Annotated in this window: 58 protein-coding genes and 5 pseudogenes (2 of these 63 cut by a window edge); 30 read left to right on the top strand and 33 right to left on the bottom strand. The window is 60.0% G+C overall.

Features of this window, described 5'->3' with window-relative positions; genetic code table 11:
* The 3 genes in view from ACWHXP_RS03945 to ACWHXP_RS03935 are tightly spaced (each overlapping or abutting the next) and all read right to left on the bottom strand, a layout consistent with a single transcriptional unit that may run on beyond the window.
* Positions 1–1,079, bottom strand: the 5' portion of a protein-coding gene (locus ACWHXP_RS03945; RefSeq protein ID WP_489634449.1) for an efflux transporter outer membrane subunit. Its footprint begins 400 nt before the window's first position; the window shows 1,079 of its 1,479 coding nt (coding positions 1–1,079); the start codon lies at positions 1,077–1,079; its stop codon lies beyond the left edge, outside the window.
* Positions 1,079–2,626, bottom strand: coding sequence for an MDR family MFS transporter (locus ACWHXP_RS03940; RefSeq protein WP_489634450.1), 1,548 nt, complete (start codon positions 2,624–2,626; stop codon positions 1,079–1,081). The genes ACWHXP_RS03945 and ACWHXP_RS03940 overlap by 1 nt, the downstream gene beginning before the upstream one ends.
* Positions 2,623–3,828 (bottom strand): HlyD family secretion protein, encoded by a 1,206-nt coding sequence (locus ACWHXP_RS03935; protein WP_489634451.1) that lies wholly within the window; start codon positions 3,826–3,828, stop codon positions 2,623–2,625. The genes ACWHXP_RS03940 and ACWHXP_RS03935 overlap by 4 nt, the downstream gene beginning before the upstream one ends.
* 191 nt (positions 3,829–4,019) lie before the next feature.
* On the opposite strand from ACWHXP_RS03935, the gene ACWHXP_RS03930 reads away from it, so the two are divergent.
* On the top strand, positions 4,020–4,544 hold the full coding sequence (locus tag ACWHXP_RS03930; RefSeq protein WP_489634452.1) for a MarR family winged helix-turn-helix transcriptional regulator: 525 nt from the start codon (positions 4,020–4,022) through the stop codon (positions 4,542–4,544).
* A gap of 93 nt (positions 4,545–4,637) precedes the next feature.
* Here the strand turns inward: ACWHXP_RS03930 and pip are convergent, their stop codons facing one another.
* Both pip and ACWHXP_RS03920 read right to left on the bottom strand, forming a co-directional pair.
* Positions 4,638–5,606 carry a prolyl aminopeptidase gene (gene pip, locus ACWHXP_RS03925; protein ID WP_121042198.1) on the bottom strand — a complete coding sequence of 323 codons (969 nt, stop codon included), beginning with the start codon at positions 5,604–5,606 and terminating at the stop codon, positions 4,638–4,640.
* Positions 5,607–5,673: 67 nt separating this feature from the next.
* On the bottom strand, positions 5,674–6,135 hold the full coding sequence (locus tag ACWHXP_RS03920; RefSeq protein ID WP_017454720.1) for an Lrp/AsnC family transcriptional regulator: 462 nt from the start codon (positions 6,133–6,135) through the stop codon (positions 5,674–5,676).
* Positions 6,136–6,333: 198 nt separating this feature from the next.
* On the opposite strand from ACWHXP_RS03920, the gene ACWHXP_RS03915 reads away from it, so the two are divergent.
* The 4 genes from ACWHXP_RS03915 to fnr all read left to right on the top strand — a co-directional run bounded on the left by ACWHXP_RS03915 (position 6,334) and on the right by fnr (position 10,799).
* Positions 6,334–7,401: a 1-aminocyclopropane-1-carboxylate deaminase gene (locus tag ACWHXP_RS03915; protein ID WP_039784832.1), complete on the top strand. Its 1,068-nt coding sequence runs from the start codon at positions 6,334–6,336 to the stop codon at positions 7,399–7,401.
* Positions 7,402–7,633: 232 nt separating this feature from the next.
* Positions 7,634–8,260 (top strand): OmpW/AlkL family protein, encoded by a 627-nt coding sequence (locus ACWHXP_RS03910; protein WP_489634453.1) that lies wholly within the window; start codon positions 7,634–7,636, stop codon positions 8,258–8,260.
* A 254-nt stretch (positions 8,261–8,514) separates the two neighbouring features.
* On the top strand, positions 8,515–9,585 hold the full coding sequence (locus tag ACWHXP_RS03905; RefSeq protein WP_134224132.1) for a fatty acid desaturase: 1,071 nt from the start codon (positions 8,515–8,517) through the stop codon (positions 9,583–9,585).
* A gap of 362 nt (positions 9,586–9,947) precedes the next feature.
* Positions 9,948–10,799 carry a fumarate/nitrate reduction transcriptional regulator Fnr gene (fnr, locus tag ACWHXP_RS03900; protein WP_039784830.1) on the top strand — a complete coding sequence of 284 codons (852 nt, stop codon included), beginning with the start codon at positions 9,948–9,950 and terminating at the stop codon, positions 10,797–10,799.
* A 95-nt stretch (positions 10,800–10,894) separates the two neighbouring features.
* Here the strand turns inward: fnr and ACWHXP_RS03895 are convergent, their stop codons facing one another.
* The 11 genes from ACWHXP_RS03895 to hemN all read right to left on the bottom strand — a co-directional run bounded on the left by ACWHXP_RS03895 (position 10,895) and on the right by hemN (position 21,785).
* Positions 10,895–11,152: a hypothetical protein gene (locus ACWHXP_RS03895; RefSeq protein ID WP_039784829.1), complete on the bottom strand. Its 258-nt coding sequence runs from the start codon at positions 11,150–11,152 to the stop codon at positions 10,895–10,897.
* 75 nt (positions 11,153–11,227) lie between these two features.
* Positions 11,228–11,773, bottom strand: coding sequence for a FixH family protein (locus tag ACWHXP_RS03890; protein ID WP_489623280.1), 546 nt, complete (start codon positions 11,771–11,773; stop codon positions 11,228–11,230).
* A gap of 53 nt (positions 11,774–11,826) precedes the next feature.
* Positions 11,827–13,314: a cytochrome c oxidase accessory protein CcoG gene (gene ccoG, locus ACWHXP_RS03885; RefSeq protein ID WP_489634454.1), complete on the bottom strand. Its 1,488-nt coding sequence runs from the start codon at positions 13,312–13,314 to the stop codon at positions 11,827–11,829.
* Positions 13,315–13,454: 140 nt separating this feature from the next.
* Complete coding sequence (gene ccoP / locus ACWHXP_RS03880) at positions 13,455–14,387, bottom strand: cytochrome-c oxidase, cbb3-type subunit III (protein ID WP_039784826.1); 933 nt, start codon at positions 14,385–14,387, stop codon at positions 13,455–13,457.
* Entirely contained in the window at positions 14,380–14,574 is a 195-nt protein-coding gene (locus tag ACWHXP_RS03875; RefSeq protein ID WP_121042212.1) for a cbb3-type cytochrome oxidase subunit 3, read from the bottom strand. The genes ccoP and ACWHXP_RS03875 overlap by 8 nt, the downstream gene beginning before the upstream one ends.
* Before the next feature lie 4 nt (positions 14,575–14,578).
* Entirely contained in the window at positions 14,579–15,193 is a 615-nt protein-coding gene (ccoO, locus tag ACWHXP_RS03870) for a cytochrome-c oxidase, cbb3-type subunit II (RefSeq protein ID WP_039784824.1), read from the bottom strand.
* A 12-nt stretch (positions 15,194–15,205) separates the two neighbouring features.
* A complete protein-coding gene (gene ccoN / locus ACWHXP_RS03865) occupies positions 15,206–16,633 on the bottom strand; it encodes a cytochrome-c oxidase, cbb3-type subunit I (RefSeq protein ID WP_134222906.1) in 1,428 nt (475 codons plus the stop codon).
* A gap of 152 nt (positions 16,634–16,785) precedes the next feature.
* On the bottom strand, positions 16,786–16,959 hold the full coding sequence (gene ccoS, locus ACWHXP_RS03860; protein WP_489623282.1) for a cbb3-type cytochrome oxidase assembly protein CcoS: 174 nt from the start codon (positions 16,957–16,959) through the stop codon (positions 16,786–16,788).
* Positions 16,959–19,475, bottom strand: a complete 2,517-nt coding sequence (locus tag ACWHXP_RS03855) for a heavy metal translocating P-type ATPase (protein ID WP_489634455.1) — start codon at positions 19,473–19,475, stop codon at positions 16,959–16,961. Before ACWHXP_RS03855 ends, ccoS begins: the two co-directional genes overlap by 1 nt.
* A 2-nt stretch (positions 19,476–19,477) precedes the next feature.
* The gene (locus ACWHXP_RS03850) at positions 19,478–20,320 is read right to left on the bottom strand and encodes a sulfite exporter TauE/SafE family protein (protein ID WP_489623284.1); all 843 of its coding nucleotides are present in this window, start codon (positions 20,318–20,320) and stop codon (positions 19,478–19,480) included.
* Between the two features lie 13 nt (positions 20,321–20,333).
* On the bottom strand, positions 20,334–21,785 hold the full coding sequence (gene hemN, locus ACWHXP_RS03845) for an oxygen-independent coproporphyrinogen III oxidase (protein ID WP_121042220.1): 1,452 nt from the start codon (positions 21,783–21,785) through the stop codon (positions 20,334–20,336).
* A gap of 468 nt (positions 21,786–22,253) precedes the next feature.
* Here hemN and ACWHXP_RS03840 point away from each other — a divergent pair, with 468 nt between their 5' ends.
* Entirely contained in the window at positions 22,254–22,808 is a 555-nt protein-coding gene (locus ACWHXP_RS03840; protein WP_134224133.1) for an AsmA family protein, read from the top strand.
* Here the strand turns inward: ACWHXP_RS03840 and ACWHXP_RS03835 are convergent.
* The 6 genes from ACWHXP_RS03835 to yddG form a co-directional block, all read right to left on the bottom strand.
* On the bottom strand, positions 22,799–24,373 hold the full coding sequence (locus tag ACWHXP_RS03835) for a histidine-type phosphatase (RefSeq protein WP_489634456.1): 1,575 nt from the start codon (positions 24,371–24,373) through the stop codon (positions 22,799–22,801). The two genes, ACWHXP_RS03840 and ACWHXP_RS03835, sit on opposite strands and share 10 nt — an antisense overlap.
* A 38-nt stretch (positions 24,374–24,411) precedes the next feature.
* Positions 24,412–26,526: a TonB-dependent siderophore receptor gene (locus tag ACWHXP_RS03830; protein WP_288067299.1), complete on the bottom strand. Its 2,115-nt coding sequence runs from the start codon at positions 26,524–26,526 to the stop codon at positions 24,412–24,414.
* 107 nt (positions 26,527–26,633) lie between these two features.
* Complete coding sequence (locus ACWHXP_RS03825; protein WP_039784993.1) at positions 26,634–27,047, bottom strand: ExbD/TolR family protein; 414 nt, start codon at positions 27,045–27,047, stop codon at positions 26,634–26,636.
* Positions 27,047–27,781 carry a MotA/TolQ/ExbB proton channel family protein gene (locus ACWHXP_RS03820; RefSeq protein ID WP_489634457.1) on the bottom strand — a complete coding sequence of 245 codons (735 nt, stop codon included), beginning with the start codon at positions 27,779–27,781 and terminating at the stop codon, positions 27,047–27,049. Before ACWHXP_RS03820 ends, ACWHXP_RS03825 begins: the two co-directional genes overlap by 1 nt.
* Before the next feature lie 22 nt (positions 27,782–27,803).
* Positions 27,804–28,517, bottom strand: a complete 714-nt coding sequence (locus ACWHXP_RS03815; RefSeq protein ID WP_489634458.1) for an energy transducer TonB — start codon at positions 28,515–28,517, stop codon at positions 27,804–27,806.
* A gap of 169 nt (positions 28,518–28,686) precedes the next feature.
* Entirely contained in the window at positions 28,687–29,583 is an 897-nt protein-coding gene (gene yddG / locus ACWHXP_RS03810; protein ID WP_489634459.1) for an aromatic amino acid DMT transporter YddG, read from the bottom strand.
* Between the two features lie 158 nt (positions 29,584–29,741).
* Here yddG and ACWHXP_RS03805 point away from each other — a divergent pair, with 158 nt between their 5' ends.
* Positions 29,742–30,398: a 7-cyano-7-deazaguanine/7-aminomethyl-7-deazaguanine transporter gene (locus ACWHXP_RS03805; protein WP_039784818.1), complete on the top strand. Its 657-nt coding sequence runs from the start codon at positions 29,742–29,744 to the stop codon at positions 30,396–30,398.
* A gap of 96 nt (positions 30,399–30,494) precedes the next feature.
* Positions 30,495–31,652, top strand: coding sequence for an MFS transporter (locus ACWHXP_RS03800; protein WP_039784817.1), 1,158 nt, complete (start codon positions 30,495–30,497; stop codon positions 31,650–31,652).
* An 80-nt stretch (positions 31,653–31,732) separates the two neighbouring features.
* Here the strand turns inward: ACWHXP_RS03800 and argE are convergent, their stop codons facing one another.
* Entirely contained in the window at positions 31,733–32,935 is a 1,203-nt protein-coding gene (gene argE / locus ACWHXP_RS03795) for an acetylornithine deacetylase (RefSeq protein WP_276843959.1), read from the bottom strand.
* 518 nt (positions 32,936–33,453) lie between these two features.
* Here argE and ACWHXP_RS03790 point away from each other — a divergent pair.
* Positions 33,454–33,951 (top strand): response regulator, encoded by a 498-nt coding sequence (locus ACWHXP_RS03790; RefSeq protein ID WP_287019554.1) that lies wholly within the window; start codon positions 33,454–33,456, stop codon positions 33,949–33,951.
* A gap of 79 nt (positions 33,952–34,030) precedes the next feature.
* On the opposite strand, the gene ACWHXP_RS03785 is transcribed toward ACWHXP_RS03790, so the two are convergent.
* Positions 34,031–34,279 (bottom strand): hypothetical protein, encoded by a 249-nt coding sequence (locus ACWHXP_RS03785; RefSeq protein WP_134222917.1) that lies wholly within the window; start codon positions 34,277–34,279, stop codon positions 34,031–34,033.
* A 336-nt stretch (positions 34,280–34,615) separates the two neighbouring features.
* On the opposite strand from ACWHXP_RS03785, the gene ACWHXP_RS03780 reads away from it, so the two are divergent.
* Both ACWHXP_RS03780 and ACWHXP_RS03775 read left to right on the top strand, forming a co-directional pair.
* The gene (locus tag ACWHXP_RS03780; protein WP_489634460.1) at positions 34,616–35,539 is read left to right on the top strand and encodes a GGDEF domain-containing protein; all 924 of its coding nucleotides are present in this window, start codon (positions 34,616–34,618) and stop codon (positions 35,537–35,539) included.
* A 19-nt stretch (positions 35,540–35,558) separates the two neighbouring features.
* Complete coding sequence (locus ACWHXP_RS03775) at positions 35,559–35,822, top strand: hypothetical protein (protein WP_489634461.1); 264 nt, start codon at positions 35,559–35,561, stop codon at positions 35,820–35,822.
* A gap of 189 nt (positions 35,823–36,011) precedes the next feature.
* Here the strand turns inward: ACWHXP_RS03775 and ACWHXP_RS03770 are convergent, their stop codons facing one another.
* The 3 genes and pseudogenes from ACWHXP_RS03770 to ACWHXP_RS03760 form a co-directional block, all read right to left on the bottom strand.
* On the bottom strand, positions 36,012–36,623 hold the full coding sequence (locus tag ACWHXP_RS03770; RefSeq protein WP_489634462.1) for a hypothetical protein: 612 nt from the start codon (positions 36,621–36,623) through the stop codon (positions 36,012–36,014).
* 147 nt (positions 36,624–36,770) lie between these two features.
* Complete coding sequence (locus ACWHXP_RS03765; protein ID WP_134222920.1) at positions 36,771–37,127, bottom strand: CPCC family cysteine-rich protein; 357 nt, start codon at positions 37,125–37,127, stop codon at positions 36,771–36,773.
* 62 nt (positions 37,128–37,189) lie between these two features.
* Positions 37,190–37,954 (bottom strand): annotated as a pseudogene (locus tag ACWHXP_RS03760) (IS3 family transposase); the annotation flags it as partial.
* Positions 37,955–38,015: 61 nt separating this feature from the next.
* On the opposite strand from ACWHXP_RS03760, the gene ACWHXP_RS03755 reads away from it, so the two are divergent.
* The 6 genes from ACWHXP_RS03755 (at position 38,016) to ACWHXP_RS03730 (ending at position 41,451) form a co-directional block, all read left to right on the top strand.
* Positions 38,016–38,207: a hypothetical protein gene (locus ACWHXP_RS03755; protein ID WP_489634463.1), complete on the top strand. Its 192-nt coding sequence runs from the start codon at positions 38,016–38,018 to the stop codon at positions 38,205–38,207.
* A gap of 198 nt (positions 38,208–38,405) precedes the next feature.
* Entirely contained in the window at positions 38,406–38,693 is a 288-nt protein-coding gene (locus ACWHXP_RS03750) for a toxin-antitoxin system YwqK family antitoxin (protein WP_489634464.1), read from the top strand.
* A gap of 153 nt (positions 38,694–38,846) precedes the next feature.
* Positions 38,847–39,515, top strand: a complete 669-nt coding sequence (locus tag ACWHXP_RS03745; protein WP_489634465.1) for a hypothetical protein — start codon at positions 38,847–38,849, stop codon at positions 39,513–39,515.
* 221 nt (positions 39,516–39,736) lie between these two features.
* Positions 39,737–40,327, top strand: a complete 591-nt coding sequence (locus ACWHXP_RS03740) for a hypothetical protein (protein WP_489634466.1) — start codon at positions 39,737–39,739, stop codon at positions 40,325–40,327.
* Positions 40,328–40,720: 393 nt separating this feature from the next.
* Positions 40,721–41,026, top strand: coding sequence for a DUF6188 family protein (locus ACWHXP_RS03735; RefSeq protein ID WP_489637774.1), 306 nt, complete (start codon positions 40,721–40,723; stop codon positions 41,024–41,026).
* A 170-nt stretch (positions 41,027–41,196) separates the two neighbouring features.
* Complete coding sequence (locus tag ACWHXP_RS03730) at positions 41,197–41,451, top strand: hypothetical protein (protein WP_489634467.1); 255 nt, start codon at positions 41,197–41,199, stop codon at positions 41,449–41,451.
* Between the two features lie 155 nt (positions 41,452–41,606).
* Here ACWHXP_RS03730 and ACWHXP_RS03725 read toward each other — a convergent pair whose 3' ends face one another.
* Together ACWHXP_RS03725 and ACWHXP_RS03720 are read right to left on the bottom strand one after the other, a co-directional pair.
* Positions 41,607–42,680, bottom strand: coding sequence for a phage portal protein (locus ACWHXP_RS03725; RefSeq protein WP_489634468.1), 1,074 nt, complete (start codon positions 42,678–42,680; stop codon positions 41,607–41,609).
* Positions 42,680–42,898 (bottom strand): annotated as a pseudogene (locus tag ACWHXP_RS03720) (phage terminase large subunit family protein); the annotation flags it as partial. The gene ACWHXP_RS03725 and the pseudogene ACWHXP_RS03720, both read right to left, overlap by 1 nt.
* Here ACWHXP_RS03720 and ACWHXP_RS03715 point away from each other — a divergent pair.
* Positions 42,843–43,274, top strand: coding sequence for a tyrosine-type recombinase/integrase (locus ACWHXP_RS03715; RefSeq protein ID WP_489637762.1), 432 nt, complete (start codon positions 42,843–42,845; stop codon positions 43,272–43,274). The pseudogene ACWHXP_RS03720 and the gene ACWHXP_RS03715 overlap by 56 nt on opposite strands.
* 252 nt (positions 43,275–43,526) lie before the next feature.
* On the opposite strand, the gene ACWHXP_RS03710 is transcribed toward ACWHXP_RS03715, so the two are convergent.
* Both ACWHXP_RS03710 and ACWHXP_RS03705 read right to left on the bottom strand, forming a co-directional pair.
* Positions 43,527–43,805 carry a hypothetical protein gene (locus ACWHXP_RS03710; protein WP_489634470.1) on the bottom strand — a complete coding sequence of 93 codons (279 nt, stop codon included), beginning with the start codon at positions 43,803–43,805 and terminating at the stop codon, positions 43,527–43,529.
* Positions 43,806–44,067: 262 nt separating this feature from the next.
* A complete protein-coding gene (locus tag ACWHXP_RS03705; protein WP_489634471.1) occupies positions 44,068–44,469 on the bottom strand; it encodes a hypothetical protein in 402 nt (133 codons plus the stop codon).
* Between the two features lie 1,247 nt (positions 44,470–45,716).
* Here ACWHXP_RS03705 and ACWHXP_RS03700 point away from each other — a divergent pair.
* A pseudogene (locus ACWHXP_RS03700) lies at positions 45,717–45,815 on the top strand (transposase); the annotation flags it as partial.
* Positions 45,816–45,963: 148 nt separating this feature from the next.
* Here ACWHXP_RS03700 and ACWHXP_RS03695 read toward each other — a convergent pair.
* Positions 45,964–46,257: a hypothetical protein gene (locus ACWHXP_RS03695; protein WP_489635888.1), complete on the bottom strand. Its 294-nt coding sequence runs from the start codon at positions 46,255–46,257 to the stop codon at positions 45,964–45,966.
* A 1,064-nt stretch (positions 46,258–47,321) separates the two neighbouring features.
* Here ACWHXP_RS03695 and ACWHXP_RS03690 point away from each other — a divergent pair.
* From ACWHXP_RS03690 to ACWHXP_RS03670, 5 genes are read left to right on the top strand one after another with little or no spacing between them, the layout of a single operon-like run.
* Positions 47,322–47,729, top strand: a complete 408-nt coding sequence (locus ACWHXP_RS03690; protein WP_489634472.1) for a PAAR domain-containing protein — start codon at positions 47,322–47,324, stop codon at positions 47,727–47,729.
* Positions 47,729–48,235 (top strand): DUF4123 domain-containing protein, encoded by a 507-nt coding sequence (locus tag ACWHXP_RS03685; RefSeq protein WP_489634473.1) that lies wholly within the window; start codon positions 47,729–47,731, stop codon positions 48,233–48,235. The genes ACWHXP_RS03690 and ACWHXP_RS03685 overlap by 1 nt, the downstream gene beginning before the upstream one ends.
* Entirely contained in the window at positions 48,219–48,578 is a 360-nt protein-coding gene (locus ACWHXP_RS03680; protein WP_489634474.1) for a hypothetical protein, read from the top strand. Before ACWHXP_RS03685 ends, ACWHXP_RS03680 begins: the two co-directional genes overlap by 17 nt.
* A gap of 2 nt (positions 48,579–48,580) precedes the next feature.
* A complete protein-coding gene (locus ACWHXP_RS03675; protein WP_489634475.1) occupies positions 48,581–49,168 on the top strand; it encodes a restriction endonuclease fold toxin 5 domain-containing protein in 588 nt (195 codons plus the stop codon).
* 4 nt (positions 49,169–49,172) lie between these two features.
* On the top strand, positions 49,173–49,895 hold the full coding sequence (locus tag ACWHXP_RS03670; RefSeq protein ID WP_489634476.1) for an immunity 52 family protein: 723 nt from the start codon (positions 49,173–49,175) through the stop codon (positions 49,893–49,895).
* A gap of 215 nt (positions 49,896–50,110) precedes the next feature.
* Here ACWHXP_RS03670 and ACWHXP_RS03665 read toward each other — a convergent pair whose 3' ends face one another.
* A complete protein-coding gene (locus ACWHXP_RS03665; RefSeq protein WP_489634477.1) occupies positions 50,111–51,160 on the bottom strand; it encodes a phage portal protein in 1,050 nt (349 codons plus the stop codon).
* 70 nt (positions 51,161–51,230) lie between these two features.
* On the opposite strand from ACWHXP_RS03665, the pseudogene ACWHXP_RS03660 reads away from it, so the two are divergent.
* The 6 genes and pseudogenes from ACWHXP_RS03660 to ACWHXP_RS03635 form a co-directional block, all read left to right on the top strand.
* A pseudogene (locus tag ACWHXP_RS03660) lies at positions 51,231–52,352 on the top strand (replication endonuclease); the annotation flags it as partial.
* Complete coding sequence (locus ACWHXP_RS03655) at positions 52,349–52,495, top strand: hypothetical protein (RefSeq protein WP_008330650.1); 147 nt, start codon at positions 52,349–52,351, stop codon at positions 52,493–52,495. The pseudogene ACWHXP_RS03660 and the gene ACWHXP_RS03655, both read left to right, overlap by 4 nt.
* The gene (locus ACWHXP_RS03650) at positions 52,492–52,848 is read left to right on the top strand and encodes a hypothetical protein (protein ID WP_402706696.1); all 357 of its coding nucleotides are present in this window, start codon (positions 52,492–52,494) and stop codon (positions 52,846–52,848) included. Before ACWHXP_RS03655 ends, ACWHXP_RS03650 begins: the two co-directional genes overlap by 4 nt.
* Positions 52,835–53,017, top strand: a complete 183-nt coding sequence (locus tag ACWHXP_RS03645) for a hypothetical protein (RefSeq protein WP_489634478.1) — start codon at positions 52,835–52,837, stop codon at positions 53,015–53,017. Before ACWHXP_RS03650 ends, ACWHXP_RS03645 begins: the two co-directional genes overlap by 14 nt.
* Positions 53,014–53,214, top strand: a complete 201-nt coding sequence (locus ACWHXP_RS03640) for a hypothetical protein (protein WP_489634479.1) — start codon at positions 53,014–53,016, stop codon at positions 53,212–53,214. The genes ACWHXP_RS03645 and ACWHXP_RS03640 overlap by 4 nt, the downstream gene beginning before the upstream one ends.
* Positions 53,186–53,943 (top strand): annotated as a pseudogene (locus tag ACWHXP_RS03635) (recombinase family protein) (its annotated part continues 46 nt past the right edge of the window); the annotation flags it as partial. The gene ACWHXP_RS03640 and the pseudogene ACWHXP_RS03635, both read left to right, overlap by 29 nt.

The following is a 53,943-nucleotide window of genomic DNA, read 5'->3' as shown; positions in this document are numbered from 1 at the left end:
GCAAAATCATCCAGGCGCGTCAGGTCCGAAGGTTGTGTTCCACCCAGCCCGATCACGCCGAACAGCTTCAGGCTCGGATAGCGCGCCGCTTCAGCCTGGCCGATCTTGGCCGTATCGGCGGCCAGCGTGCGTTCAGCAGCGCGGACATCAGGACGACGACGCAGCAGCGAGACCGGATCACCCACCGCCACCTGCTGCGGCGGCAGCGGCACGGGGGCTGTGGCCGCCAGTTCGCTGTCCAGCGTGCCCGGCTCCTGTCCCAGCAGCGTGGCCAGTTGGTTGAGGTAGGCATCGCGCTCGGCCTGCAGCGGGACCAGGTCGGCACGGCTGGCATCAAGCTGGTTCTGCACGCGCAGCTGATCCAGCGAAGAGGCCGTGCCGCGCTCGACACGCTGCCCGGTCAGCTGCAGCATCTGCTCCTGCGCCTGCACCGCTTCTTGGCCCAGCGACAGACGCAGCTGGCGGTCGCGCAGGCTGATGTAGGCATTGGCCACTTCAGCGGCCAGGCTCACCTGCACATCGGCCAGCGAGGCCTGCGCCGCATCGGCCGTGGCCGTGGCCGCTTCCACCGCGCGGCGGCGGGCACCGAAAAGATCGATCTCCCAGCTCGCATCAAAACCCACGCTGTAGAGATTGGCGCTGGTCGGCGAGCCATTGCCGGAGCTGGAGCCGCCGGTCAGCGCGCCCAGGTTGGCCGGCGGCAGGCGCGCATGTCCGGCCAGGGCCGAAGCACCGACGCTGGGGGCGGCATTGGCCTGTTCCAGCGCCAGCCCCGCACGCGATTGCTGCAGACGGGCACGCGCCACGCCCAGATTTGGATTGGCTTGCAGGGCGCGCTCGATGAGGCTGTTCAGTTCGCTGTCGCCCAGGCCTTGCCACCATTGATTGATCGGCGCGGCGCTATTGGCGCTGTCGCCGCCGCGGACGAATTGCTGGCTGTGTGCCGCTTGCGGGGCGGCTTCGGGCGGGCCGGCGTAGTCCGGTCCGAGGGCGGAACAGCCGGCCAGCAGCGCGGCGGCCGCCAGCGCGATCAGGCGCACGGCCGGGAAGGAAGAGGAAGTCTTGTCCATGTTGATCATCAATGAGAAGCCACCGGTGCGGCATTGGTCGGCAAGGGGCGCAGGAACAGCACCAGCGGAGTCACGCAGAGGATGGCCACGCCCAGCATCCAGAACAGGTCGGCATAGGTCATGGTCAGCGCCTGCGCCTGGATGGTCGCGCCCATGAGCTGGATTGCCACATCCTGCCCGCCCAGCAGATGGGCTTGCGCGGCGATGCCGGACTGCACCAGGTCGGAATTGGCGTTGAGGCTTTCTTCCAGGCGGCGGCTGTGCAGCCACAGCCGCTGGTCCTGGATCACGGCAATGGCTGCCAGCGCCAGCGAGCCACCCAGGTTGCGCGCGGCACTGTAGAGGCCGGATGCATCCCCGGCCTGCGACGGCGGCACCGAGCGGATCGCCGCCTGATTCAGGAACAGCATCGCCAACACCGTGCCCACCCCGCGCATCAGCTGCGAGGCCACGAAGGAGCCTCCATAGGACAGCGGGCTCAGGTCGGTCTCGATGAAGGCCGAGGTGGCCAGCAGCAGGAAGCCGGTGCCCACGGCAATGCGGATATCCACCAGCCGCATCAGCAAGGGCGTGAAAGGCATCATGAGGATCATCGGCACGCCCGAGAGCAGCACGATCCAGCCCGATTGCAGCGAGTTGTAGCCGGCAATGCCGGAGAGGAATTGCGGGATCACGTAGGCCGTGCCATAGAGCGCCACGCCGACGATCATGGCCATCATCACCACGGAACCGAACTGGCGGTCGCGCAAGAGCCGCAGCTGGATCACAGGATGGCGCGCGCGCACCTGTCCGATGGCCAGCAGGATGAAGCCGAGTACGGAGGTGGCCGCCAGCCAGCGGATATCCGGGGAGGAAAACCACTGCTCGCGCTCGCCCTCTTCCAGCACCACCGTCAGCCCACCCAGCCCCAGTGCCAGTCCGGCGATGCCGAACCAGTCGGCCTCAGCCAATTGTTCGAACTTGGGACGTTCATAGGGAATGGCCACCAGCAGCAAGGTGATGAGGGCCGCACCCACTGGCAGGTTGATGAAGAAGGCATAGTGCCAGCTGACGTTCTCGGTCAACCAGCCACCCATCACCGGCCCCAGCACCGGACCGAGAATGGCGGTCGCACCGAACAGGGCATTGCCGACCGGCTGCTGCGAACGCGGCAGGCGCGTGGCGATGATGGTCATGGCGGTGGGAATGAGCGCGCCACCGGTGAAACCCTGTCCGACCCGGCCCACGATCATCATCGGCAGCGTGGTCGAGAGGCCGCACAGCACCGAGAACAAGGTGAAGAGACTGGCCGCCGTCAGCAGCAGCACGCGCAATCCCAGCAGCCGTTCCAGCCAGGCCGACATGGGGATGATGACGATCTCGGCCACCAGGTAGGCGGTGGCGATCCAGGTGCCTTCAGTGCCTGAAGCTCCGATTTCACCCTGGATGGTGGGCAGCGAGGAATTGACGATGGAGATATCCAGCGTGGCCATCAGCGCACCCAGCGTGCCGGCCGCAACCGCCAGCCAGGCGGAGGCATCGGCTTTCTCCGGCTGGGCGGGGGCCGCGCCGCTCACTGCGACTCCTTGCGGGTGGCGTTGGTCTCGCTGTTGCGTTCGCGCAGTTCACGCAATTCATCTTTGGCCGCGATGGTGTTGACTTCCACCGTCGCCGACAGGCCGGCCACGAAGGCACGGGTTTCTTCCGGCGTAGCATCGACGGCCACGCGCACGGGCACGCGCTGGACGATCTTGGTGAAGTTGCCGGTGGCATTCTGCGGCGGCAGCAGCGAGAACTGGGCGCCGGTACCCGGCGAGAGGCTTTCCACATGGCCGTGGAATTCCACGCCCGGCAAGGCATCGACCTTGATGATGGCAGGCTGGCCGATGCGCATGATGCCGATCTGGGTTTCCTTGAAATTGGCCGAGACGTAGAAGCGGGTCGGCACCACGGTCATCATGCGCGTACCGGGCGAGACGAACTGGCCGACGCGGACCTGCTTGTCACCGATGCGGCCATCGACGGCGGCGCGGATCTCGGTATAGCCGAGGTTGACGCTGGCAGCATCGTATTGCGCCTTGGCCGTCTCGCCCTGGGCCTGCGCCTGGCGCACCTGGGCCTGCAGCGAGCGTACCCGCAGCTGCGCCGCATCGAGCGCAGCACGACGTGCGGCGACCGTGCTGCGGGCTTGGGCCTGCTGGTTGCGCAGGGTGGTCAGGCGTTCACGGGTTTCGGCACCGGAGGCCGCCAAGGGGGTGTAGCGCTCCACTTCTGCGGTAGCGAAGCGGGCATCTTCATCGGCTGAGGCAAGCTGGGCCTTGGCCTGCGCAATGGCGGCCTGTTGCTCGGCCAATTGGGCATGGGCAGCTTCCTCGCTGGCGCTGGCGGCGTCGATCTGGGCCTTGGCCTGGGCGGCTTGCGCCGAATAATCGCGCGCATCGATGCGCACCAGCGGCTGGCCAGCCTTGACGATCTGGTTGTCCGCCACCAGCACCTGGTCGACATAGCCGGTCACCTTGGAGGACACCGTCACGCTGTCGGCCTGGACGAAGGCATCGTTGGTGCTCTCCAGATACTTGCCGCGGAACTGGTAGTACAGCACCCAGGCCGCCACGATCACCAGCACCAGCAAGCCCAGCGTACGCAGGATGAAGCGGGCGCGCGGACTCATGCGTTTCTTGGGAGCGTTGTTCTTGTTGCTGCCGTTGGTGGAGGCATCCGGCCGGGAGGGACTGGCTTCTGCAGTGCTCGGTGTGTTGCTGGGTGTGGCGTCGGTCATCTTTTTTATCCTAATATCTGGGCGCGGAGGGCTGCTAACTGAATCAATACACTGGGCAACACTGTATTGATACGGAGCAATACACTTCGCGCGCCAGCACCAATACAGTGGCAATACGGGGTCAATACAGCTTTCCCCAACCGAACGGGGAAAATAATGAGGTACCATATGATATGGTATCTGGAAAAATCATGTCTACAGGCTTTACAAACGATGACAGCAGCAGTGCCGCCGAGGCGCTGCGCGACTTCTACATCCGCTCGCACCGCACGCTGGACAAGCTCATGGCCGGCGAAGGAGCCTCATTGGCGCGCAACAAGATGCTCGGCCACATCGAACGCAACAGCCCGGTGCGCGCGGCCGACCTGGCCACGGCCTTTGGCTTCGCGCCGCGCACCATCACCGAGGCCATCGATGCCCTGGAGCGCGACGGACTGGTCCAGCGCAATGGCGACACCACTGACCGCCGGGTCAAATACATCGCTTTGACAGCGTCAGGAAAAGAAGTGCTGCGGGCCTCGGAGCCGGTGAAAAAAACCTTCATCGACGGACTGTTCGCTGCCCTGAGCCAAGAGGAAATCGGGGCGCTGACCACTGTATTGGGTAAACTCAACCATCGGCTAGCTGAATTGGAAGAGGTGTATTCCTCGAACGCCCCTGTGCCAGCCGCAGCAACGGATGAGCTACCCGCCAAACGCAGCCGCAAGAAAAGCTGAAACGAACGAACAGGTAAAAAAAAACGCTCCCGCAAAGGAGAGCGTCAGACAGACTGCGCGGCCAGATCGCTGGCCGCGTTCACCGCCATGGCATCACAGTTCGGCGAATCGATCGGTGGCCGCGATCAACTGATCGAGGATGCCGGGTTCGTTGTAGGCATGACCGGCGCTGTCGATCAGGTGCAATTGCGAACCGGGCCAGGCCTGGTGCAGGTCCCACGCCGACTTGGCAGGGGTGGCCAGGTCGTAGCGGCCCTGCACGATGACGCCGGGAATGCCTTCGAGGCGCGAGGCATTGGCCAGCAACTGTCCCTCCTCCATGAATCCCTTGTTGAAGAAGTAGTGGTTCTCGATGCGCGCAAAGGCCAGCGCGAATTGCGCATCGTTGAAGGAATCGATCAGGCGTTCATCGGCCACCAGCGTGATGGTGCTGGCTTCCCAGCGACTCCAGGCACGCGCGGCCTGCAGCTTGGCGGCTTCGTCGTCGCCGGTGAGGCGCTTGCGGTAAGCATGCACCAGGTTGCCGCGCTCGGCGGCCGGGATCGGGGCCAGGAATTCGTCCCAGCGATCCGGCACCATCCACGAAGCGCCCTCCTGGTAGTACCAATCCAGCTCGGCCTGGCGCAACAGGAAGATGCCGCGCAGGACCAGTTCGGTCACGCGCTGCGGATGGGTCTGCGCGTAGGCCAGCGCCAGCGTGCTGCCCCAGGAGCCGCCGAAGACCTGCCAGCGCTCGATGCCCAGCAGTTCGCGCAGGCGCTCGATGTCGGCCACGAGATCCCAGGTGGTGTTGGCGTCGAGGTTGGCATGCGGCAGCGAGCGGCCACAGCCGCGCTGGTCGAACAGGACGATGCGGTATTTCTCCGGGTTGAAGAGACGGCGGTGCGAAGGACCGCAACCGCCACCGGGGCCACCGTGCAGGAAGACCACCGGCTTGCCCTTGGGGTTGCCGCAGACTTCCCAGTAGACCTGGTGGCCGTCGCCGACGTCGAGCAGGCCGTGGTCATGCGGTTCGATGGGAGGATAGAGGCCGCGCAGGGTGGCAGGAGCAGAAGTGGTCATCAGCAGATCCTTGAGGGTGAAGACAAAAGATGCAGTATAGGGTGGGCGTGAAAGGAACGCAGAGTCCTCATTCCACCACGAGTTCCGGATTGTTCTTCACTTCGTTGAGCACGAAGAATGAACGCAACTGCCGCACGCCCGGCAGCCGCAGCAGCGTATTGGCGTGCAGGCGGTTGAAGGCCTGCAGGTCCTTCACGCGCAGCTTGATCCAGTAGTCGAATTCCCCGGCCAGCAGCAGGCACTCCTGCACGGCGGCGATCTCGCGCACCGCTTTCTCGAACTCGGCAAAGCTTTCGGGAGTGGAACGGTCCAGCACCACGCCCACCGTCACCAGCACCGGCAGGCCCAGCTTCTCGGGGTCGAGGATGGCGCGCACTTCCTTCACATAGCCCTCATCCATCAGCCGTTTGGTGTGGTTCCAGCAGGCGGTGGCGCTCATGCCCAGCTTCTTGGCCAGCTCGGCATTGCCGATGCGGCCGTCCTTCTGCAGCGCCTTGAGGATGCGCTTGTCCATGCGGTCCAGTGACATGATGAATCTTTCTCTTAAATCTTGTTTATCGCAATTTTCTTTGCATGAAATAATTTACATCGCTTTTTCATCACGAATCATGCCATAAATTCGGAAGCACCATTTTAATCCTCCGGCGTAAAGTTGATCCCGGCGATTCACCATGAATCGAACCAGATTCGGACCCCTTTCGACCATCCAACTGAACCGGAGCACTCCATGCTGGCACTCGACAAACTCTTCCCTCGCAAGACCCTGGGCTTCTTCCCCTCCCCCATCCACAAGCTGGAACGCTTGTCCGCCATGCTGGGCGTGGAAGTGTGGGCCAAGCGCGATGACGTCTCCTCGGGCCTGGCCTTCGGCGGCAACAAGATCCGCAAGCTGGAATGGCTGGTGGCCGATGCCCTGGCCAAGGGCTGCGACACCCTGGTCTCGATCGGCAACATCCAGTCCAACCACACGCGCCAGGTCTGCGCGGCCGCTGCCGCCGTGGGCATGAAGTCCTATACCGTGCAGGAAACCTGGCTGGAATGGGATGATCCGGTCTACGACAAGGTCGGCAACATCCTGCTGACCCGCATCATGGGCGGCAACCCGATCATGGGCGGCTATGGCTACTCCACCACCGAGAAAGACACCTGGGCCCGTGCCCTGGAAGAAGTGCGCGCCAAGGGCGGCAAGCCCTATGCGATTCCGGCCGGCGCGTCGGACCACCCGCTGGGCGGCCTGGGCTATGCCAACTTCGCCGACGAAGTGGCGATGCAGGAACAGCAGCTGGGCATCTTCTTCGACAACATCGTGGTGGCGACCTGTACCGGTTCCACCCAGGCCGGCATGGTGGTCGGTTTCGCCGCCCAGGAGAAGCGCCGCCGCGTGATCGGCATCGACACCGCCGACGATGAAGCCATGACCCGCCGCGCCGTCACCAAGATCGCCAACGACACCAGCGAACTGATCGCCGCCAAGGGGGGCCAGCGCGTGGTGGTGCGCGATGCCGACATCGAGATCATCCCCGACTACAGCGGCCCGGCCTACGGCCTGCCGAGCGAGCAGACCATCGCCGCCATCCGTACCGCCGCCGAAATGGAAGCCATGCTGACCGATCCGGTGTATGAAGGAAAATCCATCGATGGCTTGATCGACATGGCCAAGAAGGGCCATTTCAAGGGCCAGCGCGTGCTGTATGCCCACCTCGGCGGTGCCCCGGCACTGAACGCTTATTACAAGGCCTTCGAAGATCCGGAAAACCTGACCAAGCTGGCCCGCGAAGCGCGTTACAAGGAGTAAGCGGAATCCCCGCGCACAGGCGGATATCCTGATAGCGATCCGGATATCCGCCACGCTGCACACCAAGCCCCAGCCTGTTCAAGCAGGCCGGGGCTTGTGTCGTTTTTGCGTGGCAAGTTCCCGCCTGCGAGGGCATTTTTGCCCGATGTATCCACGCGCTTGATCGGCATCAAAGCCTGCAGAAAGCTTCACGCGTACCTTTCGGACATCCTCACTCGACAGGTAAAACACCGTGAAAAAAATCGTCACCATCACTGCCGCCGTTGCCGCTCTGGCTTCCTCCTTCGCCGCTGCTCCCGTGTTCGCGCAAGAAGCGCAAAGCCCGTGGCTGGTGCGCGTGCGTGCCGTTGATCTGAGCCCGGAAAACAAGTCCGACCCGGTCGGCGGCGCCGGCGCCTCGGACCGCATCACCATCAACGAGAAGGTGATTCCGGAACTCGACATCAGCTACTTCTTCACCCCGAACATCGCCGCCGAACTGGTGCTGACCTATCCGCAAAAGCAGGACGTGCGTCTGGACGGCAACAAGATCGGTACCTTCAAGCACCTGCCGCCAACCCTGCTGCTGCAATACCACTTCATGCCTGAAGCAGTCTTCAGCCCCTACGTCGGTGCCGGTATCAACTACACCCGCATCTCCGGCGTGGATCTGGCCAACGGCCTGCAACTGGACAGCAACAGCGTCGGCGGTGCCCTGCAGATCGGTGCCGACTACAAGATCAACAAGAACTGGCTGATCAACTTCGATATCAAGAAGGTGCAGATCTCCAGCGACGTCAAGACTGCTTCCGGCGCCAAGATTTCCAGCGTCAAGATCGACCCGTGGCTGATCGGCGTTGGCGTGGGCTACCGTTTCTAAGGTATTCTTGCCGCACCCAAACGGCGCGATCCGTCATCGATGATGACCGGTCGCGTTGTTTTTTGGGATCCGCGCTAACGTCCCCGCCACCGGTTTCCCGGCCGCCATTTCTTGCAACGCCATCCGCCCTTGCAGCGTTAGCTGGAGCAGTCTCTGCGGCATGCTCCGCCCGTCCACCGTTTGATAGTAGGAAGAGGTTAATTACGATGTCGACGACTTCGCACCCCAATACCCCGGTCGCGCCCGGCGCGCCGATGCCCCATCGCAAGATCATCCGCTCCTGGGTGATCCCCATCAGCCAGCGCAGCACGGCCATCGCCCTGGCACTGTCGGTGCTGGATTTCTGCCTGTTCGGTGCCAGCCTGGCGGCCATCGTCTGGGCCCCGTGGCTGCTGGCCAAGATCGCGCTGGGCGTGGTCAATGGCTTCATCATCGGCCGACTGTTCATCCTCGGTCACGATGCCTGCCACCAGGCTTTCACGCCCAGCCGCAAGCTCAATACCTGGCTCGGCCGCCTGTTGTTCATGCCCTCGCTCACGCCCTATAGCCTGTGGGCAGTCGGTCACAATGTGGTGCACCACGGCTATACCAACCTGAAGGGTTTTGATTTCGTCTGGCAGCCGCGCTCGCTGGAAGAATTCCGCGCCCTGCCGCGCTGGCGTCAGCGCCTGGAGCGCATCTACCGCAGCGGCTTCGGTCCCGGCCTGTACTACATGATCGACATGTGGTGGAAGCGCATGTACTTCCCCTCGAAGAAACAGATGCCGACCCGCCGTGCTGAATTCATGTGGGATGGCGTACTGGTGACCGCCGTCGCCGTCGTCTGGATCGCCGGCCTGGCCTGGGCCGCGCAGGCGACTGAACAATCCTTCTGGACCCTGCTGGTGACCGGTTTTGCGATTCCGCTGCTGTTCTGGAAGGCCATGATCGGCTTCGTGGTGTATGTGCACCATACGCATACCTCGGTGGCCTGGTATGAAGACAAGATCACCTGGGCCGCTGCGCAGCCCTTCGTTTCCACTACCGTGCACCTGACCTTTGGCCGCTACTGGGGATCGCTGCTGCATCACATCATGGAACACACCGCGCACCACGTGGACATGAGCGTGCCGCTGTATCGCCTCAAGCAAGCCCAGAAGAAACTGGAAACCATGCTGCCCGGCCGTATCGTGATCCAGCGCTTCTCCTGGCGCTGGTACTTTGACACGGCACGCCGCTGCAAGCTGTATGACTTCAAGCGCCTGTGCTGGACCGACTATCGTGGCCGCCCGACCAGCACTCCGCTGCCATTGCCGGACATGAGCAAGCCTACGGCAGAAGCCTGAACAGAAGCCAAGGCAGCCCCATTCAGGAAGCCACGAAGGTTCTGAAGTTTCAACAACAAGACGGTCGCATGGAAGGGCATTCGCGGGTCCCCGGTAACCCCGCGATACCGCCCACTTTCCCCCATCAAGGCCGCTTCTCTTCCACGTACTGTCAGCCGTCGTCATTGGCCGTCAGTTCTGATGTTTTTAGGTGAAATCCGCCATCACACGGTAAGCCTGCCCGCCCTTTCGGGCGCTTACTTGGACCAAGTTTGATCTGGGACAAGAAATGCCGTCTGATTCGGGAATACTGTGCTGCCTATCACGTTCCGCGCACTTAAAATCGAGTCATTCGATTGCCACAAGTCCGCCGGGAACATCGTATGAACCAGCCTTGCCACTCCACTTCGCTCGCCGCTGCCAACAACGCCGCCGCGCCCCTGACCCAATGCTCGCCGCTGACCGCCGCGCGCGAAGCCGCCGCCAGCTCTGCGCTGCGCAGCTGCACCGCCTGCGGCATGCACCAGCTGTGCCTGCCCATGGGCCTGGATGAATCCGACATGAAACGCCTGGACAAGATCATCGGCCGCCGCAAGGTCGCCCGCGATGACTTCCTGTACCGTATCGGCGACCGCTTCACCGCGCTCTACGCCGTGCGTGTGGGCCATTTCAAGACCTATCAGGAAAACCTCGACGGCGACCGCCAGATCACCGGTTTCCAGATGCCTGGCGAACTGCTGGGCATGGATGCCATCAGCACCGAGCAGCATCAATGCGATGCAGTGGCCCTGCAGGACAGTGAAGTCTGCGAGATCCCGTTTGCCCGCCTGGAACAGTTGTTCGGCCAGATCCCGCATCTGCTGCGTCACTTCCATCGCATGATGAGCCACGAGATCACCAGCGAACAGAACGTCATCATGCTGCTGGGGAACATGCGTGCGGAGCAGCGCTTTGCTGCCTTCCTGGTGAATTTGTCTTCACGTTATGCCGCACGCGGCTATTCCTCGACGCGCTTCCAGCTGCGCATGACGCGTCAGGACGTCGGCAACTACCTGGGTCTGACCATCGAAAGCATCAGCCGCCTGATTTCCAAGTTCCGCAAGCAAGGCCTGCTGGCGGTGGAACAACGCGATGTGGAAGTGGTGGACCTGGCCGCGCTCAAGCGCCTGGCGGCCGGCGTCGATGCCTGCACACCGGCACCGGCGGCAGCAGCTACCGCGCGAGCAGCCAGCTGAAGGCTTGCAGGCTTGAAATTGGTGGCAGCACCGACTTCAAGCCAACCCGAGCCAACCCAAGTCAATTCAGTGTTGATTGAAGCGTTCCAGGGCGTTCAGCCCTGGACGTAATGACGTAAGCGCTCTCTCGGCAGGGCACGCGTCAGCCTCACGGCCAGCAGGCCGCAGACGGCGAAACTTCCCCAGAAACAGAAGAACCCGACGGTATAGGCGCCCAGCGCTTCCCATTCGTGGCCGGACACCATGGCCAGCTCCTCGGGATTGAACAGGGAAAAGAACACGCCCTCGGCCGCGATGGCCATCAGGAAAGCCACCCAGACCACGATGGCAAGATTGCGTTGCTGTTTGCGCATGGCTGTCTCCTTGACGCATGAAGTTTCATCCGAAGATGGCCGGTCTTGAAGCCGGCTTCACTCCAGCTTAGCGCATTATTCGGCCGGTGCGTAGGCCTCCGCATTCATTTCGATGCTGCGCTGTTGCGGCCACACCCAGGACCCGTGCAGGCGCCAGCGATGGCTGCTGTCCTCGGCTACCAGGCGCCAGCGTGCCTGCTCCATCTCCGCCAGCGGTACCGAGAAGCTGCCATCGGCGGCCGGACGCACCAGCAGCGTGCGGTCCTTGGCCGGCTGGGTCGGGTGCACCAGGTTCAGCACCAGGGTCTGGCCCTCTTCGCCGACGGCAGGCACCTGGCGCAGCTGCAGGCGGCCGCGCAGCACGGCAGCGGCCGGGTCATAGGCGATGCCGATGGCCGCGCCCAGCCTTTGCGCCTCATGATCGCGGCGCAGGTCCTTGTTGATGGCCTTGCCCTGCTTGTAGTAATCGTCGGCCACCAGGGCATCGGCCCGCGAGATGGCCAGCCAGGCGGTAAAGATCCCCGCTACCACCACTACGGCCGGGCCGGACATCAGCAGCCAAGGCCAGCGGTGGCGGTACCAGGGAGCGGTGTTGCCAAGCTTGGGGGAGATGGTGGTCATGGTTTCCTCTCGATATGAAGTTTGGTTCACGTGTGTTGCAACGCTTGCCGCACTCAGCGGCGCGGCACCAGGAACACGGCCTTCTCGCTGACATGCAGCGCCGGCTGGTCCTCTGCCTGCAATTCGATATGAATCTTGTTGGAGCCGGACTCACCCGCTCCATGCGGCGCCCTCACCCGCACCGGCACCATCAGGGTCTGGGTGGCGGCCAGTTCGATGGGGCCGGCCGGATCGACGGTCAGTCCTTCGATGCCGCTCGCACTGATGCGATAGCGATGGCCGCGCTCATCGGTGTTGATGACTTGCAAGCGGTAGACGTTTTCGATGATGCCGTCCTCCACCTCGCGGCCCATGGAACCGCGATCACGGATCACATCGAGCTTCAGCGGCGTGCGCACCACCAGCGAGCCCAGGAACAGCGCGATCACCGCACCCAGGATGGCGGTGTAGATCAGGATGCGCGGACGGAACAGGCGGCGGCGGATTTCCGGCGTCGAGAAGCCCTGCTCGATGGCGTTCTCGGTGGAATAGCGGATCAGGCCGCGCGGACGGTCGATCTTGTCCATCACGCTGTCACAGGCGTCCACGCAGGCCGCGCAGCCGATGCACATGTATTGCAGGCCCTGGCGGATATCGATGCCGGTCGGGCAGACCTGGACGCACATGGTGCAGTCGATGCAATCGCCCGCCTTGCGTCCCTCCTGCAGCTTGGCTGCCTTGGCCGCAGGCATGCGCGGCTCGCCACGGGCGTTGTCATAGGTGATGATCAGGGAGTCGCGGTCGAACATGGCGCTCTGGAAACGGGCATAGGGGCACATGTACTTGCAGACCTGCTCGCGCATCCAGCCGGCATTGCCATAGGTGGCGAAGGCGTAGAAGGCGATCCAGAAGCTCTCCCACGGGCCCAGTGCGAACTGGCCGATTTCCGGCAACAACTCGCGCATCGGCGAGAAGTAGCCGACGAAGCTGATGCCGGTCCACAGGGCCACGCTACCCCAGGCCAGGTGCTTGGCGGACTTGCGCCAGAGCTTGTCGAACGACCAGGGCTGGCGGTCCAGGCGCATGCGGGCACTGCGGTTGCCTTCGATGCGGCGTTCGATCCACAGGAAGATCTCGGTGTAGACCGTCTGCGGACAGGCGTAGCCGCACCAGACGCGGCCGGCGATGGCCGTGAAGAGAAACAGGCTGAAGGCGCAGATGATCAGCAGCGCGGCCAGCCAGATGAAGTCTTGCGGCCACAGTACCAGGCCGAACAGGTAGAACTTGCGTGAGGCCAGGTCGAACAGCACGGCCTGGCGCTCGTTCCAGTTGATCCACGGCAGTCCGTAGAACACCAGCTGCGTCAGGAATACGCACAGCCAGCGCAGGCTGGCAAAGCGTCCCTGGATCTCGCGCGGGTAGATCTGTTCACGCGCGGCATACATGCGGATGACGGCGTATTCATCCTTGCTCTCCTTCGTCGGCAAATCCTGCTGCGTTCCTGCCTCGGGTGGCGGGTCCCCTTCCTTGCCCTGCCTGGGTGTCATTGCGGCCTTGTTCATGGTCTTGCCTGCTCTGCTTTCGCTCTCTGTCATGCGCCCCTTGGCCGGGCGCGGCCGATATGGCCATCACGAAGAACGCCGAGGCCGCGCAGCTCTGTGTCTGCGTCGGCCCCGGCGCGGGTTCAACTGCTCATCGGGGCCTACTTGGCCTCTGCATTGCTGGGCTTGTTGGACAAGCTCCAGACATAGGCCGCCAGTACGTGCACCTTGGGTTCACCGAGGAATTCGCCAAACGCCGGCATGGTGTTGTCGCGGCCCTTGTTGATGGTCTCCTTGATGGTGTCGATGCTGCCGCCATAGAGCCAGATCTTGTCGGACAGGTTGGGCGCGCCCAGGGCCTGGTTGCCCACACCGCCAGGGCCGTGGCAAGCCATGCAGGCGGCAAACTTGGACTTGCCCAGTTCGGCCTTGATCGGATCATGGGCCGAATTGGACAGGCTCAGCACATAGTTGGCGACGTTGTCGACATCCTTGTCGGTACCCACCGCCGCAGCCATGGGCGGCATGACGCCGTGACGGCCCTTGAGGATGGTTTCCTTGATGATCTCGGGCGTGCCGCCATGCAGCCAGTCGTTGTCGGTCAAGTTGGGGAAGCCCTTGTTGCCGCGCGCATCCGAACCGTGGCACTGCGCGCAGTAGGTCAGGAACAGGCGCTCGCCGATGGCATGGGCCTGCGGGTCGGCGGCCACCACCTTCAGGTCCTTCTTGAGGTAGCTGTCGAAGAGCGGTCCGTACTTGGCTTCGGCCTGCTTGACGTCGGCATCATGCTCGCCGGTCGAACGCCAGCCCAGGGTACCGGGCAGGTTGCCCAGGCCCGGATAGGCGATCAGGTAGCCCACCGAGAAGATGATGGTGATGTAGAACAGCCACATCCACCAGCGCGGCAGCGGGTTGTTCAGTTCGGTCAGGTCGTCGTCCCAGACGTGGCCGGTGGTCGAACCGGCAACCGGCTGGTCGCCCTTCTTGACCTTCCAGCTCGACTGCTGCCACAGCAGCAGCGCGCAACCGGCGATGCCCAGCACGGTCAGGACGATGATCCAGATGTTCCAGAAACCACTGGTGAAATCAGCCATGACGCACCTCCTTGTCGCTGCTGTCGGCAGCGGGCTGGCCGATGTCGCCGTCGGCGAAGGGGATCATCTCGGCTTGCTTGAAATCAGCGGGCTTGTGGCCGACATAGGTCCACCACAGGATGCCGGCAAAGGTGATGAAGCTGATCAGCGTGATCAGGCTGCGTGGGTCGGTCAACATTTCAATCATGATCTTATCTCTCCGCCTTGATCAGGATGCCCAGGCCTTGCAGGTAGGCGATCAGCGCATCCTGTTCGGTCTTGCCGGCCAGTTCGGCCGGGGCATTCTTGATGTCTTCTTCGGTGTACGGGTCGCCGATGCGCTTCAATGCCTTCATGCGCGAGACGATGTCGTAGTTGTCCAGCTTGGCCTGCTCCAGCCACGGGTAGGCGGGCATGTTGGACTCCGGCACCACGTCACGCGGGTTGTGCAGGTGGGCGCGATGCCATTCATCGCTGTAGCGGGCACCGACGCGGGCCAGGTCCGGACCGGTACGCTTGGAACCCCACTGGAAGGGGTGGTCGTAGACCGACTCACCGGCCACCGAGTAGTGGCCATAACGTTCGGTCTCGGCGCGCAGCGGGCGGATCATCTGCGAGTGGCAGTTGTAGCAGCCCTCGCGGATGTACACGTCGCGGCCAGCCAGGCGCAGGGCCGAGTAAGGCTTGAGGCCGGCGATCGGTTCAGTGGTCGATTTCTGGAAGAACAGCGGCACGATCTCGGCCAGGCCACCCACACTGACCACCAGCAGCACCAGGCCAATGAGCAGCCAGGGGTTCTTCTCAATCCATTCATGCGAAAACTTCATACTTTCCCCCAATCAGTGCGCAGCGTTGGTCACGGCAGGAATCGGTGCGACAGCCAGTTCGGTGCCGCGCATGGTGCGCCAGGTGTTGTAGGCCATCACCAGCATGCCGGACAGGTACATCAGGCCGCCCATCAGACGAATGATGTAATACGGGTAGGTTGCCTTGACCCCTTCGACGAAGCTGTAGGTCAGGGTGCCGTCGGCATTGACTGCACGCCACATCAGGCCTTGCATCACGCCGGCGATCCACATGGCGGCGATGTAGAGCACGATGCCGATGGTGGCGACCCAGAAGTGGATCTCGATCAGGTCCTTGCTCCACATCTGGGTCTTGCCGGACAGGCGCGGGATCAGGTAATACATCGCCCCCATGGTGACGAAGCCGACCCAGCCCAGGGCACCGGAGTGCACGTGGCCGATGGTCCAGTCGGTGTAGTGGGACAAGGCGTTGACGGTCTTGATGGCCATCATCGGACCTTCGAAGGTGGACATGCCGTAGAAGGACAGCGAGACCACCAGGAACTTCAGGATGGGATCGGTGCGCAGCTGGTGCCAGGCGCCCGACATGGTCATCATGCCGTTGATCATGCCGCCCCAGGACGGTGCCAGCAGGATCAGCGAGAACACCATGCCCAGCGACTGGGTCCAGTCAGGCAATGCGGTGTAGTGCAGGTGGTGCGGACCGGCCCACATGTAGGTGAAGATCAGAGCCCAGAAGTGCACGATCGACAGGCGGTAGGAATAGACCGGACGGTTGACCTGCTTGGGGATGAAGTAATACATCATGCCCAGGAAGCCGGCGGTCAGGAAGAAGCCCACCGCGTTGTGGCCGTACCACCACTGGATCATGGCATCCTGTGCGCCGCTGTACATCGAGTACGACTTGGTCAGCGTGGCCGGCATGGTCATGCCGTTGACGATGTGCAGGATGGCCACAGCGATGATGAAGGCACCGTAGAACCAGTTGGCCACGTAGATGTGCTTGACCTTGCGCTTGACGAGGGTGCCGAAGAACACCACGGCGTAGGCCACCCAGACGACGGCGATCAGGATGGTGATGGGCCATTCCAGCTCGGCGTATTCCTTGCCGCGAGTCAGTCCCATTGGCAGCGTGATGGCTGCACCGACGATCACCAGCTGCCAGCCCCAGAAGGTGAAGGCCGCCAGGAAGTCGGAGAACAGCCGCACCTGGCAGGTGCGCTGCACGACGTAATACGAGGTTGCCATCAGCGCGCAGCCGCCGAAGGCAAAGATCACTGCATTGGTATGCAAGGGACGTAGCCGGCCGAAGCTCAGCCAGGGAATCCCCATGTTCAATTCGGGCCATGCCAGCTGGGCGGCAATGATCACGCCGACCAGCATACCGACTACGCCCCACAGGATGGTCGCCACGGTGAATTGGCGCACAACCGTGTAGTTGTAGCTATTTTCTTTGCTCACGAAACTCTCCCCACTTTGTTGAGTACTGTTCAATACGAGCTTACGGGGCAAGCCTCCGGGGGGCATTGACGTGTATCAAGTGGAAAGAGAGCCAAAGAAAAATGCAGGCAATTGCGGCGTTATTTGCACGAACGGGCAGGCGCGAGAGCAGCTCAGGCGGGATCGTGCCGGTCCTGCTGCGGGGCAATGTCGTCGTCGTGGAGGATGCGCATGGCCGGTCCTTCGAGATCATCGAACTGACCGCTGTCGGAGGCGCGGAAGAACACCCAGATCGCCAGGAAGACCAGCAAGGTACTGAGTGGAATGAGGAGATAGAGCGCTTCCATCAGGCCCCTCCCGCCAGCGCTGGCTGGACCGCTGGAGCACTTGCCGGCATCTGCCGTGCCGCGCTCGTGGCACGGCTCAGGCGCAGTGCATTGCCGACCACCAGCAGCGAACTGGCCGACATGCCCACCGCCGACATCCACGGATCAAGCAGCCCGAAGGCCGCTGCCGGAATGGCGAGGAAGTTGTAGACGCTGGCCCACACCAGGTTCTGGCGCACGATGCGCATGGTCCGGCGGGCCATCTGCGCACATTGTGCGACGGCCGACAGGCGATCACTCATGATGACGGCATCCGCACTGACCTGGGCCAGAGCCGCACCTTTGCCCATCGCGAAGGAGACATCGCCTGCGCGCAGCATGGCGGCGTCATTGATACCATCGCCGACGATGGCCACCACCGCCCCGCCCTGCTGCAATTGGCGCACCACCTCCAGCTTGCGTTGCGGCGTGCAGCCGGCGATCACTTCGTCGATACCGACGGCCGCTGCTACCTCGGCGCAGACCTCGGGCTGGTCACCGCTCAGGAGGATCACCCGCAAACCCTGCGCACGGAACGCAGCCACGGTATCCACGGCATCCGCACGCAATGCATCGGCCAGGTCGAAGCGCGCCAGCCAACCTTGGCTGTTGCCCAGGTAGACCGAACCGGCCGCTGCCGCAGCGGGCTGGTTCAGTTCGGCAGGCACGGATTGTCCTGCGATCTCAGCCACGAAGCGGCGCGCGCCCAGGCGATGCGGCACGCCATCGATGACACAATGCATGCCCGCGCCCGTGACGGAGCCGAGCTCGGCGACGTCGCAAGCTGCACTGCCGCGACGGTCGGCCTCCTCCACCAGCGCCTTGGCCAGCGGATGCAGACTGCCGCGCTCCATGGCGGCGGCGACCGACAGGGCCTGCGCCTGGGGAATGCAGCTCCACAACGCCGTCATCTGCGGCCGGCCTTGCGTGAGCGTGCCGGTCTTGTCGAAAAGGATGGTATCGGCACGCTGCAAGGTCTCCAGCACGTTGCCGCGCACGACCAGCGTGCCTTCGCGCAGCAGGCGGTCGGTGGCGGCAGCCAGGGCCGATGGCGTGGCCAGCGACAGCGCGCAAGGGCAGGACACCACCAGCACCGCAATCGCGGTAGCCCAGGCGCGCGCCGGATCGATCAGATGCCAGGCAATGAAAGTGATCGCCGCCAGCAGCAGCAAGGCCACCACGAAGCGCGAGGCCACGATGTCGGCCCACTGCGCCAGTGCCGGCTTGCCCTGTCCGGCCTGCTCCGCCAGACGGGTAATGGCCGCGAGCGTACTCTCGCGCGTGGTGCGCACCACGCGCAGCAGCACCGGCTGGCTCAGGTTGACCGCGCCGCCGGGCGCTTCCTGACCGGGCTGGAAAGCTTGCGGACGGCTTTCGCCTGACAGCAGCGCCAGGTCCAGTTCAGCCACGCCTTCGAGCAGACAGGCGTCGGCGGCGATGGTGTCACCGGGGCGAGCCAAGATCACGTCACCGGCCTGCAATTGGCTGGCGGCCACCAGCGTCGTCTCACGTTGCAGCGGATACCCGCGCAGTACCAGCGCCGACGCCGGGAAAGCCTGTTGCATGCGCTCCAGCGCGGCCGCCGATTTGCGCCGCGCGGCAGTCTCAAGGTAGCGGCTGGCCAGCAGCAGGAAAATGAACATGCTCACGCTGTCGAACCAGATCTCGCCCTCGCCGCGCCAGGTGGCGATGGCGCTGCCGGTGCAGGCCGCAGCAATGCCGATCGCCACCGGCAGGTCCATGCCCGGCGCACGCGCCCGCAGTCCTGCCCAGGCACCTGTGAAGAACGGCAAGGCCGAATAGAACACCGCCGGAATGGTCAGGAACAGACTGGCCCAGCGCATCAGCGCCATCATGTCGGGATCGATGCCTTCATGCGTCATGTAGACCGGGATGGCATACATCATCACCTGCATCATCGACAGCCCGGCGATGAACAACTGGCGGAACAGGCGGCGGCCGGCGCGGCGCGCCTGCTCGCCCTGGCGCAGCGGATCAAAGGGATAGGCCGTATAACCCAGGCCGTGCAGGCCGCGCAGGATGGTGGAAGTAGAACAGCGCGCAGGATCGCGGCGGATATGCAGGCGCGCACTGGCCACGTTGAGTTCGGCCATGTCGATGCCGGGCATCCGGGCCAGGTATTTCTCGATCAGCCAGACGCAGGCGGCGCAGCGCAAGCCATCGATGGAAAGCACCAGTTCCTGCGCGTGGTCCCCTGCGTCAGAAACTTCACTATCGGCTGTCTGCACGGGCAGATCCACCAGGGCCAGCTCTGGCGGCAGCAACTGTTCTGGATCGATGCGGGCAGAGGGAACGGTCCGCCGCAGGTAGAAATCTTCACATCCGCTCTCGACGATGAGCCGGGCCACGCTCTGGCAGCCCACGCAGCACAGGGTCCGGTTGAGCCCACCAATGTCCAGCGTCCAGGACTCCCCCGCCGGCACCGTCTGGCCGCAATGGAAACACAGGTTCGCCGCATCACTCCCGTCGTTGTGCATGCTCATCCTCCGTGCACCGGACTGACACAGAACACGTCGATCCAGCCGCGCGCAATGCCCAGGCCGCCAATCTCGGCGGCACGCAGCAAACCCAACAACCCGAAGGCCAAGACGATCACGCCGGCGCTGCGCCGCACCCAAGGGCGCGTAGCCAACTGGCGCAAGCGTGCACCGGACATGCCGGCCACCAGCAGCACCGGCAAAGTGCCCGCCCCGAAGGCCAGCATGGTCAGCGCGCCTTGCACGGCGCTGCCGGCCATGAGGGCGGTGAGCAAGGCGCTGTAGACCATCCCGCACGGCAGCCAGCCCCACAGGCTGCCCAGCAGCAGCGCCTTGACCGGCGTATCCACTGGCACCAGCCGCGCTGCATGGGGACGCAGTCGGGACCAAAGACCGCTACCCCATTGCTCCATGCGGGACAGGCCGCTCCACCACTGGGTGAGGTACAGCCCCAGCAGGATCAGGACAAGATTGGTGATGACGTAGGCCACCGTCTGCGCCGGTGCCAGCCAGCCCAGCACATCGGCACCGCGCAGCAGGCCGGCGGCGATGCCGCCGGCCAGTGCGCCGGCCAGCGCGTAGCTGGACAGGCGACCGAGGTTGTAGCCCAGCACGCGCACCAGATCCTGCCCGAAGGCCTGGACCTGGGCAGAGCCGGCGACATGAAGGGGAATGATGCGATGCGCAGCACGCCCCGGCGCTGCGGCCATGGCCAGCGCCTGGGTAGCGACCGCCGGGGCACGCGGCGGCGCGGCTGAACTGAGCGCACCGATGATGCCGCCGCACATGCCGATGCAATGGACGCTGCCCATCAGGCCTACCAGGAAGATCGGCAGCAGGTTCATCGACGCGCCCCGCTCACACGGTCTGCGAATAACGCTGTGGTGTGTCCTTGTTCTGGCTTGCGGCTTTTTCGCGGTCCTGGTTCAGGTAGCGGTCAAACACCATGCAGATGTTGCGGATCAGCAGACGGCCCTTGGGCTCGACCGTGATCCATTCGGGTTCGATATTGATGAGGCCGTCCTCTTCCAGTTGCTTCAGCTTTTCCATCTCCGGTGCGAAGTATTCGCGGAAGACGATGGGATAGGCGATCTCCAGCGAATTGATCGACAGCTCGAAATTGCACATCAGCCGCTGGATGATGAGACGGCGCAGCACGTCGTCCATGCCCAGCTGGATGCCGCGGGCGATGGGGAGCGTGGAATTTTCCAGGCGGGCGTAATAGCCGTCCAGGGTCTTTTCATTCTGGCTGTAGCTGCCGCCCACGGCGCTGATGGCCGAGACGCCGCACGCGACCAGGTCGGTCTCCGAATGGGTGGAGTAGCCCTGGAAATTGCGATGCAGGCGGCCCTGCTGCTGGGCGATGGCGAGATCGTCAGTGGGCTTGGCGAAGTGATCCATGCCGATGTAGACGTAACCGGCGCCGGTCAGCTGGCGGATGCACAGCGAGAGCATGTCCAGCTTGCTGTCGGCGCTGGGCAGGTCTTCTTCCTTGATCTGACGCTGGGTCTTGAACAGCGCCGGCATGTGCGCATAGTTGTAGACAGCGATGCGGTCCGGGCTGGCGGCAATGACCTTGGCCAGCGTGCGCGACATCGACATCACGTTCTGCTTGGGCAGCCCGTAGATCAGGTCGATGCTGACCGAGCGGAAGCCGGCTTCACGCGCGGCAGCGATGATCTGCAGGGTCTGTTCTTCGGATTGCACACGATTGACCGCCAGCTGGACTTCCGGATCGAAATCCTGCACGCCGAGGCTGATGCGGTTGAAGCCCTGCTCGCGCAGCTTGTGGACACGCGCCACCGACACCGTGCGCGGATCGATCTCGATCGAATACTCACCGACGTGATCCGGAGCCAGCGTGAAGCTGTGGCGGATATGGTTCATCAGGTCCGACATCTGCTCGTCCGAGAGATAAGTCGGCGTACCGCCACCGAAGTGCAGCTGCTCGACCTGGTTCATGCCGGAGAAAAGCGAGCCCTGCATGCTGATCTCGCGCTTGAGGTAGCTCAGGTAGAGCGCGGCCTTGGCGCGGTTCTTGGTGACGATCTTGTTGCAGGCGCAGTAATAGCAGATGGTGTCGCAGAACGGGATGTGCAGGTACAGCGACAGCGCCCGCCAGGCGCTCATGTTGCGGCGGTCGGAGACCGCATGCAGGTAGTCGGTGACGGCGAAGTCACTCGAAAAGCGATCTGCCGTGGGATAGGACGTGTAACGCGGACCACGCTGGTCCATTTTGCGCAGGACGGCCTTGTTCATGCCGGCGAGACTGGCGGATGGATGCAGGATGGACGGATGGGCGACTTGCATGCGATGCTCCTGGCCGGCTGCCACGCCGGACTGACGCGGCGCGCACATGCGCTGGGCCGCGAGCCCACCGGGCGAGCTGGTATTGACTGGAGCTTGCAGAATAGACAGATCACTGCAGGACCGCATTGATGTGCATCAAAGGGGCAGGACCTGTTGCCAGAGTGGCATCTACAGCAAGCCTGAAACCGCCGTCTGTGGTGCCAATGTCACGCGGCGTCTTCGTCCTGCCGCTTTTTGATTGCATTTCGGTATTGTCGCGCTTTACAGAGCGATGCGCCAAACCCTAGGCTGCGATGGACGGCATCTGACCGTCTTTCATCTTCAATCCCGGGGGATTTCTTCGTGCACCGTTTCCAACTTTCCTGCGCTTGTCTCATCAGCCTGGCTGCCCTTGGCAGCACCGCCCAGGCCGCCAATCTCGGCCTCAGTGGCGAACTCGGCACTACCGGCGTGGGCGTCCACCTGAGCGTGCCGCTGGCGCAACAGCTCAATGCCCGCTTCGGGGTCAACTATTTTGATTATTCCTTCAACTCCAGCACCAATGATGTGAACTACGATGCCAAAGCCAAGCTGCGCACCTTCGATGCGCTGCTGGACTGGTTCCCGTTCGACAACGGCTTCCGTCTCTCCGGCGGCGTGGTCTACAACGGCAACAAGATCGACGCCACCGGCAAACCCAAGGCCAACGGCATCTATACCATCAATGGCAACGTCTATACCGCTTCACAGGCAGGCCAGGTCGATGGCCGCATCGATTTCAAGAAGTTCGCGCCCTACGTGGGCCTGGGCTGGGGCAACGCAGTCGCCCCGGCCAAGCCGGGCTGGGGCTTCACGGCCGACCTGGGCGTGATGTTCCAGGGCAATGCCTCGACTTCGGTCAGCAACTCCGGCTGCAACGCCCCCGCCGCAATCTGCGCACGCCTGGCCACCGACGTGGCGGCCGAAAACGCCCAGCTCAGCGACAAGGTGCATGGCTACAACCTGTATCCGGTGCTGCGGGTGGGCGTGAGCTATCAGTTCTGATTGTGCTCTTCGGCCTTGCGGGCCGATCCGTAACAGGCCCGCAAGGCGCGATAGTCGTAGTAATGGCTGCCAGGCGAAAGCCGCGCAGCATCGCAGTCCGGCTTGAAATCCATCTCCGCTTCGTTGTACAGCAGGCGCACCACGGTGCGGCCTGCGGCATTGGCGAACATGTCCCATTGCAGGTTGGCAGCCATCGGCGCAATCTGCGCACCACGCCAGCCATTGCTGGCCGGGGCATAGGGTTCGCGCTCAGCCACCTGCTGCGATGCGCCGGGCAGGCCCAGCAGCGCAGCCAGCGGGATCACGATCTCGGCGTGGGCGAACCGCAACTTGGCCAGATGGCGGCGCTGACCGCGTTCAATGGCATCGGCCTCATCAAAAAAATCCTGCAGCAGGATGCGCGCCATGCGCCAGGTCACATCGCCCTGCTCCACCATGCCCGGCCCCTTGCTGTAGAAGTCTTCAGCATCTTCAGCCTCGGCGTAACGCTGCGCCGCCAACGGCGGCATCAATCGTTCAAACTCCTTCACATCGCTGCCAGCCTGCTCCAGTTCGCTGCGCATGCCGGCACTGATGGCATAAAGGTCATACAGCGCCCAGGCGGCCTGCAAGCCGTTGCCGATCACGCTGCGGCCATCGCCGGTCAGCGTGTTGGTGTAACGGCCATCGGCGCTGGTAAATGTCAGCGTGCCGCTGTTGCTGAAACGGTAGCTCCCCTGCCCCAGCCGGCTCAGAAAATCCGGCTTGAACAGCCGTGCCAGGACCACATCGGCCACCTCCTGCAAGCGCGGATCCTGCCGGATGCGGGCCAGTTGCGCCTGTAAGGCCGGACTGCGGGCATAAGCCTGGTAGGCCTGGCTGTCGCGCCAGGTCTGCAGGCGCAGCGCCTGCTGAGCATCCGCGCCGGAGTTATCTGCCGGCGGCGTCTTGGGCAAGCGGTGGAAATACAGCAGATAGGCATCGCTGGACGGCCCCTGCACCTGGTCGCGCAGACCAGGGCGGACCAACAGCAGCGCCCGGGTGAAGGCCTCGGCACTGTCCACTGCGCGATCCTTGCCGGAACTGACCACGACCACCGCGCGCCCGGCGCTGCCGGCCTGATCGAACAAGCCGGGCAGGCGCTGCACCATCCGGTGCGCCAGATCGGCATGCTCCTGCAAGCCGGCCCGGGTCTCGTTGCCATAGCCGGGCTGGCTAATGCCTGGCACCCCGGCCCCCAGCAGGAAGTTGGCGCGCAGCATGGCCTGCAAGGCCGGTCCCAGTTCGCGGCCCAACGGGGTCAGCGCATCCTCCTGTTCGGCTTGCTGCCACAGTCGATACAAGGCCAGATCGGATTTCATCCCTGTCAGGCCGCGTGATCCATGGCGCGCCAGCAGTTGCGTGAACACCGGTTCATATCCAGGCGGAACCGGCTCCAGGCTGGCCATCGTCTGGCGTGGCGCGTAGGAGGTCTTGGTCTGGCGATCATCACGATCGGCGGCCTGCGCCAGGCTGGCGGCCAGCAGCAAGCCGGTCAGCCAGACACAGGCCCTTGCGGGCTGATTGGAGAACAGGCCACCGATCATGTTGTTTCATCCTTTCCGAATCAGGAAAACCTTGGCACTCAGAAGTCTGCGCGCACGTTCAGGTTCAGGGTACGCGGCGCACCCACGTTCAGGTAGGTTTCCTGATAGTAGGTCCAGTACTTGCGATTGGCCAGGTTGGTGATGTTGGCGCTCCAGGTCGTCATGTGGCCACCGATGCGGGTGCGATAGTTCAGCCCGGCATCAAACAGGCTGTACGGCGAGAGCATGTTGGCATTGGCCGAATCCAGCGCCATGGTGCCGACATACTGCGCGCCGGCATGCAATTGCAAGCCCGGCAAGGCCGCCACGCGATAGCTCAGTTGCGCCCCGGCCTGCATATCGGCCGCACCGACGGCACGCTTGCCGTTGACCGCGGCCGCCGCATGAGTGATCTCCGAGCCCATGACCATCACGCTGCCATCCAGGCTCAAATCACGCGTGAGCTGCAGCGAGCCATTGGCTTCCACGCCGCGATACACGCTCTGGCCATCGGCCACGTAGACGTTGGCGCTGTTGATGTACTGCGAGCCGCGCTCGATGCGGAACAGTGCCAGGCTGCCGTTCCAGCCATCGTGCTCGGTCTTGACGCCCACTTCGGCCTGTTTGCTCTTGATCGGCGCGAAGGTCTGGTTGGCATTGACGGTAGTAGTCGGTGCGGAGGCACTCTGCTCCAGTGCTTCGGCATAGCTGACGTAGACCGTGGTATCGGCGCGCGGCTTGTACATCACGGCTGCCGTCGGGCTCAGCGGATTGGCGGTGAAGCGCGCGCTGGTGGTGTTGGCAGTGCTGTAGGCGGTATCGATGTAGTTGGTATAGCGCACACCGGCCAGTACCGACCAGCGCTCGTCGAACTTCATCGTATCGCTGGCGAAGAGCGCGGTCTGGGTGGTCTTTTCATCGCGATACGTGCCGCCGCTGTAGTTGACGCTGTCGGCCGAGTAGATCGTCGGCGCATACAGGTTGCCGGTGCCGATGTAAGGCTTGGGCGTATTGACCGAGGAGGTCGAGAGCAGGTTCTGCGCCATCGCGCCGAACACCAGCTCATGCTGGAGGAATCCGGTGCGCACCTTGCCCTGCACCATGGCTTGCGCTTCGTTGAATTCATAGCCGTGGTATTCCGAGGTCACACGGTCACGGTAATTGCCGCTGTTGCTGGTGATGTAGTACTGGTCCTTCTTGTAGATGCGTACCGATTCGGAGTGACGCACGGCGACGCTGGCCTTCCAGTCATCCGAAAGACGGTAGTCGGCGCTCAGCGTCACCAGGCGGTAATCGACATCGGTGAAGGAGCCATTGCTGTAGAGCCGGGTCGTGCCATCCAGCGGCGAAGGAATCCTGAATCCGCTGACGATGACATCGGTGCCGCCGGTGGCGATGCGGCGCTGGTAGATGGCATCCAGCCGCACGGTCAGGTCGCTGGTGAGGCGGGCATCGAAGGATGCGCCGATGGACTGGCGGTTGATGCTGCCGTGGTCGGCCTCGGTATCGCCGCTTTCGTTGACCAGGTTGACGCGGTAACCGAAGCGCTGGTCCTCGCCAAAGCGCCCACCGGCATCGACATGTTCCTTCCAGGTACCGCCGCTGGCATAGCCGAGATCGGTGGCAAAAAAGGTGTCATCGGTCGGGCGCTTGGTGACGTAATTGATGATCCCGCCCGGCGAGCCGAAACCATACATGAAGCCGGACAAGCCCTTGAGCACTTCCACCTGCTCGAACATCTCCAGCGGCATTTCGGTACCGCGGTTGATGTTGGCCAGGCCATCGATCTTGTAGCCGTTCAGATCATCCAGACGCAGGCCGCGCACCGAGATGGTGGCCGGGTGCGTGCCATTGACCGGACTGTTGTTGCTGACGCTGGCGTCGTACTTCAGCACCTCGGCCAGCGAGGTGGCCTGGCGGTCTTCGATCTCGTCGCTCTTGACCGCACGCGTGGAGAACGGCGTCTCCAGTTCGGAACGATCTCCGAGGGCACCGCTGCTGACCTTCTCGGCCAATTTCTTCTTGTCGGCGCTGTCGGTGACGGTGATCTGGGGCAGCACGCTGTCATCGGCCTGCGCCATCAGCGGGCCGGCGCTGCCCAGCAGGAGGCCGGCGCCGAGCAGGGCACGGCGCATGGTGGACGGACGGAAACGGGCAATGCGTGTGGAATTCATGTCGGACTCGCAGTGGATGTGGAGAGAGAGGGAGTTGATTTGGCTATGCAATGGACCGACCGGGCAATGCCGGCCAGTCTTCTTTTTTTATCGGGTCGCTATCGGGTTCATGGCCGTGGATCAGTCACGAAACCGATCTTGGCCAGCCCGCCTGCCTGTGCCATGGCCATCACCTGTGCCACTTTTTCGTAGGGTGTGGTGCGGGCTGCTCGCAGATGCAGTTCCGGCGGCTGCGGTGCGGAGGCTGCCTTGCCGATGCGAGCCTGCAGTTGCGCCTGATCGACCGGTTCGTCATTCCAGAAGGTCTTGCCGTCGGCATCGATGGCGAGGTTGATGCTGTCCGGCTTGAGCGTATCGGGTTGGGCGGTGGCGCGCGGCAGGTCGATCTTGACGGCGTTGTTCATGACCGGGACCGTGATGATGAAGATGATCAACAGCACCAGCATCACGTCCACCAGCGGGGTGGTGTTGATCTCGGGATTGAAGTCATCGTCCGAATCGGAGAGGGAACCCATGCCCATCATGCAGCGCCCCGCGTGCGCAGGCGCAGGGCCGGGGCCTGTTCCGGCGCGACCGAAGCGGCATCGGCGCGCGCCCCGGTGACAAACAGCGCATGCAGTTCGAAACCGAACTTGTTCAGTCGCGCGAGGATGCTCTTGTTGCCGCGCAGGAGCGCGTTGTAGCCAAAGGTGGCGGGAATGGCCACTGCCAGCCCGAGCGCCGTCATGATCAACGCTTCGCCGACCGGACCGGCGACCTTGTCGATGCTGGCCTGGCCGCTGCTGCCGATGGAAACCAGGGCGTGGTAGATGCCCCAGACCGTGCCGAACAAGCCCACGAAGGGAGCCGTCGAACCGACCGAGGCCAGCACCGCCATGCCCGACTGCAGGCTGGCCGCGGCTTCATCGATGGCCTGGCGCAGCGACAGCGTGACCCACTCGCTGACCGGCAGACGATCCTGCAACTGCCCTTGGTGCGTGGTGTGATGATCGACTGCGCCCTGGCCGGCGCTGGCAAGCGCGGCAAAGGGATTGTCGCGGCCCAGCAGGGTGATGCCGGCGGCGACGTTGCCGGCCTCCCAGAACGCGTGGCCTGCGGCGTGCGCCGGAGTACGGTAGCGCCACAATTGCAGGGCCTTGGTCACGATCACATACCACGAGGCCATCGACATCATCGTCAGCAGAAGCGCCACCGCCTTGGTGACGACATCGCCTTGCGACCACAGGGCCGTGAGGCCGTAGGGACTTGCATCCATTGTTGATTCCTTTCGTTCGGGGTTACTGCGTCAATTGAAATTTGATCGGTACGACCACATAGGCAGGCAGCGCCCTGCCCTGCTCCACATAGGGCTGGAAGCGTGCGCGCCGGACGGCCTCGCGCGCGGCCTGGTCGAGGCTGGCGATGCCGGAAGAGCGTTCCAGTGCAATCTGCTCCACCCCGCCCTGGGCATCGATCAGCACGCGCAGCAGCACCTCGCCTTCATCGCCGCGACGGCGGGCCGCAGCGGGATAGACCGGCTGCGGTGCAGTGAGGTACTGAACGCCGCTGGTAATGACGGGCGGGCGGATCATCGGGGCGACCGGCGTCACCGGGGCAGCGGCGGCCTCGGGCGCAGACGCTGGAGCAGTTGGCGAGGAAGGAGCAGATGGCGCAGATGACGTATCAGCAGAAGTGACCATGGCCGGCGCGGGTGCCACGGCCTGACGGGCGTGCGGCATGGGTGCCGGCCGCAATGGCACGGTGCGCACGGGGGCTGCAGGATGCGGTGATGTCGCAGGCAAGGGCGGCTGCGGTGCGGACTCGAGGAGTGCCAGCATCACGGTGGGCGGTACCGGTGGCGTGGAGATGGGCGCGGGCAAGGCGTGCATCTGCGTGGCCAGCCACAGCAAGCCCAGATGCGCAGCCAGCACCAGCAGCGCCGGCTGCGCTCTGCGCAGCATGGCCGCACCGGGTACCGTGCGCTGTGGAGAAAGAGGAAGGGATGACAGCATGACTCTTGCCGCGTCGCGCGGCCTTGCTCTGAAAAAAGCAGGAGTCTAGGCAGTCAAGATGACCTCGCCGTTACGCATTGATGACAACGGCGTCAGGAAAGCCCCATGAGATGTAAAAATTTGTTGGCAGCATGCCGGGGCAGTGAACTCTGCGGATCAGATCGGGAGATCACGCCTCTCTGCGTCCTGCGGAGGTGGCACGCCAGCACAGAATCGATCCGGCGCACACCAGCGCCGCGCCGACCCAGAACGACGGCGGCAGCGGCGCACGCAGCAGCGCGGCCGACAGTGCCGAGGACAACACCGGGATGAAATACGAAGCCCCCGCCAGCACCGTCACGTTCCCGTGCAGGATGCCCACATTCCAGGCCGCATAACCCAGCCCCATGGCGGCAGCCGCCAGCAGCAGATAGACCAGCGCGGGCACGCTGAAGGAAAGTTCAGCGGCATGACCGCCCAGCAGAACCTTCACCCACAAGGCCAAGGCCACCAGCATGAAGAAAGGGGTCACACCGTTCCTGCCCTCGGCGATGCGGGTGGTCACGGTGCAGTAGGCCGCCCAGATCAGCGCACCGATGAAGGCCAGGCCATAGCTCAGGGGATTGTCCTGGATGTTGGCCAGCATGACCGGCAGATCCAGGCCCTGATTGCCGCCCAGCACCCAGCAGATACCCAGCATGGACAGGATGAAACCCGGCACCACCAGCAGCGTCGCGCGCTGCCCGCCGAAGAGAATCGCCGCCACCAGCGTGAAGGTCGGCCACAGGTAGTTGACCATCCCCACTTCGATGGCCTGGCGGCCGCTATGGGCGTAGCCGATCGAGAGCGACAGGCACAGTTCATACGCCACGAACAGCACGCCGCCCCACACCAGATACCTGCGCGGGAAGCTGGACAGGCGCGGGAAACCGACCGCCACCATCAGGATCAGCGAGGCCACCGTATAGATGGCTGCCGCGCCGCCGGTGGCACCGAGATGTTCGCTCACGCCGCGGATCAGGCCAACGATGGCGCTCCACAAGAGCACGGCGCTCAAACCGATCAGGGTTGCCTTCTTGCTGTTCATTGCACCTGCCCAAAAGCGCAAGAGTTTACCTCAAGGGCCGGGACCGGGCCTTGTGATAAAATCCTGCCCCTTCTGTCCGGTCTTCGGCGGCCATTGCCCGCGCGGCGGCCGGACGTATTCCATGGGTTCCCTCGCCCCCATTCATCAAAAAGGTTCATATGACGACTCTCGACCTGCGCCGCCATGCCGCGCTGCTGACCTGGCTTTCCCTGTTCCACCTTCTGGTGATCACTTCCAGCAACTACCTGGTGCAATTGCCCGTTTCGATCTTCGGGCTGCATACCACCTGGGGCGCCTTCAGCTTTCCTTTCATCTTCCTGGCGACCGATCTGACGGTGCGCTTCTTCGGTGCGCCACTGGCCCGCCGCATCATCTTCGCGGTGATGCTGCCTGCCCTGTTCATTTCCTACGGCATCTCGGCTCTCTTCTACATGGGCCAATGGCAGGGCTTCGGCGCGCTGGCGCATTTCAATGTCTTCGTGGCGCGCATCGCGGCGGCCAGCTTCATGGCCTATGTGCTGGGGCAGGTGCTGGACGTGCAGGTGTTCAATCGCCTGCGGGCTTCGCGCCACTGGTGGCTGGCACCGTCGGTATCGATGATCTTCGGCAATGCCAGCGACACCATCGCCTTCTTCTCCATCGCCTTCTGGCGCAGCAGCGATCCCTTCATGGCCGAGCACTGGGTGGAGATCGCGCTGGTCGATTACGGCTTCAAGATCGCCATCAGCCTGCTGTTCTTCCTGCCGGCATATGGCGCGCTGATGTCCTTCCTGAAGAGCTGGTTTGGCCGCCCCTTGGCGGCCGATCCGGCTTGAGTCCTGCAGCGATTTCCATCCAACGGTAAACTTGCGGCTTTGCGCGGTCTGCCCTGGCCGCGCCCTCCTCCTCTCCACCCTCCACCTGGACTGCGCATGAACTGGCCCCTGTTTGCCCTCGCCGTTGCCGCCTTCGGCATCGGCACCACTGAATTCGTCATCATGGGCCTGCTGCCCGACGTTGCGCTTGATCTGGGTGTCACGGCTCCGGCCGCCGGCATGCTGGTCTCGGGCTATGCCCTGGGCGTGGCCGCCGGTGCGCCCATCCTCGCCATCCTTACTGCCAAGTGGCCGCGCAAGCAGGCGCTGGTAGGGCTGATGTGCCTGTTCATCCTCGGCAATGTGCTGTGCGCGCTGGCCCCCAATTACCCGTTCCTGATGGTGGCGCGAGTGGTCACCGCCTTCTGCCATGCCGCCTTCTTCGGCATCGGCTCGGTGGTGGCAGCAGAACTGGTGACGCCGCAGAAGCGCGCACAGGCAGTGGCGCTGATGTTCACCGGCCTGACCGTGGCCAACATCCTGGGCGTGCCGCTGGGCACCGCCTTCGGCCATGCGGCGGGCTGGCGCTCCACCTTCGGCGTGGTGACCGGCATCGGCGTGCTGGCCGCCGTCATGCTGTGGACCATGCTGCCCAAGAAGATCCCCATGCAGGCCGGCAATATCTTCCAGGAGTTCCGCTCCATCATCGATACCCGCGTGCAGCTGTCGCTGCTGACCTCGACGCTGGCCTCGATCAGCATGTTCAGCGTGATCACCTACATCGCCTACATCCTGCTGGACGTGACCGGCTTCAGCGCCCGCGAAGAAAGCTGGGTGCTGCTGCTCTTCGGCGCGGGCATCACCGTGGGTGGCCTGGTCGGCGGCAAGCTGGCGGACTGGAAACTGATGCCGGTGATGTGCGGCGTGTTCCTGTGCATTGCCATCGTGCTGGGGCTGTTTTCCTTCACCAGCCATTACAAGTGGCCGACGCTGGCAACGATGTTCGCCTGGGGGGCTTTCGCCTTTGCGGTGGTGCCCGGTGCGCAGATCCGCGTGCTCGACACCGCACGCGGCGCGCCCAACCTCGCCTCGACCCTCAACCAGGGGGCCTTCAACCTCGGCAATGCCACTGGCGCCTGGGTCGGTGGACTGGCGATCTCGGCTGGCCTGCCGCTGACCGACCTGCCCCTGATCGGCTCGGTCTTCGCCCTGCTGGGCCTGGTGACGGTGGCCGTCTCGGCCTCGCTGGACAAGCGCGTTCGCGCTCCGGCCTGACTCTTCCCCGCTCCGAAAAAAAGGCGCTTGACCCTCACGGGCAAGCGCCTTTGTTCATTCCGGCGAAGATGCTGAAGCGATCAAACCGCCTTCAGATGCGCCGAAGCGACGAAGTTGTCGAAGAAACTTTCACATCGGGCCAATTGCTCCAGTGTCACGAACTCGTTGGGCTTGTGCGCATGGATGATGTCGCCCGGCCCGCAGATCACCGCCGGCATGCCGGCCTGACCGAACAGCCCGCCTTCGGTGCCGAAGCCGACCTTGCGCGCACGTTCACTACCCAGGATGCGCAGTGCCGAACTCACCAGCGGATCATCGGGCGACGTGCTCATGCCCGGATAGGCCGTCAGCGTTTCGAATTCGATGCGTCCTTGCGCACCTTCGATCTGCATCTGCGGCAGCACTTCCTGTTCTGCATAACGCTTCACTTCGTCGAACACCCCGGCCGGATCGATACCGGGCAGGAAGCGGTGTTCGAAGACAAACTCGGCCTTGTCCGGAATGATGTTGGGCGCGTTGCCGCCATTGGAGAGCGTGGTGACGATGGAGGAATACGGCACGTCGAAGTCGTAATCCTGCGCTTCCGAATGGCGCACGCGCAGCGCGATCTCGCGGATCTTCAGCTGCATCATGGCCGCATAGTCGATGCTGTTGATGCCCAGGTGCGGACACGAAGAGTGCGCCGCATGGCCATGCACCGAGCAGCGATAGGAGCGCTTGCCTTTGTGCGCGATCACGGGCTGCATCATGGTGGGCTCGCCGATGATGACGCCGGTGGGCTTGATATCGTTCTGCTGCAGGTCAGCCAGCAGTTCGCGCACCCCCAGACAGCCCACTTCTTCATCGTAAGAGAACGAAAAGTGCAGCGGTGTGTGCAGGCGATCCTGGGCGATGGCCGGCAGGCGGGCCAGACAGACCGCGATGAAACCTTTCATGTCGCAAGCGCCGCGGCCGAACAATTTGCCATCGGCCACATGCGCCACGAAGGGGTCGGTATCCCAGTTCTGTCCCTTGACCGGCACCACATCGGTATGTCCGGAGAAGACGGTACCGAAGCGGCCGGGACCGGCATCGCCCAGCGTGGCAAAGAGATTGGCCTTGCGCCGTTCGGCGTCGTAGGTCAGGCGGGTGGTGGCACCGTGGCGTTCGAGAAGATCGCGGACCCATTCGATGAGGCCCAGGTTGGATTCGCGGCTGATGGTGTTGAAACCGATGAGGGTCTTGAGGATGTCCAGCGTCGCCTCGGTCGGTTGCGCGGCGGCTGATGTCAGTGGTGCATTCATGATGATGGTGTGCCTGTTCAAATCCGGAACGGCGGGCCAGCGGTCAACAGGACAGCAGGCTGCATGTTCCCTCAGAAGTGCAGCAAGCGGCGTGCCACGGCGGACGCATGCTGGCATAGCGGCCGGTCAAGGCAAACGGTGCCCGCGCTGATCAATTCCCCAATGTTCACAATCTCAGCTGGTGGGAACTGCATGATGCAACCGGGTTCGCTGGCGTGCAAATGAAGGTTTAGCTTACACCGCAATGCAGATAGGGGTTGGGGAGATGAAAAATCTTGACGGCAGAGGCCTGGATGCCCGCTGGCAAGGATTTGCCTTGAGAGCCAATTGAAACTCGCACGACCGTCTTGTAGACAGTGGCAACAGGGCTTATCAGGAAATTCCTGCTAGGAGCTTTTTCGCATTTTTGTCAGACTGCAGATGAAGTTTTGTGCCCGGAGCAGCGCCCGCAGAGGTCAGCATGGATTCCCGTGGCACAGGAATGGTGATCAGGGTCACTACAAGAGAAGGACAAGACCATGAAACCGCCGATCATACTGATGATTGAGTCGAACGGCGAAGCAGTAGAGCTGGCGCGCTTTGCGCTCTGGCGCAACAATTTTCATTGTGTATTGCAGTGGGTTGACGAAGCAGACGCGGCCATCGAGGGACTGTTGCAGCGCCGTGCGGATGGCGAGATGCAGCTGCCGGGCATGATCTTTCTGGACCCAGGCATGATGGAAAACAACGGCCTGGACTTCATCCAGGCCATGAAGGCGGGCCGCGACACGCGTGCGGTGCCGATCGTGGTATTTCCGGACAGTGACTATCCGCCGGAGATGCCTGCCTTGCTGGAAGCCGGCGCCGTGGAATATCTGCTCAAACCCGAGACGGCCCAGCAGTTCATGGAGGTGGTGGTGGACCGTGCGCGGCGCTGGAGCAAGCGGCGGCGCAGGCGTTCGGCTTCAGCTTCAGCTTCGACTTCCAATGCAAGTGCAGGCAGAGGGGAGGCGGACGGAGAAGCTGGAACCTCCTGAGCGGAAAGAAAAAACGCCGTGTGCTTCAGTGCTCACGGCGTTGTTCTTGTGCCCGCGCGATGGGCGGGCGAGGTGATGCTTATTTCTTCACGCGCGTACTGATGTGGCCATCGAATTCGCGCTGCGCGGCTTCGAGCTTCTTGAGGGCTTCCTGCCAAGGCTGGTAATCCGCCTCGGTGAGCCAGGAGCCGCCGGGATTCTGCTTCCACTGTTCGAGCTTGGCGGTCATCTTTTCATATTCTTCCAGCTGCGCGACCAGCAGGGATTCCATTTGCGTCTTCAACTCTTCGGCACGGACGATCCAGGGGTCTTGTTCCAGTTCTGACATGGGCGGCTTTCCTTGGTGTGAATAATGTGTCGGATGCTATCACGAAGAGGGCTGCTTGCCGCCGGGAGGCGATTCAGGTGCACCAGGGCCCTTCTCTTTGACGGCGGCGGCAGCGACTCCGGGCTTCCAGCCGAGGCGGGGAAACGACTGACACAGACATTTCCAAGAAACGAAAAAGAACCTGCCGAGGCGAAAAGCACTTCACTGATGGTCAACGGCCATAATGAAGCCATTTATTCCGCTGTTGGAGCGAAGGATGTCTCAGAGAAATTAAATATAATGTCGACTACCCAATTTTCCCGGCAGCCTTGCAGAGGCATCAAGGCGTATAAGTAAATGAGATCGACATTAACGGAACTTGGTGCCGAGCTAGCGTTATATTCAATTGACGCAGTGAGCGACATGATTATTTGGCTCGACGAAGACGGATTTTACGTATTCGTCAATAAGGCTGCCACAGAGTTTTTAGGCTATACATCTCAAGAGCTAAGTCAATTGAGGGTCTGTGATATTGATCCAGACTTTGACGAGGTACGCTGGAAAGATCATTGGAAGGAGCTTGAGATAAAGCAGACCGTTTGTCTGGAAACGACCAACAGGAACAAATCTGGCCAGATTATTCCAATTGAAGTGAATGCAAGCCTGGTTCAATTTGAAGGAAGAAGATTTAATTGCTCTATCGTTCGAAATATCTCTGAAAGGAAGCGTACTGAAGCCTCACTGCTCGCGCTGAACAAGCAAATCTATTTGCTGAGCATTACCGATGACCTGACCCAAATAGCGAATCGACGCTATTTTGATGAGGTGTTTAAAAGAGAGCTTCAACGTGCGCTAGAACAGAACATTCCTTTTTCTTTGGTTCTTATCGACGTCGATTATTTCAAAGCATTCAATGATCTATACGGGCATATACAAGGAGATCATTGCTTAAAACGCGTAGCGGCCACGATCAGCGCATTGATTCAATCGACGAATGAATTGGCCGCGAGATACGGAGGGGAAGAATTTGTATGCATTCTGCCTGGCATGTCTCCAAATAATGTTTTGATATTTGGTGAAAGACTAAGACAAGCAATCCAAGATCTCGCAATTCCACACAATGGATCTTCTTTCGGGACTATCACCGTCAGTATCGGCGTGTCCACCTTGGAGATTGCCAGCAACATCTCGACCGAGAACCTGCTCTTTGAGGCTGATCAACATCTCTATCGAGCCAAAGCGAACGGTCGCAATCGGGTCGAAGGAAAACCTCACCGGTAGCTCAAGTGTTACCAGGATCATGCCACAGTCGCCTGTAGTGGTTTCTGGCTCCAAGGAAGAGATCGATGCTACGGAATGGTGGTCGAAGACCGTCACGCATTCCATCACGGGAAGCCGCTTTACTTTGCGCATCGCGTTCAAGAAAAAAGCCGAACCGGGCGACACTGAGCGCGAGCTCGATCATGATCCAGAGGAAGGCATCACCGGCTTGAACGCGGAGTGGCGGACAAAGCCAAAAAGAAGAACAAGGGCATTGAGCTGGTTAGCAAGGTCGACAATATGAAAACGTTCAAACGAACTTACACCATAAAGCAAAGTGCGAAACGTGCCGCGGCTCTACATCAGGCCAAAATCAAAGAGGTCCGCGAGATCATCTCGGAAAACAAGCAAGATTCATCAAGAATAAAAATGAGGAAAACTCCAGCAGGGGTTTTCCTCTAAATCATCGTTGGCCTTTACAACCTCATCTACATTACTTCGCCGTTGTAGCGTTCGACTCGCGTGCAATCTCCTCGTTGAAGTTGGCATTAAAAGAGACATTCTGGAGAGCCCAGCGATCCTTGAAGCGGTACAGAGTCAGCTCAAACAGAACAGGCTGGCGTTCATAGTTCAACATGTACTTCATGTAGACGTAACGGGTGCCGATGGTGCGTTCCGAGATCATCTCGGCGTCACCGAACTTCCCCATTGACTGTTGGTAGGTCTTAACCACTTCGCGCAGACTCCGGATCTGGTCAGAAAGCTCCTTCGCATAGGGAGATGTCTTCGTGAGGTAGTCCAGCGCTTCCATCGGCTTTCCAGATTGATACAGAGACAAGAAACGCTCAGGGATGCCATCGTAACGATCGGCTGCGTATGCATTCAACGAGAACATCAACATGATAGCAATCAAAAAGCGGCGCATGGTTTTCTCCTGGTCAGGTAGTGGCCCCGTCAATCGCTGGGCCATGGAAAACCTCATGCAATGGCTAGGTTGCCGCTGTGTTTCGTGCTGTCGCATTTTTATTACAACTGAAATCTGCAAGGCGTTCCAAGATTTAAACGCTTCAATTTCCGAGATTTCCTGCATTTCATGACGTGACATATCAAACGCCTGCACGTCAAGACACACCAATTGATTACCAAGGATAGGCGCTAAAAGTCGCGCTGCATTGGAATGCGTGGAAATAGGAAAGCAGGGAGATCATCTCGGGGAGCAGGTCAACTGCTGGCCGGAACCCGACTTCAAACACTATCGGCTAGAGGCAGGTCGGCGCCAATAGTATAGGTCCCCAACGGATGCCCCTCTCTTGAGTTCAATTTCATTGATATCAGGAACATCAACACGTCGCTCCCAGAGAGGAAACCAATGGCAGTCTCGCGTATCGTCTCCCGTGACCTTGCGGGTATTTTTCGCCATCTCTTTGTTACATGCACCGAACTGCACAAAGTTGACTTGCGACTCTATCAGGCTAGCGGGATTAGCGCCGTGGACATGAGGATAGTACAACTGCAGCTCGTCATCCTCCCAAAAACAGATGGGACAAATATCGTATGAACCGGGCGGTGCAGGAAAGACCTCATAGCCGCAGCAAGGGCAGGTAAACATATTCTGGTACGTCTCGTTGTGACCGATAGTGGAGATGACCTCCGTCGGTAATTTGTAGCCAGTCAGGCAGTGAGTCGGTTGTCGATCATATTCGATTCCAGCCAGGCACGACGGACCGTAGCTGGAGGTTGGTAGTTATGTGCGCTATGCGGCCTGCGCTCGTTGTAGAACTGACGCCATCTTTCAATCAGCACTTTCGCCTCTGCCCGACTGCGGAACCACTCCCGGTTAAGCAGTTCGTCACGCAGCTTGCCATTGAAGCTTTCTACGAATCCGTTCTGCCATGGACTGCCTAGCGCAATGAAGGCGGGCCCAACGAAGGCATCCCGCGGCCAGCGCATGACCTTGGCCGCTGTGAACTCGGCTCCGTTGTCCGACCGAACGTAGGCTGGGTTTCCATGTAACCGCATCAATCGCGAGAGCGTCAAGATGACATCCTGGGAGCGCAAACTGGCAACAACTTCGATGGACAGGCATTCCCGGGGGTATTCGTCAATCACACACAGCATCTTCAACGAGCGTCCATCCACCATCTGGTCATGAACAAAGTCGTAGTTCCAGACCGAATTAGGCTTGGTTGCTCCAGGTAACCGAATATCATTGCCGCATCGACGCCTGCGAGGCCGCTTTCGTGGAATGCCCATTTTGAGCGAGCTCCAGAGCCGTCGCACTCGGGACTCGCCCAAGGCCAGCCAGGCATACATCCGCCGATAGCCGAATCGGGGAACCTCTTGCGACGCCGCGATGAGCTGCTGCGTCAGGCTCCGATCCTTTTCAGGTTGTAGCAACTGATAACCCGCTACCCACCGGCTCAGATCCAGATAGCGATGGCGACCGCCGCCGGCCGACAAAGGTGCCCGGCTGCAGCGTGACAGCGGCGAGGTCATCATGGAGCTGGTGGATGTCCAGGTGGATGCCATCAAGGCCTCGCGCATGGTCATCAAGGGGATCGAGCGACGGCAGACCGAGCGCGGGGTGGTGGAGTTCGCGCAGGCCTGGCTGTGCGTGCAGGCGGGGACGCCTTTGCTGGAGACTTCGCGGGAGAGGTTTTTCAAGCAGAGCGGCGACGGCAGGCAATGAACTGTGCATTTCAGCGAACATGGGCAATCAGTTCGGCGAGCAATCTGGAAGAATCTGACTTCACATCGATTGCTCCCATTGTTTCTTTGAGCCAAGATGTCCGCAACCGGCCAGGAGCGGACGTTGGTTAGAACATAGAGCGAAGAAATAGCCAGAAAAACTCTGAGTAAGCCCCCGATCCATTAACGATCTAAAACCATGTCGGAACTGAACATTGCAGAAATTCCGTACGAGACTGGCGAATTGAAGTTTCGGTATTCTCGCTATATTTCACCAGACGGCTCAAGATGGCTGAGGCACGGTCTCTTCCGCGCCTACTATCAATCGGGCGAGCTGCAGTCCGAAGGGAATTATGTTGACGGCCATGAGCACGGCACTTGGCGCGATTTTCATAAGAATGGTCAATTGGCAGCAGAGGGCCAGTATGAGCACGGAGTCGAATCCGGTGAATGGAAGTATTGGCGTGAGGACGGGAGCTCGGAATGAAATCTGACTTAATGGACGCCCGCTTACGGCCAGAAGCAGCCACTTCTTTAAAGAAATTCAAATGATGCAGATAAACGATGCTGCACAGCGAGGTGCAGCAATGCAGCAGTATCTTCAAAATAGGATTAATTCCTACCTTAATGGAGGCAACTAATGCCTGTGCTGAATTCCCATGTTCTTTCCAGCGATGGGCAGCCTTGGTTTTCAATTGAAGTATCGTCAACTCACGAGGCAGGGGTGAGTTCCTTCATGGAACATCTTGAGGGGTGTATTAAGCGTGGGGAGCACTTCAATGATGGTAATACCGTTGACATGGGATGGGGGCGGCTAAAGCTAATTGCGAATAAGAATGGAAGCCTAGTGGTTCATGAGCCTTCATTCTCTGAGTTTCCGATTAGGTGGGTTCCGGGTGCGAATAGAACTTTTTCCCAGTTGATGGTGCAGAGACAGCTCTGCGCTGAAATTGGAGTTGAACCAGACTTTTTTTCACTTATGCAAGCTGGTCTTGTTTCCAAGGTGATGCTTCAACGCTCTGGAGACTTTCAAATGGACCGATATACGGGAGATGGTAAGGAAAATTCTGGCTGGACGTTCTATGAAATGGGAAAGGTTGATGCTTCCGAGGTAGCTTGGGCATCTTTGTTTCAAATTTGTTTAACATATCCTCAGGTTGCACCATTTTTTGGTTTGCCGTCGGAATCGCATATCGTTTATCGTCGTGACTTAATTGAAGTCTCTTGCGCTGGAAGGTTAATTGACTCAAATTCCAATGAATTTTTGCGAAGTTTGCTTTTGTCAAAAAATTATGGGCCGACTGTATAGAAATAAATAAGTGGGTCAAATAGTGTAGATCTCAAATTGACCTGGAAAAAGCGATGAATTGCTTACTATTTATCCCCGCATCTCGATCTATCATCGTGTCGGATACAACATTGCTGATAGGCGCTCTTCTCAACTCCAAAGCATCACATCCGAATACCGTCTCCGAAAATTAGTTGGTCTGCTCTCGGCCAATACCGGCCTTTGTAGTAATTGGAGCCTTTGTGTCAGAAATCACCGAATTTATTGAGCACTACACACCTTCGGGACGTGAAAGAATTTCGTTCGCTTGGAACGGGAAGCACGCCGAAGAATTCGTCGACGCAAATCAATCTTTTCGGTGGAGCGCTGTACAGGAATGCCTGGCGAATTCCGAGCGAGTGTCGTTGCTCCTGCTTGAAGATCTCTTTCTTGCCGATGCGGATTGGGCGGTACAGGCTTGGGGAGTGCCGGGACATTTCGCTCCGCTTGGTAGTGCATTGTTGGTTCGTGGCGGGAGCGCCGCGCTTGAGTCGTTCTCAAAAGGGTTTAATGCGTCATTTGATACCTTTGGTGCTTGCCACGAAATTCAGCTTCCGATGGGCTTATTGCCTTCGCTAGTAACCTCAGTACGTGAAATGCGCGAGCACCTCACGGATGAGCAACAGAAAGCTAGACTAGAGAGCACGCTTGAACTATTTCAAAAGCTCGAACGACGGGCTGCAGCCGCAGGTTGGGTAAAAATTGTACCTAGGACGGAGGTTTCAGATATTGGAATCGTAAGGCGTCGTTGGTACCGCAAGGCTTGGGGATGGTTTCTCCGTAAATCTAGCTAGGGTCGAGTGAAATCTGAACTTTTGGACGGCTGCAATCGGCCAGAAACGGACATGTTAAATTACGTGGCGGAATGGTTGAATCTCGCAGCCGGGCAGGTCAGAACTGCGGAATTAGTATTTTCTCCCCCTCTAGGCACAGAGCCGAGCGCTCGGCGAACCAATTCCAGTAGTGTGACGCCGCCCGGATCTACGCCTGTCTCCGGATTTGAAAATGGTTACTGGGTATCGATACAAAATGGTTAATCGATAGATCAGGTGACCGGTGTAACTGAGACGAGAGTGCAGAAGCATGTTCTGATGATGCCCAACGGAGTGCTACCACCGAGATAAGAGAGGCCGAGTTTGATCGAAGATAGGGACCTTGCAGAATTTTTTCACACCATCTGTAGCGGGGTGACAGTGGGAATCGGCTCGATCATTTTGCTTTTCGTTAGCGGGGCGCAGATTCTCATCCAGCGCACGTTTGAATGTACTGACGCAGACTCTAGCCGACTAGGCCATGGAGAAGATGCGAGCACGAGTCCAATCTTATTTGATTGTCTAAATCATGTGGTCGAAGCCGCGGAGATCGACCATGAGAACACGCTGACCCTGAACTTTGATGATGGTATGTGTTTAAGGATAATCCCGGAACGAAATGGGCTGGAGTCTTATGTGGTTACTACCCACCATGGGATCTTTCCAATTACTGTTAGTTGATGTTCACGGCTAGTGCATTTGCGTTAGTGGGCATGAACGATGAGCTGTAGACAAAGCGATTCTTTGTAATGCGCTATGTCCAAAATATGTTGACTAAATTCCGCAATCGGCCAGCAGCGGACGTAGGTGACATTCAGACAACCAGACCTCGGACTTATTGGAGTATATGTATGGCTCAAGCCCAACCTTTACTGTGCGCGGCTGCAAACGTGGAAGTCCCGGCCTACCTCGTCCTCAGCCAGAAGACTTACATGGTTACCGCACCCGGAAATGACGGCTGGCACGCCGAGAAAGACGGCATGAGTTTTCAGGCCGAAAGTCTGATAGAACTACTTGGGCTTGTGAGCATGTATGAAGCGCGTGGTCCCAAATGGGCAGCTGCCGATCAAGAGATTGACGACTTCTTGGCGAAGCACGACCAGTAAATTCCTGTGTCCACTTTGGAGTCGACTGCTGCCAGTCCTGAATCTCCGTGAATTTTCCAGTGCAGCGACTTGCTATCCTGGCGCTCTTCGTGCGGCGGCGAGACCAGCTGCGATGGCTCGATAGATTCTGCCGTCCGCGTTGCCGGCGTGATCGCTCATGGTTGTTTTCCCTCATTGGCAGGAAGTTGATAGGGACGGAAACGGACCACCTTTTGGGCCGCCCATTCGTTCAAGGAAAGAAACTGCCCCTGCAACGGCTCAATCTCATTGCAGCCAAACACCGCAGCCGCCTTCGTCACATCCCCAAATCCTCGGGTGTTATTGGGCATCGTCCCCAACAACTGCGGCGGCACCCTATGCGCAGCCAGCACATCATCCCGCGTGCAGTTCTTGATATTGAAGAATTCATCCTTGGCCGCGATCTCCGCCACCGGCAGAATCTGCACCCCGTCCTTCTTCCCCCCAGGCGCATAGAGAAACAGATTCCGAAAATTCCCCGGCCCCTTGCTGTTGCGCATGGCCTCGCGCAGCTTGTCCACGTCGGCCACATTGCTAACGGTATCCGTCATGTACAGGATGAACCCCGCATGCGATCCATTGAGGTAATACCGCCGGCGAAACAGCGTGGCCGACTCATTGAGCCAGGCCGACTGCAGCGCGCTCACGTACTGCGGCACGCCATAGATCTCCTGGTTGATGTCCGGTGCCTGCAGGTGCCACACCGAATCCGCCGCAAACGCATGCGGCGCGCGCCAGCCGTCGACGAAGTAATACTGCCCCGGCACTACACCCACACGCACATACTTGGCCAGCGCCGGCTTGATCGCCAGCAGCTTGCCCGTCACGCTCTCCCGCCGCTCCGCATAGCAATTCCCGAACAACAGAAAATCCAGCGCCAGCCGCGTGAAATCAGCCCGCGACAGCAGCGCCGAAGGCTCGAAGGTCGATGCCAGAATATTGACCTTGCACCAGATGGCACTGGCGTGATGCACGCTGGCATTGAGTGAACGCGCCAGGCCGCTCATGCTCAAGGGCGGCTCATACCAGTCGCCATTGCGATAGCACTCGATGTCGCTGAGCATGTCACGCCCCTCGAGTACCGGCATAGGGTCCCCAAAAGTGAACACCTCCACTCCGGATGCGGCTCGGGGCGGTCTTTCCGGCAAGGCAGGTGAAGAAAAATCCGAAAAACCGGTTGCCGCCCGGCGGCGGCGCGATTGATGTTTCATCAGGTGATCTCCATGAATGAAGTATTGCTGGCCGTGCTGCCCTCGAAGGGCTCATAGTCCAGCGCGTGCATGACCGACCAGGCCAGGTCGGCGTGACCGGTCTCCTGCGAACGGCCGGCGTCATAGGTCACGGCCCGACCGCTGGGCGTGAGAATCTTGCGGATGGCCATGAAGGACTGCGCAATGTCCGTCCACCCGGCATCGAACTGCAGCCGACCGGCACCAGCGGCCCACGTGTTGATCCTCAACGACACTGCACAGAGCGTCATCAATGGCCAGCGCGGGAAGGATGCCAAGTACGTTTTCCCCTATCGGGGCGGGCGGATCGTGGAGATGGGAAACAACGGCTGGAACCAAGCGCGCGAGCGGGCGAAATTGCCGCAAGTGCGCGTACATGACCTGCGGCACACGTATGGCCCCCGCCTGCGCGCCGCCGGCGTCTCCGAAGAAGACCGGGCGCTATTGCTGGGCCACGCCAACAAGAGCATGCCCGAGCACTACGCGACTGGAACGGTCGAGCGCCTGGTCGACCAGGCCAACAAGGTCGAACTCACGCGGAAGAGGATGACGATCTTGCGCGTGGTCAACGGCTGAACAAGGTCACGCAAAAGTCACGCAGGCCGTTTTTGCAGAGTCACGCAAAAGCAAAAGGCCTCTAACGCGGTAACGTTAGAGGCCTTTATCTGCAAGGCTTGCGCCTTAGTGCATTTGGTTGCGGGGGCAGGATTTGCCCGTTATCTACCTTTCCGAATCAGCTGAAAAGCTCCGTTAATGGCCGGTCCCAAGCCTCGGCTTCCGACTGGAAGTGAAAGTCGGAAATCCTTTTGCATCCCGGAAAATGCTTATTCAGTCTTGATAGATCTGATAAATGTGTCGTAGCTCAAATGAAACAACGTCATCAATTTTCAACTGATGCACATCGGTGTGCCGCAGGACATTGTTGACGGTACCCTGCAAGCTATTACCTTCCACGACTGTAACAATGACCCAAAACCGCTCAACATCATCAGCGCAAATTTTTACTAGAGTTCCCGCGCGCACATTTGCGAGTTCGCTAGGCGACGGTGCCTCAAAGGTCACCGGATACATTTTGTGCATTTCTTGTGCGTCAGTAAAATCTGCCATTTCGTCACGATATCACGCAAAGGGGATGACCGAAAAACTCGGGCCTTAATTCCAAGGACCGGTTCTGGCCCATGCGGACATCTTAGCTCAAAGAAACAATGATGGTAGGCGGATGTGGAGTCCAGCTATGTATCCAGCAAATCATGCGAACGTGGTTGATGGGCGTGGGGGCAGGATTTGTTATTCAGAAACAGCGTGTGAAGCAAGGTCCGCAATCGGCCAGAAGCGCACTGTTAAATGGGAAATCGACTATGAATTTTCTCTAGCGATTGACCAGCTGCTTGGGCAATGTCAACGTCATCAGCGCACCAATTACCGCGAAACAGGCGATGAAGAAGACACCGTTGTCGATGCTGCCAGTCATGTCCTTGACCACACTCACCATATAGGGGCTGACGAAGCCGCCCAGGCCGCCAACACAGTTGATCGCCGCGACGCCGGCGGCCATCCCGACACCCGACAACATTACACTGGAGATGCTGAATAGCATGACGGTGGTGCTGTAGGCACCGACCGCAGCGACCGACAACGCTAGCAGCGCCCAGCCCATCGAGTCGTGCATAACGATGCTGCCCACCAGACCGCTGCAGACGAACGCGAACGGACCGACCAGGTGCCAGCGGAGCTCACGCGTCTTGTCAGAGTGGCGACTAATCAGATACATACAGATGAGAGCTGCAGTGGACGGCTCGGCAGTGTACGTCCCACATGCATGACGTCGCTGACCTTGAACTGCGCCACCAGCGTCGGCAGCCAGACCGACACGCCGTAGGAACAGATGGCGGAACAGGAGCAGACATAGGTGAGCGTAATTGACAAAATGTCTGCAATCGACCAGCCGCTAAGCAGAATTCTGCGGCCGCTGCTGCTGCCAACCCCATGATGGAGCAGGCGCGTGAATTGGCCGGACCGGTATCCACTTTCAAGCCCGATAGTGCGCAGAGGCCCGCCGCGCCTTTCAATATTGAGAAGCGAGAACTGCCCAATGCTAGGGCCTTGCCACTGGGCTGAATAGGTCAATTCATGGAAAACCGCCGCGTCATGCGGGCGGTTTTGTTATAACGGCTGCGTATCCAACGAGGGAAAGGGTGTCCGGCATCCACAAAATCCCAAAAAAATACACAATATGCAAAAAATGTTAAATATTATATTTATTCAGTTGTTTTAGCCTACTATTACGGCAATTAATACAAGTCAACTAACAGAACCTTAGCCTTAGAAGTGTAATTGCGTTATCAACGATTTGTTGGCAATGATTGGCTGCTTCTGGGAAAAGCAAGTCCGTACAAACAATTTAAGGTACAGATGCCCCTTTCGATCCAAGCCGCTAAAAGCATACTGAAAATTGTGGTGTATTTTTATTGTTTCTATTTCACGATTTGTGGATCGGCATTTGCGGTATGGCTCTTTTTTTACTTGCGCAAGAAAAACTCATATTTAACAGGCGAGGGATCCTCGCAACATCACGACCTCCATTCCCTGCAAAGAATTCCTATTGGTTCCGCTGAAGACTTAGATACATAGTTTTTGCTAGCAATCAGGGCGTGCCTTGAAGTCAACCGTAGCGATCAGCTCAGCAGGCTTTGCATTTGTGGAAAAAATCATGCTACTAGATTGGGCACGACTGAAAGAATTCTTTACTTGCGGGATGATCCTAATGAGTAAGAGGTTTTGGCTTTTCTTTATTGGTGGAGCTATGTATTTGGGAATGGTTCTTAACCTTCTATCAAGCCTAATCGTTTATGAGCCAGACGGAGCGATTAGACTAAAAACGCTACCTCCTGAAAATCAAAGCCCCCCCTGCAGCCGAGATCGTTGAGGGGAATATGTTTATTCCCTTTCGATTTCATCCTCCCCCCGGACCTACTAGACACTCCGCAGCCTAAAATATCAGGCAACCAATGAGTCGTCATGAGTAACAAGCGTTATCCGGAAGAGTTCAAGATTGAGGCAGTCAAGCAGGTCACGGAACGGGGCCACTCAGCCCCTGATGTTACGAAACGGCTCGGGGCTATTTGCGCCGTGCCAGTGTGGTGTGCGGGCACTCGCCGAACAGTCTATTGTGATAGCGCAAGAAGAGGTAAAAATGGGGAAATCCCCAGTTTAGCGCTATGTGGCGGATATCTGCCGGAACTGTTGGGTCCAGCAGGCCCCCCCCTCACCCGCCCCAGGCGTTGCGTGCCAGGAATTCCATGGGAGTCATCCCCTTGTATTTTCGGAACCCAAACTGAAGTGAGCGCACGCTGACAGAGGAATGTGCGGCAATGTCAATGAGGGAAATGGGGGAAGCCAGGCGCGCCTGGATGAATTCGACGGCTCGTTTGATCTGGCGCGGAGCAGGGCTAGGTGGTTGGCTTACCATTACGTGCGAGTAATTGTGCGGCATGTTCTGCAGGAGCATGTAGACGGCCGCCTGTTGCAGGTTGACCAGTGCCAAGGGAGCGTTGATCAACGGGGCATTTCCGGAGAGACCTTGGGCAATGATATCGATGATCGATTTGAGTGGCGCAAGTGCGCAGGGATCAGCGGGCAGTGAAAGCGGATTGCTCGCGGCACTGGCGCGTCAATCAAGTGAGACAGTTTACGGGTCAGGCAATGGGCCGGGAAGAACAGTCCTTCACAAAAGGAGGTGCTGGAACTGGTAATTGTCCTGATCTGTTCCAGGTTCTGTATCATTGCGCTCCCGCCATCGCAATGATGGGCTTCCTTAGCAGAGCGCCATAGCGTTTCCCCACTGTTTTGGATATGCAGGCTGTATCCACTGGCCTCCGGGGCATGGCTTACCAGCCAGCCTGGGTTGCTGCTAGAGCGGTAAACCCCACCATTTGGAATTAAGAAATACTCCCCATCATAGCTAGCCCTCGAATGGTCGGCAGAGGGTATGTCAATTCTGATACCTGTCTGGAGTGAACCCCTCGGGCTGGACCAAGGTTGCCGAGCAAGTTGTGCTGCGAGCGGTTCTGGTTGCCATCCGCATGAAACCGTCGAAGGCACGCGGGGAATCAATGATGCAAAGTGTGCCATCTAATCTGCGATATCCGCCAGGAGGGCGCGGGTTTTACGTTTCTCCCCTTCCTACGGCCTGTCCTTTGCGGGAATATCCCAATTTGGTTTAGGCCTGGCGGGTTCTGAACACATTATGGCTCGATGAGCAAACTGACTCTGCCGCATCTAAATTAAATCGCTCTTTGGTTGCGTCAAATTGCGTCAGTTCCGGAAGCCATCCGTCAGGCCGCCAGGCTAAGTCGGACGGGCTTTGGCATCAGATGCAAATTTGAGTCAAAACAGCCCTAAGTAGTGGGCAGGCGCGGGGTGGGGGCAACCGCGCGCGCCGGGCTGAAAAAGACAAAATAATTACATTTTTGCAATTATTTCAGCCTTCGCCCTCCTCCACCCCGGCCCCCGAACGCGTCAGGGCGGCTTTCCCGCACAATGGGAACAAATTCTGTTACCCCTCGTCAAAGCCAGCACAACAGCGCAGCACTTGTGCGCCATGTCTAACCTGGCGAGGAAATCATGAGTCGTCCATTCATCACCATTGGAGACAAGACCAGCCATGGCGGCACGGTCATCAGCGGCGATCAGACCTTTCTGATCCATGGCAAGGCCGTGGCAGGCATCGGCGATCTGACCTTCTGCCCGCTCTGTAAAGGCACCTTCCCGATTACCACCGGTGCCGAAGACATGATCACTAACGGCAAGGCACCTGCTCGCGAGGGAGACCGCACCGCATGTGGTGCGGTCCTGATGGCTACACAGGCAGTCACTACCCACGCCATGGAACAGGATGCAGGTACGGCCGCCAACGCTTCCACTGCCGCCAGCACCCTGACCAATGCACTGCCCCCAGCCGATTCAGGCATCTGCCTCAGTTGCCTGATGAATGCCGCAAAGTCCGGCGCAACTATGATCGTGCGCGACTGATGCCTGCCGACATTCAACAGCGGCTTGCGCAACTGCGCAGCACCATGCCGCAACTCAAGCTATATGCCCTGGTGGATGGCTTTCACTACCAGGCTCATTATGAAAAGGCCCTTGAGGAAGATCCGCACATGCGCGGGCTCTTCCTCGGTACGGTCGATGCTCACCTCTCTCCATCAGGACCGTGGCTACTGGATGCCGAAAACGCTCCAACCGATCTGCACGGCGACGTGACACGACTGGAGGCAAGGTCTCCCGCAGTGTCATGGCTCATCAGTCCAATGGGCCTGGATGAAATGGCGGCCACGCTGCTGGCCCGCGTGCAGGTCGTGCTGCCAGACGGTCGACAGGCCCTGCTGCGTTTATGGGATCCGCGAGCGCTGGCCAATGCCGCGCGGGATTTTGATGAGTCGCAGCGTAGCTATCTGTTCGAAGGGATTACCGAATGGCTGTTTTTCATGGATGGCCGCCGTGTGCGCATTGGAAGGCATCATGCTCAGAATCACTGAAGAACAATTCCAGAAGATACAGGCGCGCGACACTGACAATTTCGTTGCGGCGGTTGCCGATGAGTTCCTGGCAGATCGAGCTGATCTCCAGGCGCATCCAGGCCGCGCCGAGATCATCGGACGAATGCGCGCCGCATATGACAATGGGCTGAAGCTGGGATTCACTCAGACGCCTTCGCTCATCTACATGATGTACATGTCCGCCGATCTACCCGGAATATTCCAACGTCCGGAGACGCAACAATACCTGAGCAAGCCAGGAGCCACGCCTGAGCAACGGCTGAGCGATATGAAAGATGTGCTGCGCTACTTCGCTCGCACTTCAGAACAAGAAGAGGAATAAGCATGGCTTTTCTCGCTATCCCGTTCGTGCCGGCCATCTCTGCGGAAGTTGCAGCTTGGTTGGCACTAACCGGCACTGCTGCCGTAGCCGGCGGTACCGCTGCAGTCTATACAAATTCCAAGAGAGCTGAAGAAGCTCAAAGCAAGCCGCTTGCTCAAGTTGACGTGGCAAAGAAAAGCGATAAGTGCAAGAAGTGTCCGCCGGACGGTGGTGCACTCGTTACGCGAAAATGGAATATGTCCGATATCTCTCGCGAGTATCAGGCTCGAGTGACGGGCTTTTCCCCCTACACTGAATGGGCATTTTCTGGCGTGGACTTTGACGGATTCCGTTCTCCTGAATGTCTCTTGCAGGAGGCCAAGGCCAAGTACGGGCATTTTTTTGACCAAGAGATGGATAAGCCGAAGTTCTTTTTTTCGTTCACCGGATATAGGAAGCTTCTGATGCAAGCAGCTAAGCAAAATGCTGTGACTACAGCATCGCCTCCTGCACGCCTAAATTGGTACTTCATGGAGAAATTCGTTGCCGCCCATATGCGACGTCGATTCAGCGCCAGAGGTTTCCTCATAACTGTAGTTTTTATGCCCTAATCTCATGAATATTCAGTTCGCTTACAAAGCCGGTATCGATAGCCTTCCTAGTATTCTCGAACAGCTCAATCAGCTATGGAAGGTAGCTACCGCGCTAGACAAAATAGGCATGCCGCTTGAAGACTGGTGCCCACCAGCGGATACACCTGACAATGCGCGACGCAACGTCGCTTTTGAGAAAAATGGGCCGTCGGAGGCGGCTATTTCTATTTTTAAAGAAGAGGAACAAAACGATCCATCAGAAACCTTTAGAGCACTAGGTGTATGGAACGGTCAAGAAGATACTGGTGGAGCAGTCATCCTGCATGAACTATCTATCGGTTCGAATAGTTCGAACTCGGCCTTTGAAATCAATGCAAAAGCCGTTCATGCTCTGGAGGAAAAGGGAAATATCGTTCAGATTATCAATACCCTTCTAGAAATCTTCCCTGCGCCCTATATCCAGGTCAGCCCTCCTCCGTACGAAACTCGGCATGCCGTCTTCGAAGATCGCCCATGCGTCGGCTGGATGCTGTATTTACCTGAGATTCTTACACCAGCACAGGTGCCGGAGGCTCCCGAGCTCATTCCGGTTTGGGACCAAGACAAGAAGCAGAAAGGAACAATCGTCGTCAGCGTTCGGAACGAAACGTTTTCTTTGAAAAACAAGGAGCACATCAAGGTTGCAAACGCGATTGAGATTCGCCTTGCAGATCAAGATTTGCTTCCTCGCTTTTCGAATCTATAGCTGATGTCTTCCAGCGCGGCGACGCGCTGAATCCATCTTCTGATAGTCATCCCGGCAATGAATGTCGCAGAACAGCAGCTCGACGGCTACTGGCTCGTCGCAGAAATGGCAGCGGCAGTCAGGCTGAAGCGCTGGCGCACGTCGTGCGGCGGCCAGGCCGGCGGCGATGGTTCGATAGATTCTGCTGTCTGCGTTGTCGGCGTGATCGCTCATAATTATTTGCCCTCATTGGTAGGAAGTTGATAGGGACGGAAGCGGACCACCTCTTGGCCGGCCCACTCGTTCAAGGAAAGAAATTGCGCCTGTAACGGCTCAATCTCGTTGCAGCCGAAGACGGCGGCGGCCTTCGTCACATCGCCGAATCCGCCGGTGTTGTTGGGCATGGTCCCGAGTAATTGCGGCGGCACGCGATGCGCGGCCAGCACGTCGTCGCGCGTGCAGTTCTTGATGTTGAAAAATTCGTCCTTGGCAGCGATCTCAGAGACCGGCAGGATCTGCAGGCCATCCTTCTTGCCACCTGGCGCATACACGAACAGGTTGCGGAAGTTGCCCGGCCCCTTGCTGTTGCGCATCGCCTCGCGGAGCTTGTCCACGTCATTGACGTTGCTGGCGGTGTCGGTCATGTAGAGGATGAAGCCCGCGTGTGAGCCGTTGAGGTAGTAGCGGCGACGGAAGAGCGTGGCCGACTCATTGAGCCAGGCTGACTGCAGCGCGCTCACGTATTGCGGCACGCCATACACTTCCTGGTTGATATCCGGTGCCTGCAGGTGCCAGATACCGTCCCGCTCAAATTCGTAGGTATCCCGCCAGCCATTGACGAAGAAATAGCGCCCTGGCTCCACGCCGACGCGCGTGTATTTGGCCAACGCCGGCTTGAGGCTCAACAGCTTGCCCGTCATGCTCTCGCGCCGCTCGGCATAGCAGTTACCGAACAACAGGAAGTCCAGCGCCAGGCGCGTGAAATCGCCGCGCGATAAGACTTCGGAAGGCTGGAAAGTCGAGGCCAGGATATTGACCTTGCACCAGATCGCACTGGCATGGTGAACGCTGGCATTCAAGGACTTGGCCAGGCCGGCCATACTGAGCGGCGGCTCGTACCAATCACCATTGCGGTAGCACTCGACGTCGGCCAGCATGTCCCGGCCTTCCAGCACGGGTGACGGGTCGCCGAAAGAAAATGCCTCAACGGCTGGCGGCGGTGCATCGACCTTGGCCGGTACGGTGTTGGCGGATGCAGCCGCGCGGCGGCGTGCGCTATGTTTCATCAGAAGAACTCCATGGAAGAGGTGTTGTTAGCGGTGGTGCCTTCAAAAGGCTCGTAGTCGAGGGCATGCATGCCCGCACTGGCACATGCTGGTGTTTGTGCGCGCTTTGCCGGGCTACACCACTCCGCACGTCAAGGACGTGGCCGGCCGCGCTATCCGCGTGATGAAGCGCTACGCCTGGCGCGTGGACCGTGGCGAACCGGGTGCATTCAAGCGCCGGCTCGACGTGAAGCGAATTGACTGGTCGAAGGGCAGCGCCGCCGGCTACATCGCCAAGTATGTGGCCAAGAACATTGACGGCGTGGCCGACCACAAGACCAAAGAAGGCTACGTGGTGACCACTGACACGGCCGGCGATTATGAGCTGACGCCCTCGGCGCGCGTAGAAGCCTGGGCGGCCCGCTGGGGCATTCGCCAGTTCCAGCAATGGGGTGGCGCACCTGTAAGCGTCTGGCGCGAGCTGCGCCGCGTGCCGGCGGACATGGTGCAAGAGGCACCGCCGGCGATGGCCGCCGCCTGGGATGCAGTACAAAAGGTCGAGGGCGAGAAGCGTGCATGCTGGGCCTGCTATTTGCGTGCCCAAGGCGGCGCCATTGTGAAGCGCGACGATCTGATGGTCACCCTGGCCAAAGAAACCAAGACTGTCACCGGCCGCTATGAAGAGTGTGAACGCGTAATGCCCTATGGCGTCCAGTGCCGCCAAATGGCCGGAGTGGTGTTCAAGTCCGTTCGGCATAAATGGACGCCAGTTCAAGGGCACGACGCCCGCGCATCGGCGGGTTCGGGGTTCCCTTGGACTCGTGTAAATAACTGTACGCAGCCCGCTGGGACTGACTTTGCGGCCGATGTGTCCTTCGAGCCGAAGACATCACCAGCGCCGGTCATGTTCAAGCTAGACCAGGCTACGCAGATCGATCATGCCTGGCTCGCCCTGGGCGCATGTCCCTGGCCTCGACCGGTGGTGGACGACATGCCGACATGGCCGGGGCCAGGCATGACCGCCGATGAACAGCGCCGGGCCTTGGCCGCCTGGGCTGCCATCAAGGCGTGCCCCTGGCCACGCGTGGTGCCTGTGCCGGACAAGTCCCCGCGCCGCGGCACGCCTCGCCAGGTGGCCGACTGGCGCGCCGGCCGCCTCGATGTGACCGAACTACCGATTGATCCCAACCCAACGAAAGGGAACGCCCCATGACCGCGTTTCGTGTCGTCGTGCGCACCGCCAGCGCACGCCATTCATACACCGCCATCGCAGCCCATAGCTGCGACGTGATCGCCGCCGCCGTCGATCGCTTTGGCGTGTGTTCTGTCACGGCCACCAAGGAGAAGAAGCAATGAATGCACCTGTGAAATTTGATGTGATCGCCCCCGCCAGCAAGCCGCGCGACTTCGTGATGCAGCCACCCCAGGCCCTCGACCGCATCACGTTCAACACGCCTGACGATGGCGTGCTGGCGGGCTATGTGTCGGTTATTCGTCAGCACCTGGGCAACGGCGAGCGGTTCGCCTGGGTGGAGCTGGATAACGAGCCGGCCGGTCTGTTCCGTGGCGTACCGCTGGCGGATATCCTCACTTGCGATGATGCCGGAGACGTGCGCCGCAATAGCCCGAACTGCGAAGCTAGACGTCTGTGCCTGAGCGACTACAGCGCGAACATTATCGACAGGGGGAGAATGGATGCTCGCAATTAAAAATCCAACCGCCTGTGGCCAGCTTCTACGAATGCTGGCCGAGCAAGTGGAAAACGAAGTTCCCGAGGTCGAAGGCTGGAGCATGAGCAGCCATCCGCGCGACTTAGCGACGTGCGTCGCCCGCCGGCATAATCAACAACCCAAGCTGAAAAATTGGGAGGCAAGATGAAAAAGCGGTCCAAGAACTCACATCAAAGCGCCCCATTTATTGCTGCCGATATTCTTGAAAAAAACTCAAACATGCGTCCATTGATCAGGATGCTTGCAGCCCAAGCGGTGAAGAACTGGTTGACCGGCAACCCACTTAATACAGCAACATCAACGACACAAGATAGTAATGAAGGCAACGATCTACGCACGGTATAGCAGCGACAAACAGAGCGAGACCTCTCTCGATGACCAGTTACGAGTATGCCGAACTCGGGCGGATCGGGAGGGGGCTACGGTCGAATTCGAGCGCTGCGACGCGGCCATCTCCGGCTCGACTGCCGTCGGAAGCCGGCCAGCAGGTAACGCAATGCTGGCCGATGCCCTCGCCGGCCGCTTCGATCTGCTATTGGTAGAAGGTCTCGACCGGCTTGCACGCGACCAGGTGGAGCAAGAGCAAATTGTCCGCCGACTTGAGCACCGAGGTATCCGGATCATCGGCGTTTCGGACGGATACGACTCGCGACATAGCGGCCGCAAGATAATGCGCGGCGTGCGAGGTCTGATCAACGATCTGTACCTGGACGACCTGCGGAGCAAGACGCATCGAGGCCAAGCCGGCCAAGTGGAGCGAGGCTACATCGCCGGGGGTAAGTCCTTTGGGTATGACATTGTGAAGGCTGACGGCGGGAGCACATACCAGATCAATGAAAGTCAGGCGCGCTGGGTAGTGTGGATTTTCGAGCAATATGCGGCAGGAAACAGCGTGCAGCGGATAGCTCATGAGCTGAATAACCAGGGCGTGCCATCGCCACGTGACAGCACGTGGGCCGTGTCGGCGATTTATGGCAGCCCGGTGAAGGGCTCAGGCATCCTGAATAACTCGATGTATGTGGGGCAGTACGTCTGGAACAGATCTCAGTGGATCAAAGATCCGGATACCGGGCG

The organism is Herbaspirillum sp. Her2 (assembly GCF_057961375.1).
This window is presented reverse-complemented; position numbering and strand designations above follow the sequence as displayed.

Excerpts from the sequence above, each read along its gene's own strand:
- ACWHXP_RS03935 (WP_489634451.1), bottom strand. The coding sequence starts at position 3,828 with ATGACCGACGCCACACCCAGCAACACACCGAGCACTGCAGAAGCCAGT.
- ACWHXP_RS03930 (WP_489634452.1), top strand. The coding sequence starts at position 4,020 with ATGTCTACAGGCTTTACAAACGATGACAGCAGCAGTGCCGCCGAGGCG.
- pip (WP_121042198.1), bottom strand. The coding sequence starts at position 5,606 with ATGACCACTTCTGCTCCTGCCACCCTGCGCGGCCTCTATCCTCCCATC.
- ACWHXP_RS03920 (WP_017454720.1), bottom strand. The coding sequence starts at position 6,135 with ATGTCACTGGACCGCATGGACAAGCGCATCCTCAAGGCGCTGCAGAAG.
- ACWHXP_RS03915 (WP_039784832.1), top strand. The coding sequence starts at position 6,334 with ATGCTGGCACTCGACAAACTCTTCCCTCGCAAGACCCTGGGCTTCTTC.
- ACWHXP_RS03905 (WP_134224132.1), top strand. The coding sequence starts at position 8,515 with ATGCCCCATCGCAAGATCATCCGCTCCTGGGTGATCCCCATCAGCCAG.
- fnr (WP_039784830.1), top strand. The coding sequence starts at position 9,948 with ATGAACCAGCCTTGCCACTCCACTTCGCTCGCCGCTGCCAACAACGCC.
- ACWHXP_RS03895 (WP_039784829.1), bottom strand. The coding sequence starts at position 11,152 with ATGCGCAAACAGCAACGCAATCTTGCCATCGTGGTCTGGGTGGCTTTC.
- ACWHXP_RS03890 (WP_489623280.1), bottom strand. The coding sequence starts at position 11,773 with ATGACCACCATCTCCCCCAAGCTTGGCAACACCGCTCCCTGGTACCGC.
- ccoG (WP_489634454.1), bottom strand. The coding sequence starts at position 13,314 with ATGAACAAGGCCGCAATGACACCCAGGCAGGGCAAGGAAGGGGACCCG.
- ccoP (WP_039784826.1), bottom strand. The coding sequence starts at position 14,387 with ATGGCTGATTTCACCAGTGGTTTCTGGAACATCTGGATCATCGTCCTG.
- ACWHXP_RS03875 (WP_121042212.1), bottom strand. The coding sequence starts at position 14,574 with ATGATTGAAATGTTGACCGACCCACGCAGCCTGATCACGCTGATCAGC.
- ccoO (WP_039784824.1), bottom strand. The coding sequence starts at position 15,193 with ATGAAGTTTTCGCATGAATGGATTGAGAAGAACCCCTGGCTGCTCATT.
- ccoS (WP_489623282.1), bottom strand. The coding sequence starts at position 16,959 with ATGGAAGCGCTCTATCTCCTCATTCCACTCAGTACCTTGCTGGTCTTC.
- ACWHXP_RS03855 (WP_489634455.1), bottom strand. The coding sequence starts at position 19,475 with ATGCACAACGACGGGAGTGATGCGGCGAACCTGTGTTTCCATTGCGGC.
- ACWHXP_RS03850 (WP_489623284.1), bottom strand. The coding sequence starts at position 20,320 with ATGAACCTGCTGCCGATCTTCCTGGTAGGCCTGATGGGCAGCGTCCAT.
- hemN (WP_121042220.1), bottom strand. The coding sequence starts at position 21,785 with ATGCAAGTCGCCCATCCGTCCATCCTGCATCCATCCGCCAGTCTCGCC.
- ACWHXP_RS03835 (WP_489634456.1), bottom strand. The coding sequence starts at position 24,373 with ATGATCGGTGGCCTGTTCTCCAATCAGCCCGCAAGGGCCTGTGTCTGG.
- ACWHXP_RS03830 (WP_288067299.1), bottom strand. The coding sequence starts at position 26,526 with ATGAATTCCACACGCATTGCCCGTTTCCGTCCGTCCACCATGCGCCGT.
- ACWHXP_RS03825 (WP_039784993.1), bottom strand. The coding sequence starts at position 27,047 with ATGGGCATGGGTTCCCTCTCCGATTCGGACGATGACTTCAATCCCGAG.
- ACWHXP_RS03820 (WP_489634457.1), bottom strand. The coding sequence starts at position 27,781 with ATGGATGCAAGTCCCTACGGCCTCACGGCCCTGTGGTCGCAAGGCGAT.
- ACWHXP_RS03815 (WP_489634458.1), bottom strand. The coding sequence starts at position 28,517 with ATGCTGTCATCCCTTCCTCTTTCTCCACAGCGCACGGTACCCGGTGCG.
- yddG (WP_489634459.1), bottom strand. The coding sequence starts at position 29,583 with ATGAACAGCAAGAAGGCAACCCTGATCGGTTTGAGCGCCGTGCTCTTG.
- ACWHXP_RS03805 (WP_039784818.1), top strand. The coding sequence starts at position 29,742 with ATGACGACTCTCGACCTGCGCCGCCATGCCGCGCTGCTGACCTGGCTT.
- ACWHXP_RS03800 (WP_039784817.1), top strand. The coding sequence starts at position 30,495 with ATGAACTGGCCCCTGTTTGCCCTCGCCGTTGCCGCCTTCGGCATCGGC.
- argE (WP_276843959.1), bottom strand. The coding sequence starts at position 32,935 with ATGAATGCACCACTGACATCAGCCGCCGCGCAACCGACCGAGGCGACG.
- ACWHXP_RS03790 (WP_287019554.1), top strand. The coding sequence starts at position 33,454 with ATGAAACCGCCGATCATACTGATGATTGAGTCGAACGGCGAAGCAGTA.
- ACWHXP_RS03785 (WP_134222917.1), bottom strand. The coding sequence starts at position 34,279 with ATGTCAGAACTGGAACAAGACCCCTGGATCGTCCGTGCCGAAGAGTTG.
- ACWHXP_RS03780 (WP_489634460.1), top strand. The coding sequence starts at position 34,616 with ATGAGATCGACATTAACGGAACTTGGTGCCGAGCTAGCGTTATATTCA.
- ACWHXP_RS03775 (WP_489634461.1), top strand. The coding sequence starts at position 35,559 with ATGCCACAGTCGCCTGTAGTGGTTTCTGGCTCCAAGGAAGAGATCGAT.
- ACWHXP_RS03770 (WP_489634462.1), bottom strand. The coding sequence starts at position 36,623 with ATGTCACGTCATGAAATGCAGGAAATCTCGGAAATTGAAGCGTTTAAA.
- ACWHXP_RS03765 (WP_134222920.1), bottom strand. The coding sequence starts at position 37,127 with ATGTTTACCTGCCCTTGCTGCGGCTATGAGGTCTTTCCTGCACCGCCC.
- ACWHXP_RS03755 (WP_489634463.1), top strand. The coding sequence starts at position 38,016 with ATGGAGCTGGTGGATGTCCAGGTGGATGCCATCAAGGCCTCGCGCATG.
- ACWHXP_RS03750 (WP_489634464.1), top strand. The coding sequence starts at position 38,406 with ATGTCGGAACTGAACATTGCAGAAATTCCGTACGAGACTGGCGAATTG.
- ACWHXP_RS03745 (WP_489634465.1), top strand. The coding sequence starts at position 38,847 with ATGCCTGTGCTGAATTCCCATGTTCTTTCCAGCGATGGGCAGCCTTGG.
- ACWHXP_RS03730 (WP_489634467.1), top strand. The coding sequence starts at position 41,197 with ATGGCTCAAGCCCAACCTTTACTGTGCGCGGCTGCAAACGTGGAAGTC.
- ACWHXP_RS03725 (WP_489634468.1), bottom strand. The coding sequence starts at position 42,680 with ATGAAACATCAATCGCGCCGCCGCCGGGCGGCAACCGGTTTTTCGGAT.
- ACWHXP_RS03715 (WP_489637762.1), top strand. The coding sequence starts at position 42,843 with ATGGCCATGAAGGACTGCGCAATGTCCGTCCACCCGGCATCGAACTGC.
- ACWHXP_RS03710 (WP_489634470.1), bottom strand. The coding sequence starts at position 43,805 with ATGGCAGATTTTACTGACGCACAAGAAATGCACAAAATGTATCCGGTG.
- ACWHXP_RS03705 (WP_489634471.1), bottom strand. The coding sequence starts at position 44,469 with ATGTATCTGATTAGTCGCCACTCTGACAAGACGCGTGAGCTCCGCTGG.
- ACWHXP_RS03690 (WP_489634472.1), top strand. The coding sequence starts at position 47,322 with ATGAGTCGTCCATTCATCACCATTGGAGACAAGACCAGCCATGGCGGC.
- ACWHXP_RS03685 (WP_489634473.1), top strand. The coding sequence starts at position 47,729 with ATGCCTGCCGACATTCAACAGCGGCTTGCGCAACTGCGCAGCACCATG.
- ACWHXP_RS03680 (WP_489634474.1), top strand. The coding sequence starts at position 48,219 with ATGCTCAGAATCACTGAAGAACAATTCCAGAAGATACAGGCGCGCGAC.
- ACWHXP_RS03675 (WP_489634475.1), top strand. The coding sequence starts at position 48,581 with ATGGCTTTTCTCGCTATCCCGTTCGTGCCGGCCATCTCTGCGGAAGTT.
- ACWHXP_RS03670 (WP_489634476.1), top strand. The coding sequence starts at position 49,173 with ATGAATATTCAGTTCGCTTACAAAGCCGGTATCGATAGCCTTCCTAGT.
- ACWHXP_RS03665 (WP_489634477.1), bottom strand. The coding sequence starts at position 51,160 with ATGAAACATAGCGCACGCCGCCGCGCGGCTGCATCCGCCAACACCGTA.
- ACWHXP_RS03655 (WP_008330650.1), top strand. The coding sequence starts at position 52,349 with ATGACCGCGTTTCGTGTCGTCGTGCGCACCGCCAGCGCACGCCATTCA.
- ACWHXP_RS03650 (WP_402706696.1), top strand. The coding sequence starts at position 52,492 with ATGAATGCACCTGTGAAATTTGATGTGATCGCCCCCGCCAGCAAGCCG.
- ACWHXP_RS03645 (WP_489634478.1), top strand. The coding sequence starts at position 52,835 with ATGCTCGCAATTAAAAATCCAACCGCCTGTGGCCAGCTTCTACGAATG.
- ACWHXP_RS03640 (WP_489634479.1), top strand. The coding sequence starts at position 53,014 with ATGAAAAAGCGGTCCAAGAACTCACATCAAAGCGCCCCATTTATTGCT.